48 protein-coding genes (1 of these 48 running past the window's edge) are annotated in these 57,671 nt (G+C 63.7%); 33 read left to right on the top strand and 15 right to left on the bottom strand.

Going from position 1 to position 57,671, the window contains the following annotated elements:
- Positions 1-370, bottom strand: the beginning of a protein-coding gene (locus ACF8RA_RS14210) for a U32 family peptidase (protein ID WP_176683349.1). 1,631 nt of this gene lie to the left of the window's left edge; the window shows 370 of its 2,001 coding nt (coding positions 1-370); it begins with the start codon at positions 368-370; its stop codon lies off the left edge, out of view.
- A 214-nt stretch (positions 371-584) separates the two neighbouring features.
- Positions 585-965, bottom strand: coding sequence for a RidA family protein (locus ACF8RA_RS14205; protein WP_003247927.1), 381 nt, complete (start codon positions 963-965; stop codon positions 585-587).
- A 136-nt stretch (positions 966-1,101) separates the two neighbouring features.
- Here ACF8RA_RS14205 and ACF8RA_RS14200 point away from each other — a divergent pair, with 136 nt between their 5' ends.
- Positions 1,102-1,794 (top strand): tRNA (adenine(22)-N(1))-methyltransferase TrmK, encoded by a 693-nt coding sequence (locus ACF8RA_RS14200; protein ID WP_339443877.1) that lies wholly within the window; start codon positions 1,102-1,104, stop codon positions 1,792-1,794.
- Between the two features lies 1 nt (position 1,795).
- Here the strand turns inward: ACF8RA_RS14200 and ACF8RA_RS14195 are convergent, their stop codons facing one another.
- The gene (locus ACF8RA_RS14195; RefSeq protein ID WP_003247932.1) at positions 1,796-2,056 is read right to left on the bottom strand and encodes a DUF2790 domain-containing protein; all 261 of its coding nucleotides are present in this window, start codon (positions 2,054-2,056) and stop codon (positions 1,796-1,798) included.
- Positions 2,057-2,170: 114 nt separating this feature from the next.
- On the opposite strand from ACF8RA_RS14195, the gene ACF8RA_RS14190 reads away from it, so the two are divergent.
- Positions 2,171-3,103 (top strand): LysR family transcriptional regulator, encoded by a 933-nt coding sequence (locus ACF8RA_RS14190; RefSeq protein WP_339533515.1) that lies wholly within the window; start codon positions 2,171-2,173, stop codon positions 3,101-3,103.
- Between the two features lie 116 nt (positions 3,104-3,219).
- Here ACF8RA_RS14190 and ACF8RA_RS14185 read toward each other — a convergent pair whose 3' ends face one another.
- A complete protein-coding gene (locus tag ACF8RA_RS14185; RefSeq protein WP_392519265.1) occupies positions 3,220-4,371 on the bottom strand; it encodes an acyl-CoA dehydrogenase family protein in 1,152 nt (383 codons plus the stop codon).
- Between the two features lie 16 nt (positions 4,372-4,387).
- Positions 4,388-5,461, bottom strand: coding sequence for an enoyl-CoA hydratase/isomerase family protein (locus ACF8RA_RS14180; protein ID WP_176683353.1), 1,074 nt, complete (start codon positions 5,459-5,461; stop codon positions 4,388-4,390).
- A 328-nt stretch (positions 5,462-5,789) separates the two neighbouring features.
- Here ACF8RA_RS14180 and mnxG point away from each other — a divergent pair, with 328 nt between their 5' ends.
- From mnxG to ACF8RA_RS14085, 19 genes are all read left to right on the top strand, one after another.
- Positions 5,790-11,633 carry a manganese-oxidizing multicopper oxidase MnxG gene (gene mnxG, locus ACF8RA_RS14175; protein WP_176683354.1) on the top strand — a complete coding sequence of 1,948 codons (5,844 nt, stop codon included), beginning with the start codon at positions 5,790-5,792 and terminating at the stop codon, positions 11,631-11,633.
- Positions 11,634-11,651: 18 nt separating this feature from the next.
- A complete protein-coding gene (locus ACF8RA_RS14170; RefSeq protein WP_176683355.1) occupies positions 11,652-13,628 on the top strand; it encodes a cytochrome D1 domain-containing protein in 1,977 nt (658 codons plus the stop codon).
- On the top strand, positions 13,625-14,281 hold the full coding sequence (locus ACF8RA_RS14165) for an SCO family protein (protein ID WP_176683356.1): 657 nt from the start codon (positions 13,625-13,627) through the stop codon (positions 14,279-14,281). Before ACF8RA_RS14170 ends, ACF8RA_RS14165 begins: the two co-directional genes overlap by 4 nt.
- Positions 14,278-14,943, top strand: coding sequence for an SCO family protein (locus tag ACF8RA_RS14160; protein ID WP_176683357.1), 666 nt, complete (start codon positions 14,278-14,280; stop codon positions 14,941-14,943). The genes ACF8RA_RS14165 and ACF8RA_RS14160 overlap by 4 nt, the downstream gene beginning before the upstream one ends.
- Positions 14,944-15,137: 194 nt before the next feature.
- Complete coding sequence (locus ACF8RA_RS14155; RefSeq protein WP_392519263.1) at positions 15,138-16,628, top strand: ABC transporter substrate-binding protein; 1,491 nt, start codon at positions 15,138-15,140, stop codon at positions 16,626-16,628.
- Between the two features lie 12 nt (positions 16,629-16,640).
- A complete protein-coding gene (locus ACF8RA_RS14150; RefSeq protein ID WP_176683359.1) occupies positions 16,641-17,282 on the top strand; it encodes a SurA N-terminal domain-containing protein in 642 nt (213 codons plus the stop codon).
- A gap of 249 nt (positions 17,283-17,531) precedes the next feature.
- The gene (locus ACF8RA_RS14145) at positions 17,532-18,065 is read left to right on the top strand and encodes a response regulator (RefSeq protein ID WP_176683360.1); all 534 of its coding nucleotides are present in this window, start codon (positions 17,532-17,534) and stop codon (positions 18,063-18,065) included.
- A gap of 183 nt (positions 18,066-18,248) precedes the next feature.
- Positions 18,249-19,922, top strand: a complete 1,674-nt coding sequence (locus tag ACF8RA_RS14140; protein WP_176683361.1) for a GspE/PulE family protein — start codon at positions 18,249-18,251, stop codon at positions 19,920-19,922.
- Positions 19,906-20,685 (top strand): hypothetical protein, encoded by a 780-nt coding sequence (locus ACF8RA_RS14135; protein ID WP_176683362.1) that lies wholly within the window; start codon positions 19,906-19,908, stop codon positions 20,683-20,685. The genes ACF8RA_RS14140 and ACF8RA_RS14135 overlap by 17 nt, the downstream gene beginning before the upstream one ends.
- Before the next feature lies 1 nt (position 20,686).
- Positions 20,687-21,229 (top strand): PilN domain-containing protein, encoded by a 543-nt coding sequence (locus tag ACF8RA_RS14130; RefSeq protein WP_392519262.1) that lies wholly within the window; start codon positions 20,687-20,689, stop codon positions 21,227-21,229.
- The gene (gene pilO / locus ACF8RA_RS14125; protein WP_176683364.1) at positions 21,216-21,779 is read left to right on the top strand and encodes a type 4a pilus biogenesis protein PilO; all 564 of its coding nucleotides are present in this window, start codon (positions 21,216-21,218) and stop codon (positions 21,777-21,779) included. The genes ACF8RA_RS14130 and pilO overlap by 14 nt, the downstream gene beginning before the upstream one ends.
- Entirely contained in the window at positions 21,779-22,285 is a 507-nt protein-coding gene (locus tag ACF8RA_RS14120; RefSeq protein WP_176683365.1) for a hypothetical protein, read from the top strand. The genes pilO and ACF8RA_RS14120 overlap by 1 nt, the downstream gene beginning before the upstream one ends.
- A complete protein-coding gene (locus tag ACF8RA_RS14115; RefSeq protein WP_176683366.1) occupies positions 22,282-24,147 on the top strand; it encodes a secretin N-terminal domain-containing protein in 1,866 nt (621 codons plus the stop codon). Before ACF8RA_RS14120 ends, ACF8RA_RS14115 begins: the two co-directional genes overlap by 4 nt.
- Entirely contained in the window at positions 24,144-24,623 is a 480-nt protein-coding gene (locus ACF8RA_RS14110; protein ID WP_176683367.1) for a type II secretion system protein, read from the top strand. Before ACF8RA_RS14115 ends, ACF8RA_RS14110 begins: the two co-directional genes overlap by 4 nt.
- Positions 24,624-24,628: 5 nt before the next feature.
- Positions 24,629-25,003 (top strand): type II secretion system protein, encoded by a 375-nt coding sequence (locus ACF8RA_RS14105; protein ID WP_003247965.1) that lies wholly within the window; start codon positions 24,629-24,631, stop codon positions 25,001-25,003.
- Positions 24,978-25,505 (top strand): type II secretion system protein, encoded by a 528-nt coding sequence (locus ACF8RA_RS14100; protein WP_176683368.1) that lies wholly within the window; start codon positions 24,978-24,980, stop codon positions 25,503-25,505. Before ACF8RA_RS14105 ends, ACF8RA_RS14100 begins: the two co-directional genes overlap by 26 nt.
- Complete coding sequence (csgE, locus tag ACF8RA_RS14095; RefSeq protein ID WP_176683369.1) at positions 25,502-25,903, top strand: curli production assembly/transport protein CsgE; 402 nt, start codon at positions 25,502-25,504, stop codon at positions 25,901-25,903. Before ACF8RA_RS14100 ends, csgE begins: the two co-directional genes overlap by 4 nt.
- Complete coding sequence (locus ACF8RA_RS14090) at positions 25,900-26,313, top strand: curli assembly protein CsgF (RefSeq protein WP_003247970.1); 414 nt, start codon at positions 25,900-25,902, stop codon at positions 26,311-26,313. The genes csgE and ACF8RA_RS14090 overlap by 4 nt, the downstream gene beginning before the upstream one ends.
- Before the next feature lie 34 nt (positions 26,314-26,347).
- Positions 26,348-27,196, top strand: coding sequence for a CsgG/HfaB family protein (locus tag ACF8RA_RS14085; protein ID WP_176683370.1), 849 nt, complete (start codon positions 26,348-26,350; stop codon positions 27,194-27,196).
- 181 nt (positions 27,197-27,377) lie between these two features.
- Here the strand turns inward: ACF8RA_RS14085 and ACF8RA_RS14080 are convergent, their stop codons facing one another.
- Positions 27,378-28,175, bottom strand: a complete 798-nt coding sequence (locus ACF8RA_RS14080; RefSeq protein WP_392462123.1) for an RHS repeat-associated core domain-containing protein — start codon at positions 28,173-28,175, stop codon at positions 27,378-27,380.
- A gap of 750 nt (positions 28,176-28,925) precedes the next feature.
- Between ACF8RA_RS14080 and ACF8RA_RS14075 the strand changes: the two genes are divergently transcribed.
- The 5 genes from ACF8RA_RS14075 (at position 28,926) to ACF8RA_RS14055 (ending at position 35,103) form a co-directional block, all read left to right on the top strand.
- Entirely contained in the window at positions 28,926-29,162 is a 237-nt protein-coding gene (locus ACF8RA_RS14075; RefSeq protein WP_029380666.1) for a hypothetical protein, read from the top strand.
- Positions 29,163-29,505: 343 nt separating this feature from the next.
- Complete coding sequence (locus ACF8RA_RS14070; protein ID WP_176683372.1) at positions 29,506-31,416, top strand: sigma-54-dependent Fis family transcriptional regulator; 1,911 nt, start codon at positions 29,506-29,508, stop codon at positions 31,414-31,416.
- A 1-nt stretch (position 31,417) separates the two neighbouring features.
- Positions 31,418-33,151: an ABC transporter ATP-binding protein gene (locus ACF8RA_RS14065; protein WP_392462121.1), complete on the top strand. Its 1,734-nt coding sequence runs from the start codon at positions 31,418-31,420 to the stop codon at positions 33,149-33,151.
- Positions 33,141-33,818 (top strand): peptidase S8 and S53 subtilisin kexin sedolisin, encoded by a 678-nt coding sequence (locus tag ACF8RA_RS14060; RefSeq protein ID WP_392462119.1) that lies wholly within the window; start codon positions 33,141-33,143, stop codon positions 33,816-33,818. Before ACF8RA_RS14065 ends, ACF8RA_RS14060 begins: the two co-directional genes overlap by 11 nt.
- The gene (locus ACF8RA_RS14055; RefSeq protein ID WP_392462117.1) at positions 33,811-35,103 is read left to right on the top strand and encodes an NAD(P)/FAD-dependent oxidoreductase; all 1,293 of its coding nucleotides are present in this window, start codon (positions 33,811-33,813) and stop codon (positions 35,101-35,103) included. Before ACF8RA_RS14060 ends, ACF8RA_RS14055 begins: the two co-directional genes overlap by 8 nt.
- A gap of 52 nt (positions 35,104-35,155) precedes the next feature.
- On the opposite strand, the gene ACF8RA_RS14050 is transcribed toward ACF8RA_RS14055, so the two are convergent.
- Positions 35,156-36,409 carry an MFS transporter gene (locus ACF8RA_RS14050; RefSeq protein ID WP_129932243.1) on the bottom strand — a complete coding sequence of 418 codons (1,254 nt, stop codon included), beginning with the start codon at positions 36,407-36,409 and terminating at the stop codon, positions 35,156-35,158.
- Between the two features lie 251 nt (positions 36,410-36,660).
- Here ACF8RA_RS14050 and ACF8RA_RS14045 point away from each other — a divergent pair, with 251 nt between their 5' ends.
- Both ACF8RA_RS14045 and ACF8RA_RS14040 read left to right on the top strand, forming a co-directional pair.
- Positions 36,661-38,400 (top strand): sigma 54-interacting transcriptional regulator, encoded by a 1,740-nt coding sequence (locus ACF8RA_RS14045; protein WP_392514195.1) that lies wholly within the window; start codon positions 36,661-36,663, stop codon positions 38,398-38,400.
- A gap of 194 nt (positions 38,401-38,594) precedes the next feature.
- Entirely contained in the window at positions 38,595-39,869 is a 1,275-nt protein-coding gene (locus ACF8RA_RS14040) for a carbohydrate porin (protein WP_392519260.1), read from the top strand.
- Positions 39,870-39,937: 68 nt separating this feature from the next.
- Here ACF8RA_RS14040 and ACF8RA_RS14035 read toward each other — a convergent pair whose 3' ends face one another.
- From ACF8RA_RS14035 to ACF8RA_RS14015, 5 genes are all read right to left on the bottom strand, one after another.
- On the bottom strand, positions 39,938-40,939 hold the full coding sequence (locus ACF8RA_RS14035; protein ID WP_392519259.1) for an alcohol dehydrogenase catalytic domain-containing protein: 1,002 nt from the start codon (positions 40,937-40,939) through the stop codon (positions 39,938-39,940).
- A gap of 10 nt (positions 40,940-40,949) precedes the next feature.
- Positions 40,950-41,768 carry an SDR family NAD(P)-dependent oxidoreductase gene (locus tag ACF8RA_RS14030; RefSeq protein ID WP_021782943.1) on the bottom strand — a complete coding sequence of 273 codons (819 nt, stop codon included), beginning with the start codon at positions 41,766-41,768 and terminating at the stop codon, positions 40,950-40,952.
- Positions 41,769-41,802: 34 nt separating this feature from the next.
- Positions 41,803-42,324, bottom strand: coding sequence for a 2,4'-dihydroxyacetophenone dioxygenase family protein (locus ACF8RA_RS14025; RefSeq protein WP_392519258.1), 522 nt, complete (start codon positions 42,322-42,324; stop codon positions 41,803-41,805).
- 206 nt (positions 42,325-42,530) lie between these two features.
- Complete coding sequence (locus tag ACF8RA_RS14020; RefSeq protein WP_392519257.1) at positions 42,531-43,844, bottom strand: hypothetical protein; 1,314 nt, start codon at positions 43,842-43,844, stop codon at positions 42,531-42,533.
- A 138-nt stretch (positions 43,845-43,982) separates the two neighbouring features.
- On the bottom strand, positions 43,983-45,476 hold the full coding sequence (locus tag ACF8RA_RS14015) for an aldehyde dehydrogenase family protein (protein ID WP_392519256.1): 1,494 nt from the start codon (positions 45,474-45,476) through the stop codon (positions 43,983-43,985).
- A gap of 403 nt (positions 45,477-45,879) precedes the next feature.
- On the opposite strand from ACF8RA_RS14015, the gene peaA reads away from it, so the two are divergent.
- The 5 genes from peaA to ACF8RA_RS13990 all read left to right on the top strand — a co-directional run bounded on the left by peaA (position 45,880) and on the right by ACF8RA_RS13990 (position 52,216).
- On the top strand, positions 45,880-47,445 hold the full coding sequence (peaA, locus tag ACF8RA_RS14010; RefSeq protein WP_392487696.1) for a quinohemoprotein amine dehydrogenase subunit alpha: 1,566 nt from the start codon (positions 45,880-45,882) through the stop codon (positions 47,443-47,445).
- A 48-nt stretch (positions 47,446-47,493) separates the two neighbouring features.
- Positions 47,494-48,924: a quinohemoprotein amine dehydrogenase maturation protein gene (gene peaB / locus ACF8RA_RS14005; protein ID WP_064492342.1), complete on the top strand. Its 1,431-nt coding sequence runs from the start codon at positions 47,494-47,496 to the stop codon at positions 48,922-48,924.
- Position 48,925: 1 nt separating this feature from the next.
- The gene (gene qhpC, locus ACF8RA_RS14000; protein ID WP_014590799.1) at positions 48,926-49,249 is read left to right on the top strand and encodes a quinohemoprotein amine dehydrogenase subunit gamma; all 324 of its coding nucleotides are present in this window, start codon (positions 48,926-48,928) and stop codon (positions 49,247-49,249) included.
- 31 nt (positions 49,250-49,280) lie between these two features.
- Positions 49,281-50,402, top strand: a complete 1,122-nt coding sequence (gene peaD, locus ACF8RA_RS13995) for a quinohemoprotein amine dehydrogenase subunit beta (protein ID WP_392462103.1) — start codon at positions 49,281-49,283, stop codon at positions 50,400-50,402.
- A 140-nt stretch (positions 50,403-50,542) separates the two neighbouring features.
- Positions 50,543-52,216, top strand: coding sequence for a fatty acid CoA ligase family protein (locus ACF8RA_RS13990; RefSeq protein WP_392514189.1), 1,674 nt, complete (start codon positions 50,543-50,545; stop codon positions 52,214-52,216).
- 366 nt (positions 52,217-52,582) lie between these two features.
- On the opposite strand, the gene mobA is transcribed toward ACF8RA_RS13990, so the two are convergent.
- The 3 genes from mobA to ACF8RA_RS13975 all read right to left on the bottom strand — a co-directional run bounded on the left by mobA (position 52,583) and on the right by ACF8RA_RS13975 (position 57,535).
- Positions 52,583-53,158: a molybdenum cofactor guanylyltransferase MobA gene (mobA, locus tag ACF8RA_RS13985; RefSeq protein WP_392514188.1), complete on the bottom strand. Its 576-nt coding sequence runs from the start codon at positions 53,156-53,158 to the stop codon at positions 52,583-52,585.
- 61 nt (positions 53,159-53,219) lie between these two features.
- A complete protein-coding gene (locus ACF8RA_RS13980) occupies positions 53,220-56,348 on the bottom strand; it encodes a multidrug efflux RND transporter permease subunit (protein WP_392460843.1) in 3,129 nt (1,042 codons plus the stop codon).
- Positions 56,349-56,359: 11 nt separating this feature from the next.
- On the bottom strand, positions 56,360-57,535 hold the full coding sequence (locus ACF8RA_RS13975; RefSeq protein ID WP_209965567.1) for an efflux RND transporter periplasmic adaptor subunit: 1,176 nt from the start codon (positions 57,533-57,535) through the stop codon (positions 56,360-56,362).
- Positions 57,536-57,671 lie beyond the last annotated feature (136 nt).

The raw sequence follows: 57,671 nt of genomic DNA, 5'->3' as shown, positions 1-57,671 counted from the left end.
GAGTGCGGATGTCGGTCTGGGTGCTGGCATGCAGCTCGATCGGCGGGATGTCCAGCTCCATCACCCCGAGGTCCTGCACGATCAGCGCGTCAACGCCGGCATCGTACAGCTGGTGAATCAGCTTGCGCGCCGGTTCCAGCTCGTTGTCGTGGAGGATGGTGTTGATGGTGGTGAACACGCGTGCATGGTAGCGATGGGCGAACTCGACCAGTTCGGCGATATCGCTGACTTCGTTGCAGGCGTTATGGCGCGCGCCAAAGCTCGGGCCGCCGATATAGATGGCGTCAGCGCCGTGCAGGATCGCTTCACGGGCGATGGCCACGTCACGGGCAGGGCTGAGCAGTTCCAGGTGATTCTTTGGAAGGGACATGTCGTTATATTTTCGGGCTGTCACGGTTTAGGCGGGCATTGTAGCGGTGAAACGGGCTGGCGGCATCATTGGGGTGCCGGGAGGTGCGGGATCGGCTGGGAGTACGCGCAACTGTGGGAGCGGCTTTGGGTCGCGAACGGGCCGCAGAGCGGCCCCGGCGATTTTGCGGTCAGTCAACGATGTCGGGGGCGCTGCGCACCCCGACAAGCGCAGCTCAGCGCTTGGCAGCCATCGCCGTCACTTCCACACGCATGCCTTCAAATGCCAGCGAAGCCACGCCCACCGCCGCACGCACCGGCCAGGGCTTGCTGAAGAAGCGCTGGTACACTTCGTTGAACGCCGCGCGGTCGGCCATGTCGGTCAGGTAGATGGTCAGGTGCAGCACGCGGTCCATACCGCTGCCGGCCTTTTCCAGGGCCACTTTCAGCGCCTGCAGGGTGCATTCGCTCTGCTCGACGATGCCGCCCAGTTCCAGGCTGCCGTCGGCGTGGGTCGGGATTTGCGTGGTGACCAGTACGCCGTTGTACTCGGCAACGTCCGAGGAAATCGACTCGGCGTCCGGGTCCGGGGTGTAGATGATGTCTGCATTTGCCATGGTGTGTTTGCCTTGCAACGGAAGGAAAACGGCAAGCCTACGCGAGCGCACCGGCCCGGTCGAGGGTGCCTCGGCGTTTGAAATGCGCGGCGTTCGCCGTCAGAATCGCGGCCGATTGCAAAACCAGGGGTTTACGTTGAACGAACAGACTTTGTCCAGGCGCCTGGAGCGCGTGGCCGCCCATGTACCGCAGGGCGCGCGCTTGGCCGACATTGGCTCGGACCACGGCTACCTGCCGGTGGCCTTGATGCTGCGTGGCGTGCTCGAGGCCGCTGTAGCGGGTGAGGTGGCACAGACGCCGTTCGCCTCGGCCCAGCGCAATGTGCGCAAAAATGGCCTGCAAGAGCGGGTCACCGTGCGCCTGGCCGATGGGCTGGCAGCGGTCGAGCCGCAAGACCGTATCTCGGTGGTGAGCATCTGCGGCATGGGCGGCGACACCATGTGCGAGATCCTCGAGGCCGGCAAGCAGCGCCTTGGCGGCGTCACGCGCCTGGTACTGCAGCCTAATGGCGGTGAGCGCGAACTGCGCCAGTGGCTGGCGGGCAATGGTTACCAGATCGTCAGCGAAGAGCTGTTACGGGAAAACCGCTTCGATTACGAGATCATCGTCGCCGAGCCGGGCAGGGGGGTGTATAGCGCTGAACAACTGTACTTCGGCCCCGTGTTGATGCAGGAGAAAAGCGAGGCGTTTGTGGTCAAGTGGCGGCGCATGCTGCGGCAGAAGCAGCAGACCCTGGCCAATTTCCAGCGGGCCCGCGATGCGGTGCCTCAGGCGAAGATCGACGATTTCAATCAGCAGGTGGGCTGGATCACCCAGGTGCTGGCCTGATTCACTGCTGCGAGCAGTTGCCCATTTCCCGGTAGTCGATTTCGCGCTTCTGGCCCTGATGGTCGACGTACACCATGTGTGCGGTGCCCACCTGGCAGTCGGCGGCGTTACTGGCCGGGGTGATGGAGATGACCTTGGCCACGTCCAGCGGCATGCCGTATTCATATTGGCTGCTGACTGGCTGGTTGTTGCCGGCATCGGCAAAAGCACCGAACGAGGCGAAGGCAGCGGCAATGGCAAGGACAGCGATCGAGCGTTTCATGACAGGCTCCTTTTTTAATGGATGGCTAATGATCTATTCATTGGTCATCCACAATAAATGGGCTAAACCGTGATAGATTCCTGCTTTTGACGCAACAATAAGGAGCACCCCTTCATGGACATGCTGCATGCCATGCGTACCTTCACCCGTGTGGTGGAATGTGGCAGCTTTGCTGCAGCTGCCAATGCTCTGGATATTTCTGCAGCGCAGGTTTCGCGCATCGTTGCCGAGCTGGAGAACCAGCTGCAGACCCGCCTGCTGCACCGCACCACCCGGCGCTTGCGCATGAGCGAGGCGGGTGAGCGGTTTCTGGAGCGTGCGCGGCAGATCATGCTGCTGACCGAAGAAGCCGTGGGCGAAGCGCGAGGGGCGCACCTCACGCCTCGCGGCCATCTGCGTTTGCACTGCCCACACGGCATGGGGCTGTTGCTGATGCCGCTGGTGGCCGGCTACAACATGCTTTACCCGGAAGTGGTGATCGAGCTGACGCTGTCGCAGCGCAACCCCGACCCACTGGCAGAAGGGCATGACGTGGTGATCACCGTGGACGGTGCGCTACCGGATTCGCAACTGATCGCTGTGCCACTGGGCAACATTTTCAGCATCCCCTGCGCGGCCCCCGGTTACCTGGATACCCACGGTGTACCGGAGCGCCCCGAAGACTTGCACGGCCATCGCTGCCTGCGCATGGCTTACCCGATGTACGAAGGTGACTGGGTGTTCCCGCAAGGGGTTGACCAGTGCGTGATTGCCCCGAACGACAGTTTCTCTACCAACGTCGCCGACGCCATGCTGGTGGCCAGCGAGCTGGGCATGGGCATAGGCCTGCTGCCGTTCTACACCGCCAGCCAGGCGATCGGGCAGGGGCGCTTGTGCCGGTTGCTGGCACCGTATCGGCTGCGGGAAAGTGCGCTGTATGCGATGTATCCGTCACGCCATTACCTGGACGCCAAGGTGCGCACCTGGATCGATTACCTCAAGGAGCAACTGCCGGCGCTGTTCGAGGGGCATGCCAGGGTGGTGGATGATACGCGGTATTGGCGCTGAGGCGAGAAGTTTGCCGCTGATACATCCCGGTGGGAGCGGGCGCGCCCGCGAACACCGGCAAAGCCGGTGCCATCCACCGCGTCGCCCGCTCCCCCAAAAACCGCGCTGCCTTTGCGTTACAGCGGATAGTTTTTCAATTCCCGTGCAATCAGCATGCGCTGGATCTCGCTCGACCCTTCATAGATCTGCGTAATCCGCGCATCCCGGTAATAGCGCTCCACCGGGTAGTCTTCCAGATAACCGTACCCACCATGCACCTGGATTGCCATCGAGCACACCCGCTCGGCCATTTCCGAAGCGAACAGCTTGGCCTGTGACGCTTCCGACAGGCACGGCTTGCCGGCGCTGCGCAGGCGGGCGGCATGCAGGATCAGCAAACGTGCGGCGTTCACCTGCACCTGCATGTCGGCCAGCAGGTTGGCGATGCTCTGGTGTTCATTGATCGGCTTGCCAAACTGTATGCGCTCACGTGAGTAGACCAGCGCCGCTTCGAATGCAGCGCGGGCGATGCCCAAGGCCTGGGCGGCAATGCCGATACGGCCGCCTTCGAGGTTGGACAGGGCAATGGCCAGGCCCTTGCCACGCTCACCGAGGATATTGGCGGCAGGAATGCGGCAGTTGTCGAAAGTGACCGCGCAGGTGTCGGAGGCGCGGATGCCCATCTTGTGTTCGCTGCGGTCAACCTTGAACCCAGGGTTGTCGGTGGGCACCAGGAACGCCGACAGGCCTTTCTTGCCCAGCTCCGGGTCGGTCACTGCGAAGACGATCGCCAGGCCGGCACGGCGGGCATTGCTGACGAACTGCTTGGCACCGTTGATGACCCACTGGCCATCCACCAGTTCGGCGCGGGTGCGCAGGTTGTGCGCCTCGGAGCCAGCCTGTGGTTCGGTCAGGCAGAAGCAGCCAATCACCTCGCCGCTGGCCAGGCGTGGCAGCCACTGCTGTTGCTGTTCGGCGGTGCCGTAGGCCAGCAGCGGGCCGCAACCTACCGAGTTGTGGATGCTCATCATCGCCCCGGTGGCGCCGCAGCCGGCGGCGATCTCTTCCACGGCCAGGGCATAGGCGACATAGTCGGTGTAGCTGCCGCCGAAGTCCTCTGGCACCACCATGCCCAACAGGCCCAGTTCGCCCATCTTGCGCACCACGCCATCATCGATCCAGCCGGCCTTTTCCCAGGCCTGGGCATGGGGTGCGATCTCGCCACGGGCAAAGTCCCGGGCCATGTCGCGGATCATGATCTGTTCTTCGCTCAGTTCGAGGTCTTGCATCTGTGTACTCCCGGGCTCACAGGCCTTCGAAGAATTGTTCGACCCGCTGGCTTTGCAGCGCGGCCAGGGTCGGCGGGTTCCAGCGGGGCTGCTTGTCCTTGTCGATGATCAGGGCACGCACGCCTTCGATGATGTCGCCGTGCTGGAACCACTGGCGGTCCAGGTGCAGTTCCATGGCAAAGCAGTCGTCAATGCCCAGCTCGCGCCCTCGGCGCAGCATCTCCAGCGTAACCGCCATGGCCAGAGGCGAGCGTGTTTCCAGCTGATCGGCGGTGGCCACCGCCCAGGCGTGGCTGTCGCCAAGGCTCACCGCACGCAGTTGCTCGACGATGGCTGGCAGGTCGGGCAGGGCGAAGAAGTGGTCGATGACCGGGCGCAACTTTTCCAGTGGCGCATCGTCCAGTACCTGGGTACCGAGCCTGGCCAGCAGGTTTTGCAGGTCCTTCAGCGGGTGGTCGCTGAAGTCGAGCTGGTCGAGGCCCTGGTCGAGGGCGGCGAGCTGGTCGCTGGCCAGGTACCAGTCGGCCAGGCCGCAATACAAGGCGTCGGCCGCCTGGATCTGGGCACCGCTGACACCCAGGTAGATGCCCAGCTCGCCGGGGATGCGCGAGAGGAAGTAGCTACCGCCTACGTCCGGGAAGTAGCCGATGCCGACCTCGGGCATGCCCAGCCGGCTGCGCTCGGTGACCACGCGCAGGTCGCAGCCCTGGGCCAGGCCCATGCCGCCACCGAGGGTGAAGCCGTCCATCACCACCAGTATTGGCTTGCGGTAGCGGTGGATGACCAGGTCGAGGGCGTACTCTTCGACGAAAAAGGTTTCATGCAGCGTGTCGCCGGCCTTGAAGCTGTCGTACAACGAGCGGATGTCGCCACCGGCACAGAACCCCTTGGGGCCTTCGCCGCGCAGGACCACGGCGTGCACGTGCGGGTTGTCGGCCCACTGATCCAGGTGCTGACGCAGGCTGCGCACCATGTCCAGGGTCAGGGCATTGAGACCGGCCGGGCGGTTCAGGGTCAGGTGGCCGATCTGGTTGCGGACCTCGGCCAGTACGTGGTCGGTTGCTGCCGGGGTATGAGCGTGCGCAGTCATTGCGTTCTCCCTGCTTTGTTATTGATTTTCCAAGTGAAGTCTGGAGTTCGCTGGAGGATCGCTGGATCCTGGCATGCGAATTTGCCTTGTACAATCGACAATTGTGCAAGGGTACCGTGCGTTTTTACCTTGTGCGAGGCCAGCGCGCGCCTGTGGCGTAGCCTTTACCCTCACGGGATTTCGCCCCCCGATTCGGGGGAACCCGCTGGGGGATCCTCCCCAACCTGATTCGGTTGACATCGCAAGTTGCTGACGGATATGAAATTTTTCTTCTGGCACACACCTTGCTCCAGCTCCCCGCAGAGATCCTGTGTCCCGGAGGTGCAGCATGTCGACGCCGCTCAAAGGCCCCATCGTGTCATCACTCGTACTGGCCTTGCTTGGCTGGGAAGCAACCAGCGAGGCGGCTGTGCAGTGCCAGCGCACCCTGGTCGCCAACGTGGTGGCACTGGATCAGCCACTGATGTTCAACCGCCTAGGCGCGCAGAACGCCAACGGCATGATGTTTGCCCTGCGCGAGGATGTGGTGGACGACAAGCTCGTCCCGCTGAGCATGGGCGGGGCCGCCGTGCCGGGCAAGGTCACCCTGCGCCCGGACAAGCGCCCGCGGCCTATCGTGCTGCGCGTGGCGGCCGGTGACTGCCTCACGGTCAACCTGACCAACCTGCTGGATTACAAGGCGAACCCCAACAAGCACGGCATCGAGGCCGAAGAGCCCGAGGGTGAGGAAGAGGGGCCGGAGGTTGAAAACGAAGGCGGCGAAGGCTTTGTCGCCGACGAGCAGGTGGCCGAGCGCATGGTCGGCTTCCAGGTCAACGGCATGCAGGCGGTGAACAGCATTGCCGATATTTCCGCCTATACCGGGCGCAACGGCAACTTCTTCGTCAGCCCCGGCAGCACCCGCAGCTACACCTTGTATGCCGAGCGCGAAGGCGCCTTTGCCGCCACCAGCAAAGCCGCTACATTCGGCGGCGAGGGTACGGCGGGCAACGTTTCCAATGGCCTGTTCGGCCAGGTGGTAGTGGTGCCCAAACTGGGCCGTACCTACCGCAATACCCTCACTGAAGAAGAAATGCGCCTGGCCACCACCGGTCGAACCGCCACCGGCCAGCCCGTGATCGACTACGAAGCCCGTTATCCGCAGGTCGAGCCGTGGATCGCCGAAGGCAAGGCCGGCAAGCCGATCATTGCCATGGTCAACGGCAACGAGATCATCAGCAGCGAGACCGATGCCATCGTCATGGGGCCCAACCCCGACGGCAGCTTCCCCAGCTCTACTTACCCGCTGGAAAGCACGGGCAAACGCAACCCGGCGCTGCCCAACCGACTGGAGGCGTTCCGTGATTTCGCCTCGCAGTTCGCCGACGAGGTTGCCGGTACCCAAGCCTTCCCTGGCTACTGGGCCGACCCGGTGATGGGCCATGTGCTGGAGCCTACGCGCGATTCGTTCATGATCAATTACGGTTCTGGTGGCATGGGCGCCGAAGTGGTGGCCAACCGCTTGGGGGTGGGCCCGATGCACGATTGCCTGTCGTGCGCCTATGAAGAGTTCTTCCTCAGCGCCCACACGGTTGGCGATATCGGCACCCTGGTGGATGTACCGGCAAACGTCGGCCTGGAACACATCCGCCCGGGCGAAGTGCCGCCGGCCAGTGCCGTCGGGGTCAAGGCCAGCATGGCCCTTTACCCCTCAGAGCCTGCCAACGTGCACCACAGCTATATCGGTGACTTCACCAAGTTCCGCAACACCCACAACGGGCACGAGCAGCACATCTTCCACTTGCACGGCCACCAGTGGCTGTTCAACCCCAATGACGACAACTCCGACTACATCGATGCCCAAGGCATCGGCGCTGGCGTCGGCTACACCTACGAAATCGCCAACGGTGGATCGGGCAACCGCAACCGTGTTGCCGGTGATGCCATATACCACTGTCACTTCTACCCGCACTTCGCCCAGGGCATGTGGGCCATGTGGCGGGTACATGACGTGTTCGAAGAAGGCACGCGCCTGGAGGTAAGCGGGCAGGGCGAGAATGGCTTCCACAGTACCCCGTTCGCCCTGCGCAGCGGTAAGCCGGCCGTTGGCGCCCGGGCCCTGCCCGATGGCGAGATCATTGCCGGTACGCCTATTCCGGCCATCGTGCCGTTGCCCGGCAAGGCAATGGCGCCCATGCCCGGCAAAGTCGTGGTCGTGCCCAAGCTCTCCGAGGCGTTGGTTGCCGCCAACGATGATGACCACGAAGACGAGGATGATGACGACTACGCCAGTGAGGCGCCCGTGCGCAAGGCCGTGGGCTCGCTGGCGCTGGTCGACCGCACCGAGGCCAACCGCAACGCCGACGGCACGTTGAAAAACCCAGGCTACCCGTTCTGGATCGGCGGTATGGAAAGCAGCGTCGGCAATCGCCCGCCAACCCCGCCCCTGGACATGCTCGACCCGGCCCTGGCCCGGCAACTGAAAGACAGCGGTAAAGCCCTGTGGGCCAACCTGGATGCGAACCAGGTCGATGGCTGGGACGGCGGCCTTGGCCGCCATGCACTGGACGGTGTGTCCGCCGGTGGTGTAGCGGATACCACCACCACCAAACTGGACTTCACCAAGGTCGTGCACAAGGCCAAGCCCATCTACCTGCCTGAAGAGGGCACCGATGTCGAGCAGGCAGCCATGCAGTTCCACGCCATGGGTGAACACCCCAGCTATGCACTGATCCCCGGTAACCAGCCAGTGGCCAAGGCGTTCCGCACCAACGGCGCCTTGCCGACTGCGGGTGCGCCGTACTACGAGCCCTGCATGGATGACCGTGGAAAACGCCTTACGCAGTCCTCCGGGGTCGGTGAGTTCAACAGTGGAGAGAGCCTGACGGGTGTGAACTTCCGTGGCGCCTCGGCCTTCACTGCCGACCGCCCACGCATCTACAAAGGGGCCAATATCCAGTTCGACGCGGTGTACAACAAAGTGGGCTACCACTTCCCGCAGGCACGCATCATCGCCCTGTGGGAGGACGCCTGGCCGGTCATTACCAAGCAGCGCCCGCCAGAGCCGCTGGTGATGCGCATGAACACCTTCGACTGCGCGATGTACCAGCACACCAACCTGATCCCGAACATCTATGAGATGGACGATTACCAGGTGCGCACCCCGACCGACGTGATCGGCCAGCACATCCACCTGCCCAAATGGGACCTGACCGCCGCCGACGGCTCGGCCAACGGCTGGAACTACGAAGACGGCATTCTTTCGCCCGGTAGCGTGGTCGAGCGTGTGCATGCCATTCGCACTTACAACGGTTGCACCGAAGGGGATAGCCGCGATGGCACCGCTGCCTGCCCGAAAGCCAGGCAGCACCCGTACTTCGGCCGCTTTGGCCGCGCCGACTGGCTGGGCGCACGTACAGCCATGCAGCGCTGGTTCGCCGACCCGCTGGTGAACGTGCATAACGTCGACCGTGGCCTGGGCACCATCTTCACCCATGACCACCTTGGCCCATCGACCCACCAGCAAGTGGGCCTGTATGCCACCGTGCTGGCCGAACCGGCCGGCTCCACCTGGTACCACGCCGAAACCGGCGAGCAGCTGTACAACCCGGCCACGCGCCAGGACGGCGGCCCGACCTCGTGGCAGGCGGTGATCCAGACCGGCGACCACGATGGCGACGGCAAGAACGACAGCTACCGCGAGTTCTTCCTGGAGTACAGCGACTTCCAGCATGCCTATGAAGCCGGCGTGTACGTTGGTGCCGGGCCGGACGGCATTCCCAATGCCCAGTCGTACCCGGCCACCGCCGACAGCTTCCGCTACGCCATCAACCCGCCCGTGCGTGGCAAGGCGTCGAGCCTGCTTGAGGCCATCGTCGAGGAACGTGGTGGGATCAACCCTGGCTGCCCAAGCCGGCCATGCCCGCAGGCGATCTCGGTGGATGACCCGGGGATGTTCGTCGTCAACTACCGTAACGAGCCCCTGGCCCTGCGCGTGTATGACCCGAACAAGGTTGGCCCGGACGGCAAGCGTGGCATGCAGGCCGACGGCCTGGCCGGCGACCTCAGCTATGCCCTGCAAACCCGTACCGACCGCGCTATCCCGGCGATGAACCTGTCGCCATCGGCGATCACCTCAGCGGTCGGCCCCACCGGCGGCACCACGCTGTTCCCGCCACATATCAACACGGCTGGCGCCGAGCCGGGCGACCCGTTCACCCCGTTGCTGCGTACCTACTCCGGTGACAACGTGCGCCTGCGCATGCACGCCGGAGGCCACGAAGAGGAGCACAACGTCACCCTGCACGGCGTGAAATGGCTGCAGAACGGTTCTGGCTTCGGTAGCAGCTCCAACTCGGGCTGGAAGTCGTCGCAAATGATCGGCATCTCCGAGCAGCTGGGCTTCATGGCGCCGGTGTCGATGATCTCCAGTTCGGCAGCCACCAACGGCGACTACCTGTACTCGCTGGACGCCGCCCTGGAAGGCTACTGGAACGGTATCTGGGGCATCATGCGCAACTACACCGCGCAGCGTGCCGACCTGTTCCCGCTGCCCAACAACCCGCAGCCGGTGGCCATGCGCAACACCGTGAACTTTAACGGCATCTGCCCGAAAACCACGGCCAACCCCAACGGCATTGGCACCCGCACTACGGTCAAGCGCAACTACGAGATCGTCGCTGCGCTGGCCAACGACATCCTCGAAAACCGTAACGGCGTCAGCATCAATGACCCGGCGGGCATCGGCCAGCATGTCGGCGGCGCGCTCAAGGCCGACGGTGGCACCCTGGTGTTCAACAGCCGCAAAACCGCCATCCCGCTGGTCAGTGGGGTAGACCCTGAAGATGGGGCGACCTTCACCATCGGTGGCCACAGTGCGCCGCTGCATGACCCGACCGCGATCCTGTACGTGCGCAAGGCTGACCTCGATGCCACCACCGGTAAGCTCAAGCCGGGTGTCCCGGTAGAGCCCCTGGTACTGCGCGCCAATGCCGGCGACTGCATCAGTATCACCCTGGAGAACCGCTTGCCACTGGTGATGCCAGACCTGTCGAGCACTGCAGTAATGCACAACGTGGTCAAACGTGACCGCTTCGACAGCGAAGGCTCCACCGCCTTTGCCAACAACCTGATGCGGCCGTCCAGCCACGTGGGCCTGCATGCGCAACTGCTGGCCTACGACATCACCAAGTCCGACGGTGCCAACGTTGGCCTGAACCCGGTGCAGACCGTGCCACCGCGTGCCGGCACCAGCGGCGCTTACCCGACCAAGGAGTATCAGTACTACGCCGGCCACCTGGAGCGTGAAGGCAAACCGGTGTCGCAATTGGGCCGCACAGTGGACAACATCAAGACCACGCCTATCGAGTTCGGTGGCCTCAACCTGACCCCGTCAGACTTCATCAAACAGCCGCAGAAAGGTCTGGTGGGTGCCATGAGCATCCTGCCGCAAACCGCCACCTGGACCGAGGATACTGCGACCCGTACCCAGGCCACGGTGAAGGTCAGTGGCCAGCCGGACTACCGCGACTTCGTCACAGTGTGGCAGCGCGCACTGAACATGCGCTGGGCCGACGGTCGTCCGGTAGAAGGTATCAATGTCGAAGGCAACGGCGCTGCCGGTGACCCGCAAGACAACGGCAACATGGCGGTCAACTACAAGACCGAACCGTTGTGGCTGCGCTTCGGCATGGCGCCCGACTCGCCATTCGGCCGCGCCAATGGCCTGGGCTTTGGTGATGTACCCAACGCCCACATGGCCTACGCCAACGCCCTGGTCGGTGGCGACCCGCAAACCCCGGTGCTGTACGCCAAGCCTGGGCAACCGGTGCGCAACCATATCGTGATGCCCAGTGGTGGCAGCCGCGGCATGGTCTACCAACTGGACGGGCACGTATGGCCACTGCACAACTACCAGGCCGAGAAGAGCGATGCGGACGGTTACCCGATGAGCATGCCCGGTATCGGTTCGGTGCGCTTTGGCTACAACCCGATGGCCATGTACATCGGCGCGCAGGAAAGCGTACTGCCAGCAGCGCACTTCAGCTTCATGCTGCCGAGTGCCGGCGGTGCCAACGCGGTGGCGGGTGACTACCTGTTCCGCGACTACGCCGCCTACGGCAACCTTTCGGGGCTGTGGGGGATCTTGCGGGTGACCAACGAAGCGCCGCCGGCAACGGCCCCGGCGCAGTGACGGAAGGGGAACGCGAGCATGAACAAAAAGACTCGCCCTGCTTACCTGGGGGTAGTGTTGGGGGTAGCGCTGATCGGCCTGGGCGTGGCGTACGAAAAGCTATGGTGCGACCCGCGCGAGCTGTTGCAGGAGCGGGCCAATCCGCAGGCCTTGCACCGGCTCAGCCGGGACGGCGTAACCGTGGAGTTCGAGGCCCGGCCATTGGCCGGAGGGGAACTGAAGGAGGGCGATTTCGCCAACATCCGCTTCAAGCTCAGCGACCAGACCAGTGGTCAACCGCTGTCGGGCATGGCCCCGGGGGCCTGGATCGACCCGGTGCAGTCGGCCCCGGCGGGGGACCGCGAGCAGAGCTGCAAGGCGCGTGTGGCGCTGTTTCTCAAGAGCAGCATTGGGGCCCGGCCGCTGCTCGACCTGAACAGCTACTTCTTGCTGATGTTGAACAATGACGCCAGCCTCACCGTGATCGACCCGACGGTGTCGGTGGGCGGCGTGACCAGCACCATGGCCCGCATCGAGCTGCCAGGCCGGCCCATGGACTGGGCGGCCATCAGCGATGACAAGCAGGTTTTCGTGTCGATACCAGAGCGGGGCAAGGTTTCGGTGATCGATACCGAGACCTTCACCCGCGTGGCCGACCTGGATGCCGGTGACCAGCCGCTGCGCGTGGCCCTGCAGCCGGACCAGCTTCGGCTGTGGGTCGGCAACAACAGCAGCGACCCGGCCAAAGGCGGGGTAACAGTGATCGACGTGCCGGGGCGCAGCGTCCTGAAACACTTCAACACCGGAACCGGGCACCACGAAATCGCCTTCAGCGCCGACTCGCGCTACGCCTACGTCAGCAATCGCGACAACGGCACCCTGAGCGTCATCGGCATCCCGGAAATGCGCCTGGCCAAGACCATCAAGGTGGGCCCGCACCCGCTGTCGGTCAGCTATTCGGCGCTGTCCCAGGCCGTGTACGTGGTCGATGGCGAGGAGGGCAGCGTAAGGGTGTTCGATGCCCGCAGCCACCAGTTGCGCCACACGGTCCAGGCCGAGCAAGGCCTGGGGCCGATGCGCTTCAGTCAGGATGGCCGCTACGGCATCGTGCTCAATACGTTGGAGAACCAGGCCCTGGTCATAGACGCCAGTACCGACAAACTGATCCACCACGTTCCGGTGGCGGCCGAACCGTACCAGCTGACGTTCACCAAAGGCTATGCCTATGTGCGGGGCCTGGCCTCACCGAGAGTGAGCATGATCAATCTGGCCAGCCTGGGAGAGGGGCGCTCGCCAATCGTGCAAAGCTTCGAGGCCGGCCCGGCAGCGCCGCGCCAGGCCGGTGACCTGCCACTGGCCCAAGGGCTGTCGGTATCGCGTGATGACAATTCGGTGTTCGTGGTCAACCCGGTGGACAACAACACCTACTTCTACACCGAAGGCATGAATGCGCCGATGTCCGGCTACAACAACCGCGGCCACCAGGCCCGCGCCGCCCTCGTCGTTGACCGCAGCCTGCGCGAAGTGGCACCTGGGGTGTATGGCTCGACGGTGAAGCTGCCCGCTGCCGGCAAGTTCGACGTTGCCTTCCTGCTCAACCAGCCGCAAATCATTCATTGCTTCAGCACCGAGGTGGCCGCAGGGGCCAATGCCAGCAAACCCAAAGGCGCGCGTGCCGAGTTCATCGGCCTCGACCAGCCGCTGCCGCAGCACAGCGACTTCACTGCGCGAGTGCGGATTGTCGGTGACGACGGGCAGCCGCGCCTGGGCCTGAACGACCTGAGCCTGCGCTACTTCCTGGCGCCATCGTCGATGCCGCGCAACCTGCAGCTGCAAGAGGTGGGCGAGGGGGTCTACCAGGCGGCGCTGAACTTGCCTGAGGCCGGTGCCTGGTACCTGCATGTGCAGTCGCCCTCGTTGGGGCGCAAGTTTGCCGAAGAAAACTACACCAGCCTGCGCGTTCTGCCGGCTGCTGCAACCAATGCTTCCCAGACTGACGTGAGGAATGTGCGATGAACGCCAAGCATGCTTGCACACTGTTGGCCCTGAGTCTGGCATTTGCCAGCAACCTGGTAATGGCCCACGCCGGTCACGACCATGACGGTCACGCCGGACAACCGCCGGCGGCGCATCAGGAAAAGACCAGCGTGCGCTTTGCCGATGTTTCGCTGCTGAACCAGGACGGCATGCCGGTACGCCTGGAGAAAGACCTGGTGGATGACCATCTGGTGGTCATGGGCTTCATTTACACCAGTTGCACCACGGTATGCCCGGTGGTGTCGTCGATCATGGGCAAGGTCCAGCAGCAACTGGGTGGCCGGGTAGGCGAGGAGGTCCGCATGGTGTCGATCAGTGTCGACCCCCAGCGTGACGACGCCAAGCGCCTGCAACATTATGCCAAGGCATTCCAGAAGGGGCCGGGCTGGAGCTGGTTGACTGGTACCCCGTACGCCATCACCGAAACCCTGAAGGGGCTGGGCAGCTTCAACGCCGACCTTAGCCAGCACCCACCGCTGATACTGGTGGGTGACGGGCGTAGCGGGCACTGGACGCGTTACTACGGCTTCACCGACCCGGCTGTCTTGATCGAAGAGATCAACCGCCTCAGTGCGCGCCGGGTACATGCCAAGAGCACCGCCATCGCCGACCATCACGAGGTGCAACCATGAGCACTGCAACCGCCCACCGCGCTGGCATGCGTGCTTTCGACTGGCTGGTGCTGGGTAGCTGCCTGTGGATCCTCACGTCGGTGGCGTTCGCCCACGAAGGCCATGCGCCGCAACCCCCGGAGCCGCAGCCGGCACCGCAGGCGATGGCCAGTGGTGGCGGTACCCGCGACGCCAAGACGTGGTTCACCGACACCGTGTTGAAGGACCAGAATGGCCGCGAGCTGCGCTTTTACAGTGACGTGCTCAAGGACAAGGTGGTGATGCTCAACGTGATCTTCACCCACTGCACCGATGCCTGCCCGCTGATTACCCGCAAGCTGCGCGAGGTGCGTGAGGCCATGGGGCCAGCGCTGGCCGGCCAGGTGACCTTCGTGTCGATCAGCAGTGACCCGCTGAACGACACCCCCGAGGTGCTGAAGGCGTTCGCCGCCAAGCAGGGGGTGGAGGGGCCGAACTGGTTGTTCCTGACCGGCGACAAGGCCAACGTCGACTTGGTGCTTGGCCGTATAGGGCAGTTCCTGCCGAGTCCCGAGCAGCATTCGACGCAGCTGATTGCCGGTGATGTTGCAGGTAAACGCTGGAGCAAGATTCGCCCGGATGCACCGCCAGCGGCGATTGCCCAGCGCATGCAGCTGCTGACTCAGCCACTGGCAGGTCGGTGAGTATCATGGGCCGCCTGGGGAATTGGCGTCTGTGGCATCAGCTGTTGTGGGAGCGGCCTTGCGTCGCGAAAGGAGCGCGCAGCGCTCCCCTCTTTCTGCGCTTGAGCTGCCACTGCCGGGGCTGCTGCGCAGCCCTTTCGCGACGCAAGGCCGCTCCCACAGGGCTTGCGATTTGGCTCACATGCGCGCTTGGCATGGCATCTTCGACCTCAGCCTTGGCCCTGAACCTGACCGACCACGAACAAGCCGGCAAACGCCTTTACCGCGAGGGCGTTTCCAGTAGCGATGCTCAATTGCAAGCCCGGGTGGGCGCCAGCGACATCACAGTCCCCGCCAGCGTGCTGCCCTGCGCCAGTTGCCACGGCAACGATGGCCGTGGCCGTGCCGAAGGCGGTGTGCGCCCCCCCGGCCTCGACTGGCAACGCCTGGCACTCGGCCAGGGCCTGCGCGAGGCCAACGGCCGTCGCTACCCGGCCTATACCGACAGCAGCCTGGCGCGGGCCATCCAGCAGGGTATTGACCCGGCTGGCAATCGCCTGGACCCGGCCATGCCACGCTTCGAACTGACCTTGGCCGACCAGCGCAACCTCACCGCCTATCTCAAACGCCTGGCCCAAGAACGCGACCCTGGTGTGGAGGAGGGCGTGCTGCGCCTTGGCACCCTGCTGCCCGCGAGCGGTCCGCTGGCCGAAGCCGGGCAGGTAGTGCGTGCCGTGCTGGAAGACGGCGTGGATCAACTCAATCAGCAAGGCGGCATTCACGGGCGGCGCCTGGAACTGGTCGTACTAGACCCAGGTTCCGACCCGGTCAATGCCGAACGCGCCCTGCAACAGTTGCTCGAGCAAAAGCGGGTGTTCGCCCTGATCGCGCCATTGGCGCCCATGCTGGACCTGCGCCTGACGACCTTGTTGGCGCCACAGAACGTGCCGATGGTCGGCAGCACCCCACGCAGCGGCGGCAGCGAACAGATCTTCGACCCGCTACCCGGCTTGCCCGAGCAGTTGCTGAGCCTGGCGGAGCATGCCCGTCGAGCGCTGGGCCTGGCACCGGATGAGTTACGTGTAGTGTTTGCCGGTAACGAACACGCAGCCTTGGCCGAGCAGGTACGCGAGCGCTTACGACAGCAGGGCTGGGCGCCACCCGCTATCCTGGCTTTCGACGGCCAGGCCGTGGACGGGCAGGGCATCGTCTTTCTTGGCCGCGCCCAGGCCTTTGCCGAGTTGGCGGCGGCGTTGCAGGAGGCCGGCCGCGAGCCCTACCTGTTCGCCGCCTCCAGTCAGGTAGCCGGCGCTGTGGCGCGATTGCCGGCGCAGTGGTCGCAGCGGCTGTTTCTGGCCTACCCCTACGTGCCTGAGGACTGGACCGAGCAAGGCCTGGCTGCGCTCGCCGGGCTTCAGCAGCGCCAGGGCCTGGACCCGCGCCAGGCGTCGTTGCAGGTCAATACGCTGTGCGCGTTGCGCCTGCTGAGCGAAGCGCTGAAGCAGATTGGTCGTGATGCCAGCCGCGAGCAACTGATCGCTGCGCTCGAAGGCCTGCACGATGTGCCCACCGGCCTGACCCCGGCACTGGGCTTTGGCCCTGGTCGCCGCCAGGGCATGGCAGGTGCCCATGTGGTGGCGGTGGCCCTGCCCGGGCCGCGCTTTACTTCGGTCAGCCCCTACCGGCCAGTGCCGGTCAGCCCTTGAGCGGAGGTTGTCATGCGTATCCTGTGGTTGTGCCTGTTGCTGGTGCTGACCAGGGCGAGCTGGGCCGATGTGCCGGCGGCGCGGGTCAATGGTGTCGAGATCGGGTTGATGCGCCTGGAACGCTACTTCAGCGAGTACCTGGACGCCCAGGGGCGGGCGGTGACCAGCATCCGCAACCCAGGCCTGTATAAACGCCTGCGTGACCAGGCGCTGGACGAGCTGATCGACAAGGAGCTGTTGTGGCAGGAAGCGCAACGCCAAGGCATTGCTGTCAGCGATGAACAAGTGTCGGCGCAGGTTGGCGAGATCGAAGCGGCATTTGGCAGCCCGGCGCTATTCGAAAGGCGGCTGGCAGAGGCGGGCTTCGACAGGGCGCAGTACACTGAATACACCCGGCATGAGATGGCGGCACAGCAAGTGTACGCCCTGCTCAGCGCAGTCGACGCGCCGAGCCAGGGCGAAGTGGAGGCATTTTATGATGCCAATCAGGAGAGGCTGCAAGGAGCGCAGAACCAAAGTGATAATCCATCGGTCATACGCGAGCAAGGCCTGGCCTTGGCCAGGGCAACGCTCATCGGTCAGCGGGAGGCGCAGGCGCGCCAATCCGTGCGCCAACGTTTGCGCGAGTCCGCTAAAGTGGAAATCGCCGACTGAGCCCGTTGATGGCGCTTGCCCCAATGCTGGGGAATTAAGGTTTGGCAATATGCCATCATTTTCCCCGCTTGTGGGGAACGGGTGGGGTGCGCCTGCTCAGCGTATGTCGGTTACTGGCCGGCACCCTAGTAAAATCAGTGGCTTACAGTGGTGCAACATGACTATTCACGCCTGGCACGAAGCCTGCTCAAGTCTTTACAAGGGCGTACTTCGCAGACCGGGGAACCGGGCAGTATTTGGGAGTCGACCTTGGTGAACAGAGTATTGGTAGTCGATGACGAACAGACTCTTGCGCAGAACCTGCAAGCGTATCTGCAGGCGCAAGGCCTGGAAGTTCATGTTGCCCACGACGGTGCCAGTGGTATCGAACAGGCTGAAAGCCTGGCACCGCAAGTAGTTGTGCTGGATTACCGCCTGCCCGACATGGAAGGTTTTCAGGTGCTGGAGGCTGTACGCAAGAACAGGCAATGCCACTTCGTGCTGATCACCGCCCACCCCACCGTCGAGGTGCGTGAGCGGGCCGCCGAACTCGGTGTGAGTCACGTCCTGTTCAAGCCGTTCCCACTGGTGGAACTGGCGCGTGCGATCTTCGACCTGCTGGGCATCGAGCGCCGGCGCAGGGCCACGGACAACCCGGCCGAAGGGTTCGTCGAACGACGCCAGAACAGGAACGAATCGTTCCCCCTGCAGTTGTACGATGGAAGCTGGGTGCTGGCCGACCGCCGCCGTAATGGCGCCAAGCCACCGGAGCCCGACGACGATCAACTGCTCACAGGGGAATAGCGGCGCCCGCACCCCTGGCCGAGCCAGCCTGCGACGCGCCCCTGAGCGGAGTCGCAGGCCATGCCAGAAGCATTCGATGCAACCCCGGAATCTGCAAAGCCTGCACCGATGTCTTCGCGGGCATGCCCGCTCCCACAGGATGTATGCAGCCCACAGACCTGTGATGTACCTGTGGGAGCGGGCATGCCCGCGAAGAACCCAGCAAAAATTTCCGCCTACCCCCGCGAACTGCTGGCCCAGGCCCGTTTGCAAGCCACTGACGAGCGCCTGCTCGACTGCCTGGAACGCCTGGCCTGCGACACCCCCGACACCTTCACCCGGCGCCTGGGCCTGACCCTGCATTATCCGGTACTCGACAGCCACAGCCTGCTGGCCAGCACCCCACGCTTCGACAAGGTGGCCTTGGCCCAGTGCCTCAAGCGCGAATGTGTGCTGATCGAAGAGGGCGGCCAGTTGCTGGGCGTGTTCGCCGACCCCTTCGATCCCGCTCGCCTGGCCTGGATCGACGACGTACTGCAAGGCGCGCCGCTTTACCTGGCCCACGCCGCCGACCTGGCCACCTTCCTGGCCCGTCATGAAGAAAGCTTCCACGCTGTCGATGCCCTTGACCACGACGCTGAAGCCAGCAGCGAAAGCGACCCGCTGCAACGCCTGTCGCTGGCCAGTATCAGCGAAGATCAGAGCCGCGTGGTCAAGCTGGTCAACTCCACCCTGTACGACGCCCTCAAGCTGCACGCCAGCGACATCCACCTGGGCATGACCGGCCAGGGCCTGACCATCAAGTACCGCATCGACGGCGTGCTCAACGGTGCAGGCAAGGCCAGTGGCAGCGCCTTCGCCGACCAGGTGATCTCACGTATCAAGGTCATGGCCGAGCTGGACATCGGCGAAAAACGCGTGCCCCAGGACGGCCGCTTCAAGGTGGCCGTGGGCGACCGGCAAATCGACTTCCGGGTGTCGATCATGCCTAGCATCTTCGGTGAAGATGCGGTGCTGCGGGTGCTCGACAAGCAGGACTTGTCCGACCGGGTCAGCGGCGTGCAACTGCAAGCCTTGGGCTTTGCCGACGAGACCTTGCGCGCCCTGCGTCGGTTGGCGGCAGAACCCTACGGCATGATCCTGGTCACCGGCCCTACAGGCAGCGGCAAGACCACCACCCTGTACGCCATGATCAGCGAGATCAACCATGGCATGGACAAGATCATCACCATCGAGGACCCGGTCGAGTATCAACTGCCCGGCGTCCTGCAGATCCCGGTCAACGAGAAGAAGGGCCTGACCTTCGCCCGCGGCCTGCGCTCGATCCTGCGTCACGACCCGGACAAGATCCTGGTCGGCGAAATCCGTGACCCTGACACCGCCCAGATTGCCGTGCAATCTGCGCTCACTGGCCACCTGGTGTTCACCACCATCCACGCCAACAACGTGTTCGACGTGATTGGCCGCTTCAGCCAGATGCAGGTCGACCCCTACAGCTTCGTTTCCGCGCTCAACGCGGTGCTGGCCCAGCGCCTGATTCGCCTGGCCTGCCCGCACTGCGCCACGCCCTGTGAACACGATGACGACACCCTGTATGGCTCAGGCCTGACCCGCGAGGGGGTGGCCGGCTGGACGTTCGTCCGCGTCAAGGGCTGCGGCCATTGCCGTGGCAGTGGTTACCGCGGCCGCAGTGCGATTGCCGAACTGCTGCACCTGGATGATGACCTGCGACAAATGATCGTGGAGCGCCGCCCGCTGGCGCAGATCAAGACGCTTGCCTGTCAGCGCGGCCTGCGCCTGCTGCGGGCCTCGGCCCTGGACCTGGTCCGCGATGGCCGCACCACCCTTGAGGAGATCAACCGTGTCACATTCATCTGACCGTTACTGCGCCGTATTGGGCGCCGAGGGTGTCGGCCTGGGTCGCTGGCACAAGAACCACCACCAATGGCTGGGCAGCCGCGCGTTCAGCAGCGACGCCACCCAACCGGCCTGGGATGCTGCCGTCGACGGGTTGGCCGCGCTGCTGGCCGAGCATGCGGTGCGGGGTGCCCAGTTGCGGGTGCTGCTGTCCGCCCGCTACAGCCGTTTCTGCCTGGTGCCCTGGAGTGACGCCATCGGCCACCCTCGCGAGCTGGACGCCTATGCCCGCGCTTGCTTCGAAAACCTCTACGGGCAGCCGTTGGACGACTGGCGCATCGTGCTGTCACCGGAGCCTGCCGGTGCCGCCCGCATCGCCACGGCGCTGCCCGAAGCCTTGCTGCGGCGGCTGCAGGCACTGGGCCAGGAAAGCCGCCTGAGCCTGCGCTCGGTGCAACCATACCTGATGGCTGCCTACAACCGCTGCTGGTCACAGCTGGAGCAGGGTGACTTCCTGTTCGTGCTGGCCGAGCCGCGCCGCAGTGTATTGCTGCTGGCCGCCGGCGGTGCCTGGCAGCAAGTGCTGGCACAAGGCTGCGCTGACAGCGACCAGGCCTTGCAAGCACTGATCGAGCGTACCTGTGAGCTGTACGGCGAGCACCTGCCACGGGTGTACCTGCATGCCCCGGGCCGCTGCGACGTGCCGCAACTGGCGGCCGTGCAACTGTGCCAGCCGGCCGGCGAAGCCGACCCGCTGTGCGCCATGTGGCGGGCGGTGGCCTGACATGCGCCGCCTCGACCTGGAATTTCAGCCACGACGCAGCGGCCCGCTGGTTTGGTCGCTGCTCGTCCTTGCCAGCGCCATGGTCGCCGGCCTGGTGCTGCTGCAGCAACGCTTGCAGACCGAGCAAGTGGCGCTGGAAGCCAGCGTCCATAGCCTGGAACTGCAACTGGGCCGCCGCCCGGCCAGCACCGAACCCAGGAACAGCGCCGCCAGCCGGGAGCAGGCTGAGCGCCTGGCACAAATGCGCAGTGTGTCGCAGCAACTGCAACGCCCCTGGCAGCAGCTGTTCGCCATGCTTGAAGCCATGCCGCAGGACGACGTCGCGCTGCTCGGTCTGACGCCGGATGCACGCAAGGGCCAGGTGCGCATCACTGCCGAGGCGCGCAACCTCGAGGCGATGCTGCAGTACCACCAGCGTCTGGAAGCCAGCGACGAGCTCAGCGACGTGTCGCTGCTCAACCACGAGGTGCTCGCTGCGCGGCCCGAGAACCCGGTGCGCTTCACCCTCACCGCCACCTGGGAGACCGGCCATGCGCGCCCTTGAATCGTTCAGCAGCCTGATCCTCCAGGAGCGCCTGCGCATTGTCGGCCCGGTAGGCCTGGCTGCCGTAGCCGTAGGCCTGCTCGCCATTGGCGTGGGGTGTGCCGGTGTGCTGCCGCAATGGCAAAGCGTACGCGAACTACGCGCCACCGAAGCGCAGGCCAGCGTACAGGTAGGGCGTGTCAAGCGGGGTGAGCTGAAGATTGCGACCCAGCCCGAGCAGCAGGCCCTCGACAGCCTGCGACAGCAACTGCCCGGGCAGCCCCAGGCCAGCGAACTGATCGAGCGTCTGTACCGCCTGGCCAGCGCCGAGCGCATCAGCCTGGCCCGTGGTGAATACGCGTTGGGCATCGACCCCAAGACCGAGCTGGCCCGCTACCAGATCGTGCTGCCTGTGCGCGGCAGCTACCCGCAGATTCGCGGCTTTATCAAAGGCCTGCTCAAGCAACTGCCGACCCTGGTGCTGGAAGACCTTGAGCTGCAACGCAAACGCATCGGCGACAGCGAGCTCAATGCCCGCCTGCGCATGACCCTTTACCTGTCGAGGTCGTGATGAACACACAACGTGCAGTCATCTGGGCCGGCTTCCTCGGCGTTAGCGCGGCACTGGCCTGGGCGCCGGACCATTGGTTTGGCCAGGACGATGGCGTCGCGGCCTTCGCGGGTAAACCCGCTCCTGCAACAGAAAGCGCTGCGCCCATCGTAGGGGCGGGCTTGCCCGCGAAAGGGCCGGAGCAGGCCTCCCGCGACCTGTTCCCAACCCAGCAATGGACCCAACCCAAAGCCCTGGCCACGGTCATCGAACAGCCCGTGGTCGCCGCGCCAGTACTGGCACCCGCTCCGACCGCCCCAGCCTTGCCATTTGAATTCATCGGCCGCATGGGTGACCGCGACGACCTGCAGGTCTTCCTGCAGAGCGGCGAAAAACTCTACGTCGTGCGCCAAGGCGACGTGATCGAAGACACCTATCGCCTCGATCGGGTATCGGCCAGCGAGCTGAACCTGGTCTACCTGCCTTTGCACCAGTCGCAGACCTTGTCTGTCGGGAGCGCACCATGAAGTCGTCAAAGCTGTGCAAGCCTGCTCCGTTTCTGCTCGTTGCGCTGTGCGTGGCCATTGCCGGTTGCGGCTCCAGCGCGGTACGCAAGGACAGCGATCAATTGATGAAGGAGGGCCAGTACGAAGCCGGCATCGCCCGCCTGGAAGAGGCGTTGCGCGACGACCCGCGTGACACAGAGCTGAACATCGCCCTGGCCCACAGCCGCCAGGCGGCTGTCGAGGCCCTGATTACCCAGGCCGACAGCGACCGTGTCCGCCACGACTTCGCCAACGCCCGCATGGGCTATGGCCGGGTGCTCACCCTGGAGCCGAACAACCGCCGTGCCCAGGAAGGCATTCGCCAACTGGAGCTGATCCGCACCCTGGACGAACGCGTCGCGCTTGGCCAGGCGGCACTGCGCCAGGGCGACCTGTTCGGTGCCGAACGCTACATGCGCGAAGTCTTGCGTCTGGACCCGCAGAACCAGAAGGGCATGACCCTGCGCAGCGACATCGAAAACGTGCAGGCACGCACTGCGCAGCCGTACCCGCAATTGCGCAGCAAGCTCGAGCGGCCGGTCACCCTGGAGTTTCGCGATGCCAACCTGAAGACCATCTTCGAAGTGCTGTCGCAGGTGGCGGGCATCAACTTCATCTTCGACAAGGACCTGCGCCCGGACATGAAGGCCACCATCTTCGTGCGCGAGGTGCGCATCGAGGACGCGATAGCGCTGCTGCTGGAACAAAACCAGCTGCGCCAGAAGATCGTCAACGACAACACCGTGATGGTCTACCCCGACTCGCCGCAGAAGACCAAGGACTACCAGGAACTGGTCATGCGCACCTTCTACCTGACCAGCATCGATGCCAACACCGCGCTGAACATGGTCAAGACCATGCTCAAGACCCGCGACGTGTTCGTTGACGAGCGCCTCAACACCCTGACCATGCGTGACACCCCGGACGCCGTGCGCATGGCCGAGAAGCTGCTGCAATCGCAGGACCAGTCCAATCCCGAGGTGGTGCTGGAGGTGGAAGTGATGGAAGTCGCCACCTCGCGCATCCTTGACCTCGGCCTGCAATGGCCCAACACCTTCGGCGTGCTGAGCAACGACGGCAAACCGGTCAGTGTGCTTGACCAACTGAGGGGCATTGACTCCGGCCGCATCAGCATTTCGCCGTCGCCGCAGGCCAAGATCAACGCCCAGGACAAAGACATCAACACCCTGGCCAGCCCGGTGATCCGCGTCAGCAACCGCGAACAGGCGCGCATCCACATCGGCCAGCGGGTACCGATCATCAGCGCCACCTCGGTGCCGTCAACCCAAGGCCCGGTCATTACCGAGAGCGTCACCTATCTGGACGTCGGTCTGAAGCTTGAAGTGCAGCCCACCGTGCACCTGAACAACGAAGTGGCGATCAAGGTGGCGCTTGAGGTGAGTAATGCCACGCCGCTGGAAGCCACGCGCCAGGGCACCATTCCGGTTCAGGTCGACACCCGCAACGCGCAGACCAGCCTGCGCCTGCATGATGGCGAAACCCAGGTGCTGGCCGGCCTGGTGCGCAACGACCACAACGCCAGCGGCAACAAGATCCCCGGCCTTGGCGACATCCCGGGCCTGGGCCGGCTGTTCGGCAGCAACAAGGACGACATGAGCAAGAGTGAACTGGTGCTGGCGATCACCCCGCGCATCGTGCGCAACCTGCCGTACCAGAGCCCGTCGGACATGGAGTTCTCCACGGGCACCGAGTCGGCCATGCAGGTGCGCCAGATGGCGCCACTGCCGCCGATGGACATGCCCGGTAACGCGCCGGCCACTGATGCACCGGTCGTGGACAGCCAGATGGCGGTCGTCCCGACCAACGTGAGCCCACGGCCATGAACACCCGGCGCCGCATGCACGGCTTCAGCCTGATCGAGGTGGTGCTGACCCTGGCACTGCTCGGGCTGCTCGCCAGCATGGCCGCGCCGCTGACCGAAACCGTGGTACGCCGCGGCAAGGAGCAGCAACTGCGCGAGGCGCTGTACCAGATTCGCGACGCCATCGATGCCTACAAGCGTGCCTTTGACGCCGGCTACATCGAGAAACGCCTGGATGCCAGCGGCTATCCGCCGAACCTGCAGGTGCTGGTAGAGGGCGTGCGTGATGTGCGCAGTGCCAAGGGCGCCAAGTTCTACTTCCTGCGGCGCATCCCGCATGACCCGCTGGTGGCGGCAAAGGATGAAGACGAAGGCGGCTGGGGCCTGCGCGCCTACGACAGCAGCCCAGACAACCCGCGCGAAGGCGAAGACGTGTTCGACGTGTATTCCAGGGCCCGCGGCAAAGGCCTGAACAACATCCCTTACGGCCAATGGTGACAGCCATGAAACGCAGCAAAGGCTTCACCCTGATCGAACTGCTGGTGGTGATGGCGATCATCGCCACGCTGATGACCATCGCCATGCCGCGCTACTTCAACAGCCTGGAAAGCTCGCGCGAGGCCACCCTGCGTCAAAGCCTGGCAGTGCTGCGCGAGGCGCTGGACCACTACTACGGTGATACCGGCCACTACCCCGATTCACTGGAACAACTGGTGGAACAACGTTACCTGCGCAACACGCCGGTCGACCCGATCACCGAGCGCAGCGATGCCTGGCAGTTGGTGCCACCGCCCGAGGGCGTGGCGGGCGGTGTGGCCGATATCAAGAGCGGTGCCACAGGGAGGGCGCGTGATGGCAGCCTCTTCGCTGAATGGTAAGGCCAATGACGGCTTCACCTACCTCGGTGTGCTGCTGCTGATTGCGGTCAGCAGCGTGGCCCTGGCCGCCACCGGCACGATCTGGGCGAGCGCCGCCCAGCGCGACCGCGAACGCCAGTTGCTGTGGGTCGGCGGCCAGTATGCCCAGGCCTTGCGCAGCTACTACCGCGCCTCGCCAGGGCTGGCCCAGTACCCCCAGGATCTGGCCGACTTGCTGCAGGACAACCGCTTCCCGCAGGCCAAACGGCACATCCGCAGGCTTTACCCTGACCCGATCAGCAACAGCGACGAGTGGGGCCTGCTGCGCTCGATCGACGGCCGTATCACTGGCGTCTACAGCCGCTCGGACGCTACCCCTTTCAAGCGCAGTGGCTTCAGCGCCGAATGGAGCGGTTTCGAGGGGCTGGAACACTACAGCGACTGGCAGTTCGTCGCCGAGCAGGCCTTTACCGAAAGTGCACGCGGTGTGCAGACGAATGCGGGCCCGGGAGACACGCCATGAAGCGCCTGGCTGCGCTGTGCCTGAGCCTGCTGCTGATTGCAGGGGTGGCCACCTGTGCCAAGGCGGGGGCCGAAGACGAGATGCAGGGCTTTATCGTCGATAACACCATCTCACACATCGGCCACGAGTTTTACTACTACTTCGCCGACCGCCTGCGCGCCACCAGCCGTCTGGACTTCAACCTGGTGGTACGCGAACGCCCCGATGCCCGCTGGGGCAGCCTGGTGACGGTGGAGTTCGAGCGTGAAGTGGTGTATCGCCGGTTCCTGCCACCGAACACCACCGAGCTCAAAGACGAGGCCGTCGCCGCCGCCGACCTGGTCAAGCAGCAGATCATTCAACGCAAGCTGCAGCGCCTGCTACAGGACACCACCGACTTGGAGAGGGACGAGCTATGAACCACCGCATTCCACGTTGCATTGCCGCCTGCCTGCTGGCCAGCGCCTGTGCTGCCCAGGCCACCGAGCTGGTGTACACCCCGGTCAACCCGGCCTTTGGCGGTAACCCGTTGAACGGCACTTGGCTGTTGAACAACGCCCAGGCGCAGAACGACTACGACGACCCGGACCTCAAGGACCGTGCCTCGGCCTTTACCGGCACCACAGCCCTTGAGCGCTTCAGCAACCAGCTGGAGTCGCGGATGTTGTCGCAGTTGCTGGACAACATCAGCAACGGCAACACCGGCAGCATGGCGACCGATGCGTTTCTCATCGACGTCATCGACGATTCCGGGGCCTTGAGCATCAAGGTCACCGATCGTGCCACAGGAGAAATTTCGATCATTGAGGTCAGCGGCCTGAACCCCTGAGAGGGAAGGGCTTTTATGTTGGGGAGAGAACACCATGAAACGTCTGCTGAGCACGCTGCTGATCCTCACCGCCCTGGGCCTGCAAGGTTGTGGCCTGCGCGAACCGATGCCCGCTGAACAGGACTCGGAAACCCCGACCCTGACCCCAAGGGCCTCGACCTACTACGACCTGATCAACATGCCACGCCCCAAAGGCCGGCTGATGGCCGTGGTGTACGGCTTCCGCGACCAGACCGGGCAGTACAAGCCCAACCCGGCCAGCTCGTTCTCCACCAGCGTCACCCAGGGCGCGGCCAGCATGTTGATGGATGCCCTGAGTGCCAGCGGCTGGTTCGTGGTGCTGGAGCGTGAAGGGCTGCAGAACCTGCTGACCGAGCGCAAGATCATCCGTGCATCGCAGAAAAAGCCGGATGTGGCGGAAAACATCATGGGCGAGCTGCCACCGTTGCAGGCCGCCAACCTGATGCTCGAAGGCGGCATCATCGCCTACGACACCAACGTGCGCAGCGGCGGCGAAGGCGCCCGCTACCTGGGGATCGACATCTCCCGCGAGTACCGGGTGGACCAGGTCACCGTCAACCTGCGCGCCGTGGACGTGCGCACCGGGCAGGTGCTGGCCAACGTGATGACCAGCAAGACCATCTATTCGGTAGGGCGCAGTGCCGGGGTGTTCAAGTTCATCGAGTTCAAGAAGCTGCTGGAAGCCGAGGTGGGGTATACCACCAATGAACCGGCGCAGCTGTGCGTGCTGTCGGCGATCGAAGCGGCGGTGGGGCACTTGCTGGCGCAGGGGATCGAGCGGCGGCTGTGGCAGGTGGCGGGGGATCCAGCTGATGGCAAGGCCACGGTGGACAAGTTCTTGAGCCAGAATCTGCAGCCGTGATTGACTGTTAGGGAAGCTCTGATCAATTCAGCACAGGCCGCCTGACCTGTGCTGAATTTGCTTGAAAACATTGCGAATTTCAGGTTTCGGGCAACTTGATTGGAGTTTCCCTAAAGCATTTCGAGACTTTAGCTTGTTCGATGCAGGCAATAGTACAAGCTACCGGCTAGGCGATCGGCTTTCATTGAGTTAGTGAGAAGTTGAAATGGGATGAGTGCGTTCTGTTTCTTAGTATTTTTACCTGCTCCTGATAGTTGCGCCCGTGAAGCGCACTTGGCCTGCTGAGTAGAGTAGTGGAACCCACTGTAGGGGGGGCATATAGGTTACCGATCTCAAGCAATCCACGGTATAGTGGTATGATTTCAGGGTCTGTCGGGGGCTTGCCAAGATATATCGCATCTCTAGCTTGGTCTCGTTGCTCTAGTGTAACTTCGTCGATACCTGCTAATATTAAGCGGTCTCGGTGCTTCTTTATTACCAGACGGCTGAAATCTTTGCTTCTAACCGAAAAGTAAGCATCACGTGCCGACGCTTTGATCATGACTTCTGTGTGTGGTCCCTTGAATATTTCGAGACTCTCCATGGTGTAGAGGTTTGGCTTTTTTTTGTTTAATATTTTTATGTAATCATCATACATTAATTGGGATGACCGCAGGTTGGATGCTCTTAAATTTCCTAGCCTTGACGAAGGCGGTAATTTTTGCGCGGCCAGAATTTGTAGTGGCAGAACGCTGGAATGGCCACTTGGATCAACAAAGTTGATCGGGTCTCCTTGGCAGTAGGCGTAGCTGTTGATGCCGCCTGATTGAAATGGACTTAAATTGTCCGGCGAACAAAAGCGCATCAAGCACGGCTTGTATCCGCGCCGACCATTCCCAAGTAAATATCCATCGGATATTTTGTCGAGCGGCTGATCGTTGAATGCGAGGGTTGAGTGGTTAGCCGCCATGTGCCAACCATAGGGGGTATAGCGTAGCATCGATCATTGCCCCTGGTTTATTTAATATTGTAGGTATATATAGATTAGTGAATAACGGGCCGCAATCGTTATTTTTAACAGTTGACATATACTGTTGGGGTGTGTGGCCCCCGGGTTAATCCATGCCAGTGGCTCTCACAGTGTTACCTAATATCGCCTCCGGCGCTCAAAGAGGATCTGGTAAGTATGCCCCGCGAGGGGGGACGGTCCCCGAATGAGATGGTGCGGATTGATAGGGAATCGCTCCGGCGTTTTCGTCCAGGCCTCACCGATCACCTTGAAAGGAGTGCGCCATCGCAGCCCTATCGCGACACAAGGTTCCCACATCGGCCGCAGCAGCCGGCCAGGAGTGCGATCAGGCAACAGAAGTGTTACTGCGCATGCCCTCAGCTTGAAACCCTTCCCTGACCTCGGTAGTCTTTGCCCGCTGCTGTCAATCCAGCAGTCGGGTTTGGTCACCCGCAATCATCAAGGCGCACAAGCGCCCGCTCTGCGATACAGTTGGCGCTTTTTTGTGCCCGGCTGTTTCGTTTTATGGCGGCTGTGCGTGGGGCGCCTCCGTGCGCGCCGGTTTCCTTGATTCCCGGTTGACCAACCCGCGTACAGTCGCCACCCATTCGTTTGGTCACGTTGTGTGGCGACTCCAGTGAATCAAGGAGCGACACAATGACAAAAGGCTTACCTGATCCTCCTGTACGCGCCACCACGGCGGCCTCCAGTTTCTCCACCTGCGAATGCAGCCATCCACCGTTGTTCGCCGTTCGTTCCGGCGTGGATTACGAAGATGCGCTGGTGCACCTGTCCACGCTGCTGAAAGGGGCGTTTGCGACCAACCTCAAGGCGCTGGAACTGGCCAAGGGCACCTGCCGTGATCTGCTGTTGAGCAATGACCATGGGTTGGATTCGGCCAAGGCGGTGGTGGAGGCGTTGCTGGATGGGGTTGAGAGGCAGCAGCTGGCTGGGCGGAAGGCGGCGTCGAGTGCCTGACGGGGCTTGGGTATTGGTGATAGCGATCGATATCCCTGATTGACCTCGAGGGCCTCTTCGCGGGCTCGCCCGCTCCCACAGGTACAGCGCAGTCCTCAGGCTTGGTGCGAACCCTGTGGGAGCGGGCAAGCCCGCGAAGCAGGCGACGCGGTGGATCGCACCGGCAACGCCGGTGATCGCCGGCAAGCCAGCTTCCACAGGGATTGCGCCAGCTTCAAGTAACCTGGCCAGCTACACCCCAATCCATCCACTACCAGATGACGCCCAGCCATTTCTCCCGCACACTGCGGAAAATTCCCAAGCCCGTACCCCGTCACATTGCGGGGCACAGCCGGAGTAGAAAATGGCGCGACAACTAATAACAAACGCCCACGACCCGCTGCACGAATCCCGCGAGGCCCGCCTGAAGCTGGCCAGCGAAGGCGAACTACCGCTAGGGATGCTGCGCGACGAGATCGACGCCTCCTGGCGCCGCAGCCTGGGCCACGGCCTGGACTGTCTGCAGGGCGAACAGGTCGGCCTGGGCCTGGAACAGGGCCATGACCTGCGCCTGCTGCTGGAGCGCAACCGCCTGCTGATCGATGCCGTCGCCCCCGAACTCGACTACCTGGTCGCGCGCCAGGGCAAGGCTGGCATCGTCATCCTCGGCGATGCCCAGGCCAACGTGCTGGCCATCGAAGGCCAGAAGCACGTGCTGCAACGCGAAGGCCTGCGCGATCTGCACCCGGGCAGTTGCTGGAGCGAATCGCTGCGCGGCACCAATGCCATCGGCACGGCCGTGGTCGAAGGCCGGCCGACGCTGATCAACTGCGGTGAACACTACCTTGACCGCCTCAGCCCGTTCTCCTGCACATCCGTCCCGCTGCGCGACCCGCGCGGCGAGGTGATCGGCGTGCTCGACATCACCCGCGAAGGGGTGATGGCGCAACCGCAGGACAGCCTGTCGACCCTGATGCTGGCGGCCGGCAACATTGAAAGCCGCCTGTTTGGCCTGTGCCATCCGGAGCACCTGGTGCTGGCCTTCCACAGCCGCCCGCAGTACCTCAACAGTGCCTGGCACGGCCTGTTGGCCCTGAGCCTGGACGGCGAAGTGCTGGCTGCCAACGACAGTGCCTGCCAGCTGTTGCAGGTGCCGCGTCACGAACTGATTGGGCGGCGCAGCACCGACCTGCTGGGCGAACGTTCCCCGGCCTTTATCGCTCGCCTGTGGCAGGGCGGGGTCAGCAGCGTGCAGACGGCCAAGGGCGAGTTCTATTTCCGTGCCCTACAGCTGCCGCGCCATGGCCGGGTAACCCCCAGCACACCATCCAGCAAGCCGGCCTTGAGCAAACAGTCGCCTGCACTCGATGCTCTGGCCGGTGGTGATCAACGCCTGGCGCGCAACCTGCGCATGGCTCGCCAGGGGCTGGGCAACGGTTTGCCAGTGCTGCTGCTGGGCGAAACCGGTACCGGCAAGGAAGTGGTCGCTCGGGCCTTGCACCAGGCCAGCCCGCGTGCCGACAAACCGTTCGTGGCGGTCAACTGCGCGGCCATTCCCGAAGGGCTGATCGAGTCCGAGCTGTTCGGCTACCGTGAGGGCGCCTTCACCGGTTCGCGGCGCGGTGGCATGGTCGGGCGGCTGATGCAGGCCCATGGTGGCACGCTGTTCCTCGACGAAATCGGCGACATGCCGCTCGCCCTGCAAGCACGCCTGCTGCGGGTACTGCAGGAGCGCCGCGTAGCACCCTTGGGGGCGGGTGACGAGCAGGACATCGACGTGGCGCTGATCTGCGCCACCCACCGCGACCTCAAGCGCCTGGTCCAGGAACAACACTTCCGTGAAGACCTGTTCTACCGGGTCAACGGCGTGTCGCTGCGCCTGCCGGCCCTGCGTGAACGTGAGGACCTGGCGGCGATCATCCAGGGCCTGCTGGACAAGGCCGATGCGCGTGGTGTAACCCTCGACCCGGCGTTGACCGCGTTGCTCGAAGGCTTCGACTGGCCTGGCAACATCCGTCAGCTGGAAATGGTGGTGCGCACCGCGCTGGCCATGCGCGAGGATGGCGAGCAGGTGCTGACCCTCGATCACCTTACCGACTGCCTGCTGGACGAACTGGCCAGCAGCACAGCGCCCTCCGGCAGCCTCAAGGACAGTGAACTGGAACAGATTCGCGGTGCCCTGGCGCGCCACCAGGGCAACGTCTCGGCCGCCGCCGCGGCACTGGGTATCAGCCGGGCGACGCTGTACCGCAAGCTCAAGCAGTTGCGCGGCTGACGTGGGCGGCCTGTTCGCAAGGCTGGTGGATTCCAGCGACCCTGTACTCATGCGCCAGGCGTTGGCCTGGCTGTATGGTTTCGTGCGCCCCCATCGGCGTGCCATCGGCCTGTTGCTCAGCTTGTCGCTGGGTGCATCGCTGCTGGCGCTGGCGCAGCCCTGGCTGGTCAAGACCCTGATCGATGAAGGGCTGCTGGCCAAGGATTACCAGACGCTTTGGCACATGGCGGCAATCATGATCGGCGCGGGCCTGCTGGGCACGGTGCTGGCCGGCGTCAACCGCTACCTGCATACGCGCTTGTCGGGGCGCATCCTGTTCGCCTTGCGCGACGATCTTTACCGCCATCTGCAGCAGTTGTCGCCGACCTTTTACGGGCGGCGGCGTATCGGCGACATTCTTTCGCGGCTGGATGGCGATGTGGCAGAGATCCAGCGCTTTGCCGTGGACTCGCTGTTCTCGGCGGTGTCGGCGGTGATCGGCCTGGTGGGCGCGGTGACGTTGATGCTGATGCTGTCGTGGCAGTTGTCGCTGTTGCTGGCGCTGCTGGTGCCGATCGAAGTGCTGTGGCTGCGCTGGATGCGGCGCAAGGTGGAGCGCGAAGTGCGCAACTTGCGTGAGCGCTCGGCGGACGTGTCGTCTTTCCTGGTCGAGACCCTGCCGGCGATGAAGTTCATTCAGGCGGCCGGCCAGCAAGGCCGGGAAGCAGGGCGCCTGGACCAGCTTGGGCAAGGTTACCTGCGCCAGTTGCTGAAGGTGCAGGTGACCGAATTCTTCACCCAGGCCATCCCCGGCACGCTCACCTCGTGGTGCCGCGCCTGTGCGTTCCTGGTCGGTGGCTGGTGGGTGATCCAGGGCACCTGGCAACTGGGCGCGTTGATCGCTTTTTCTACTTACATGGGCATGGCGGTTGGGCCGGTGCAGAGCCTGTTGGGCTTGTACGTGGCGGTGCAGCGCATGGCTGTCAGCCTGGGAAGGGTGATGGAACTGAAGCAGGAAGCGGTAGCGGTGCATCAGACCGCCAACCCGCAGCCCATCCCCGATGGCCCCGGCGAGTTGCGCCTGGAGGCGCTGAACTTTGCCCATGAGGGGCGCCAGGGTGCGGTACTGAAAAACGTGCAGGTGAGCATCCCGGGTGGCCTGAAAGTCGCCATCAGCGGTGCCTCCGGGGTGGGCAAGTCAACCCTGATCGACCTGCTGCAGCGCTTCTACGACCCGGACGCCGGGCGCATCCTGCTGGACGGCGTCGACCTGCGCGACCTCGACCTTGTTGCATTGCGCAGGCAAATCGCTGTGGTCAGCCAGGACATCGTGCTGTTCCGTGGCACCCTGGCGCAGAACCTGGCTTATGGCGTGCCCGAGGCCAGCCGTGATGAACTGGAACGGGTGGTGCGCCTGGCGCGGCTGGACAGCCTGGTCGACAGCCTGCCGTTGGGCCTGGATGGCTTGCTGGGCGAGCGCGGCCAGCAGTTGTCCGGGGGGCAGAAACAACGCATCGCCATTGCTCGTGCAGTGTTGCAGGCCCCGGCGATCCTGGTGCTGGACGAGGCCACTTCGGCGGTGGATGAGGCCACCGAACGTGAAGTGATCGCGGCCATCGACCAGCTGTTCGCTGACCGCACGCGCATCCTGATCAGCCACCGGGCTTCGACCCTGGCCGATGCCGACCTGCACCTGCAACTGCATGACGGCCAGTTGCAGGTACTGGCGCAGGAGGTGATCAATCATGGGCACTGACGTGCGCGTTGGCATCATCGACAGCGGCTGCTCGCCGGAGCAGGCCAACGGCTTGCTGGATGCCCGCCGTTTCTGGCTGGAAGACGGCCAGTTGCGCGAAGGTGAAATGCTCCCCGACCCGCTTGGGCACGGCAGTGCGGTGCTCGCCAGCTTGCAACACGAGGCCGGTCCGGTGTCGGTGCTGGTGGCCCAGGTGTTCAGTGACCAGGCCAGCACCAGTGCGTTGCAGGTGGCTGCTGCATTGCTGTGGCTGGTGGAATCGGGGGCCACGCTGATCAACCTCAGCCTGGGCTTGCAGCAGGACCGGCCCGTGCTGCACCAGGCTTGTGCCGAGGCGCTGGCAGCTGGTGTGCTGTTGTGTGCATCCAGCCCGGCGCAGGGTGGGCCGGTGTACCCGGCCAGCTACCCTAGGGTATTTCGATTGACCGGTGATGCGCGTTGTGCGCCCGGCCAGTGGTCCTGGCTTGGCACCCGGCAGGCGGACTTTGGCGGTTATGTGGGGGCGGGCGGCCGAGCGGGTGCGAGCTTGGGCTGTGCAGCTTTGAGCGGAAGGATTGCGGCTTTGCTGCGTGACGAGCCGGGTAGGGATCGCCAGCAGGTCCATGACTGGTTGCGCGATCACGCGGCGTTCATCGGCCCAGAGCGTCGGGGGCCCAGCCATGGTTGAGCCGCGCATTGTGGTGCTGGGTGCCGGCCCTGCGGGTGCCGCCACGGCCATTGGCTTGCGGCGGCTGGGTTACACCGTGACGGTGGTGTCGGAGTGGCGCCGTTTCGCGGCCGTAGAAGGCGTTTCGCAGCGGGTGCTGGAGGGCTTGCGTCATGCAGGCCTGGGCGGGGCCTTGAGCCAGGCGGCCATGCCGGCCACCCGCCAGGTGCACTGGAATGGCCAGCATCTGCAGATGAACCAGGAGTTTTTGCTCGACCGGCAACGTTTTGACCAAGCGCTGCGCGAAGACCTTCAGCGCGCAGGCGTGCGTGTGGTCGAGGGGCGGGTGCGTGAGGTTGTGCAGGGGGGCGGTCATCATGTGCGCCTGGACGATGGGCAGGTGCTGACCGCTGATTTCCTGGTTGAGGCCCGAGGCCGACAGGCGCCCCTGGCCGCAGACCGCCTGCGTGGGCCGGAAACGGTCAGCCTGCTCAACGTCTGGCAGGGTAGCCCCGGTGCACCTGCGTCGGCGGTGGAGAGCCTGGAGGATGGTTGGGCGTGGATGGCACGGCTGGAAGATGGCCGCTGTTACTGGCAAGTCACCCAGGACGCTGCCGGGCTGCCGGGGAAAGCTGGGTTGGCAGCGTACTGCGTGGCGTTGCGGGGCCGCAGCGCGTTGGTAGCCGAGCTGTTCGACGATCAGGCATTGATACCGGCACAGGTGCATGCACGTAGCAGTACCGCCATACTGGCGGGTGAATGTGTCGGGCAGGACTGGATCCGGGTGGGGGATGCCGCCATGGCCGTTGACCCGCTGTCGGGCAACGGGATTTTTCAGTCGCTCTCTTCGGCATTGCAGGCGCCGGTGGTGATCAATACGTTGCTGCGCAGGCCTGAGCGGGCCGAGCTGGCGCGGCAGTTTCACCAGCAGCGGGTCGAGCAGCTGTTCTTGCGTTTTGCCCGCATTGGCCGGGATTTCTATGCCCAGGAACAAAGCCGGGTGGGGCAACCGTTCTGGGCCCGGCGCCAGGGTTGGCCGGATGCGCAACCCCTGCACCTGAGCACGGACTGGCGAGCGGTGCGAGTGGCACGGCAGCCAGTGTTGCGTGACGGGCTGGTGGATGAAGCCGAGGTCGTGGTGACGGCGGACCAGCCGCTGGGGGTTTGGCATTTGCAAGGTGTAGAACTGGCACCGATAGTTCGCGGGCTTCATGCTGGCCTGGCGCTCAGTGCTGTGCTTGAGGGACAGCAGGTTGAGCATCAGAAAATGGTGCGACGTTGGCTCACAGAACAGGGCTATACCTGAACCCCGGGGCTGCATGGCGTCCCCAGGATCCCGGCTCGGAGCCTCTGGACCGCTACTCGCTTACCGCCGTCAGGTTGCTGCGCCCGACCGCGCGCAGGGGGGCAGTTTCAATCAGCCCCAACCCCAGCACTCCAACAACGATTGCGCACCCTGCTTGTAGCAGCAACGGGGCGCCAAGACCATGAATGTCCGCGAGCCAGCCGCCCAGCACCGGGCTGAGCACGCCGCCGACCACTTCACCCATGCCCATCACCAGCCCGACGCAGGCGGCAATGCGATGAACCGGTACGGTTTCTGATGGAATGGTGGCCATGAAGATCGGCGCCACTCCGCTGGCCGACCAGGTGATGAACAATACCGTGCAAAGCATCCAGAACGGCCCTTGAAAATACAGCGCTGCCAGCGGCGTGAGCGCCCCGATCAGGGAGAACACCACCACTACCAGGCGCCGGCCCAGGCGGTCGGAAAGCGCAGGCACGATGAAACTGCAGAGCGTGGCACTGGCACCTAGCACGCTCATCAAGATACCCATTTCGGTAGAGCCGAACTGCCGCTCGTTCATGTAGTACACCGGCATGAACGCCCACCCCAGCACCATCCACGCCACGTAGAAGCACGCGATGAGCATGCTCAACCAGACGTTGCGATAACGCAGCAGTTCTAACAGCGAACCTGCTGCGACGGGCTGCGAGGCGGACGGTGTCGTCGGCTGGGCAATGACTACCTCCCTGGGCTCGCGCACGTACTTCCAGATCATGCACGCGGCAATCAACCCGGGGATGCCCGCGACGATGAATGCAAGGCGCCAGTGGTAGTGGCTGGCCAGGGCCACGAGCAGCAGGGGCGCGATGCATGAGCCCAGCAGGTTGCTGCCAAAGTTCTGCATGATGCCCATGTTGTGGCCGCGGCGGCTTGCCGTGGAGTTCATCGCCATCAGGGTTTGCGAGATAGGCAGTATCGGGCCTTCGGCCACCCCCATCAGCAGGCGGGCAGCCAGCAGCATGAAGAAGGTGCTGGCCAGCCCGGAGAAGAACGAGCACACCGAAAACACGATCACGGCCACCAACAGGTAAGGCTTGCGGCGCCCGCTGCGGTCGGAACGGGCGCCAAGCAGGTACCCGGACAGTGCCCAGGTCAATGACAAGGCCGATACCAGCAAGCCGATCTGGGTATTGCTCAAGGACAGGTCGGCGGCCACGAAGGGCGCCAGGAAACTCATTGCATTACGGTCGAAGAAAACAAAACCGAAACTGAGGCTGAGCACGAACAGCAAGCGGTTTTCGTAGGAAGAGAACCAGCGGCGCATGGTGTATCTCCTGCATGATTATTGTTATTGGAATACGCGACGTTCAAAGGCGTCCGCCAGCAGGTGATAGCAAACGCTAGGCCAATTGCGCAGGCCAGCCCCAGGCCCTTGCATACAAGGCCTTGAGCCGGGGCTGGAGCGGCGCAAGCCTTGATCTTTGTTGATCAAGCTGGCAAAAGTTGATGATCAAATATCGGCCTGGCCATCGTGTGACACCGCCCGTGCGCAGAACAAGAACAATAGGAGAAGGTATGAGTCGTTCATCCATCGCGGCACCCCGCGAAGCTGTGTCGCGTTCCCCTCAGGCCTATGAAACCAGCAGCCCGACCCCGGCCGACCTGCGTCGCTACCTGCGGTTTTCAGATGAGGATGCGCGTATCTGGCTGGACGACCAGAGCATGGTCATGCTGCATTCCAGCGCGCTGGGTGCATTGCGCCGCGAGTTGATCGAAAGCGTCGGGCGCGAAGGCGCGCGGCGCATCCTGATGCGCATCGGTTATTCGGCGGGTAGCCAGGATGCCGCGCTGGTACGCAAGCGCTGGCCGGCATCGGACGAGCGCAGCTCGTTCATTGCCGGCGGCCGGCTGCATGCGTTGCAGGGTGTGGTGCGGGTGGAAACGGTCGACCTTGACCTGGACATCGAACGCGGCCACTTCCACGGGGAATACCTGTGGCACGACTCGCGTGAAGCCCATGAGCACATAGCCCACTACGGGGTTGGCGACGAGGCTGCGTGCTGGATGACCCTCGGCTACGCCGCCGGTTATGCCAGCGCCTTTATCGGCAAGCTGGTGGTGTACCGTGAGGTCGAATGCGTGGCCGCAGGCGGCCGCTGCTGCCGGATTGTCGGCGATACGGCAGATCGCTTGCCAGATCATGAGCACGGCGCCGAGCAGCGCTACTGGGACCCTGCGCACTTTATTCAGATGAACTCGATCTGGTCGCCCTCCGAGGGCGAGGCGGTACAACCTGCCTGCACGGCCAGCAGCTTGCCGCTGCAAGACGACATGGTCGGCATTTCTGCTGCTTTCAGCGTTGCCCGTCATCAAATTGCGCAAGTGGCACCCACCCGTGCCACGGTGCTGTTCAGCGGTGAGTCGGGCGTTGGCAAAGAGGTGTTCGCCAAGGCGCTGCATCGGCTCAGCCCGCGCGCCCAACAACCGTTGGTGGCGGTCAACTGTGCAGCTTTACCAGAAAGCCTGCTGGAAGCTGAACTGTTCGGTGCCGAAAAAGGCGCCTACACCGGTGCAACGCAGGCGCGTACAGGTCGTTTCGAACGGGCCTCTGGCGGCACGCTGTTCCTGGATGAGGTCCAGGCGTTGAGCATGAGCGCCCAAACCAAGCTGCTGCGCGCCTTGCAAGAGGGAGAAATCGAGCGGGTGGGCGGCAACAGGCCGATCAAGGTCGATTTGCGGGTTATTGCTGCGACCAACGCCAACCTGCGCGAAGCGATTGCTCGCGGCACCTTCAGGGAAGACCTGTTCTTCAGGCTGAACGTGTTCCCCATTCACCTGCCTCCGCTGCGTGAGCGCCGGGATGACATCCCGCTGCTGATGGAGCACTTTTTCAAACACTTCACCCAACTGCACGGCAAGCAGGTCACCGGGTTCAGTGCCCGGGCCGTGGAAGCGCTGCTCAACTACAGCTACCCCGGCAACGTACGAGAGCTGCAAAATCTGGTGGAGAGAGGTGTGATTGCGGCACCCGGGCAAGCATCGATTCGTACCCAGCACCTGTTCCCCTGCGGTGAGCAGGCGCCCCGCGCCGGGTTGGGCGTGGGCGGTGACGGCAGCCTGTGCAAAGCGCCCAGCGAGCCGGACCCGCAGGGCACGCCCATGGCCGAACTCAAGCATGCCATTCACAACCAGCAACTGGAGCAATATCGGCTGGTGTTGCAGGCCTGTAATGGCAATCTGTCTGCCGCAGCTCGGCAACTGGGTATCAGCCGTCCGCAGCTGGCCTACCGACTGAAGGCCCATGGGCAGGGGTGAATTGATGATCGAGCTTGATCAAAGCGGATCAATTTGATCAAGCCAGGCAACGAATACTGTTGGCACAACCCCATGATACAGGGCGTTTCGCCGCGTCCCGGGGGCTGGCACAGCCCTTGCGATGCACCAGGCGCGACTTCCTGAAGCGGTAGTTTCAGGTCGCACTTCATAACAACAAAAACAGAGAGTGCATCATGAATGCTCAACCGAGCGGCACCTGGGTGCCTGGCGTTCGCGTTACCGCCTTGTCCATTGCATTGACCGCCTTTGCGTGTGCTGCCCACGCACAGGAGGCGATCAAGCTGGACCTGCAAGTGTGGAACCTGTCGGTGAAAAACCTGGATACCGGCCCTGACCCTTACCACTATGCCAACAGCGGCAACGTGTTTGCCGGAGTCGAGGGCGACCTTGATGCATTGGCCAACATCGCCGGGGCATCGTTCAGCCTGCAGTACGTGTTCTTCCCGTTCATGCGTGGCGACGGGCAGCCCGCCCAGGACAGTTGGCAGGGCAAGGCCGGGAGTTTCTTTGCCGGGGCACCGATGCACAACGACATCGATACCGGCTACCTGGCTCGCTTTACCTGGAACCAGCGTCTGTTGCAGGACCACCTGGAACTGGCGGTGGGCCGCAGCAATGCCCGTCAGCACTTCTACATGGCCAACTGTGAGAACGTGATCACCTGCAACGACCCGGTCATCGATAACTCCACTGGTATCCTGCCGTACCCCTATGGCAGTTGGGGCGGTTACGCACGTTATCGTTTCGGTTCCGGCAGCTACCTGCATAGCGGGGCGTTCGAGTCAAACCCCCAGCACTACTTCAAACGTACCAAGGGATTTGACTGGGACCCGGGTGATGCCAGCGGTGTGACCTGGCTGGCCGGGGTAGGGGCGAAAGCGGATTTTACCCAGGACCCTTATGCGTACCATTACGAACTGAACGGTTTTCATAACACCGGCGAACAGATCGACCCCATGGACGGCCGCTTGCGCAGGGGGAGCGATGGGCTGCTGTTCAAGTTCCGCCAGACATTGGCCAGAGAAGGCGAGGCCGCCGTGCCCGAGCGGGGTTGGCAGGTGTTTGGCGCCTGGTCCTGGAGCGCCGATGACATGCAGCCTTTTTCCCATTTCGCCGAAGTTGGTGTGACCCGCCTTGGCCCGTTCGGTCGGCCGCAGGATACGCTCAACCTCAAGGCCAGCTACCTGCGCCTGGGTGCGCGCCAGGCAGCCTGGCAAGAGCACGCGCGGCTGCTTGCCACCGGCCGCGATGAGCGTACGCGTCGAGGTGTATCACGTATCGAGCTGAACACGCACTGGCAAGTCACCCGCAACCTGGCACTGGAGCCCAGCGTTCAGTACATCTTCAACCCGGACAACTTCTACAACCCCAGCGCGCCAGTGAGTGGCGACGGTGCGGTAATAGCCCTGGAGGTCATGTACAACCTCGGTTCCGCGCTCGGTTTGTAGGCCCTGAACGCAAACCTCCCGCCGAAGCGGGAGGTTTTAACCGGTGACTATTGAGGCGGTCAGGCCTGCTAGGGGGCTACCATGATCTTGCATTGATGCTGGCGTTGTCGCAGGGCTTCGAATGCCTGGGGCATCTCGGCCAGCGACACGGTTTCGCTGACCATGGTTAGCGGGGCGGCATCGGGGCCGTCCAGCACATCTATAGCGGCGCAGAACTCGTCCATGTTGAAGAACGCCGACATGACCAGGTTCACCTCCTTGGACACTGCCTGGAACGGCATGAACCTGTCCGCGACCGTGCACAGCCCAAGCACCACAACCGTGCCCCGTGGGCGCACATGGTCGATAGCCTGTGCAATCAGGCCTGGGCGGCCGACGCACTCGAAAACGATGTCGGCCGCGCCGCCCAGGTTTTGCGCAATACACGCCGGCAGTGCGCCGTCGCCTACCAGAAAGTGCGTCGCCCCAAGATGCAACGCGCGCTCGCGCTGCCAATCGCCCAAGTCGGTGATGGCGACGGTGGCTGCACCCAGGCGCCTGGCCCAGTAGGCCACTGCCAGGCCGATAGCCCCTGCACCCAGAATCAGTACCTTCGCGCCAGGCTTGAGCCCTGCCCGCATCACACCGTGCAAAGCCACGGCAAGGGGCTCGGCGAGGGCGCTGTCCTTGAGCCCGACACTGCTCGGAATAACCCGGCACTGGTGGCCCTTGGCAGTCGCCCACTGCGCAAAACCACCCCCCTGCAAGCTGAACGCGGGGCACCAGGCAGGCTCACCGCGCAGACAACTGGCGCACTGCCCACAACCGCGCAAAGGTGCCACGGCCACGGCATCGCCGACTTTCAGGTTGTTTACCTGCTTGCCACACTCAACCACACGGCCGCTGTACTCATGGCCCAGCACGCTGCCTGGGGCAATATTGAAAGCCGGGTCCTGGGTCATGTGCAGGTCACTGCCGCAGATGCCGCAGCGACACACCTCTATCAGAACTTCGTCGGCAGCGGGCACAGGCATCGCAACCGTGCCCAATTGCAAGGGCTGGTTCAGGCCTTTGAACAGAATTGCTTGCATCATCGCCTCCTCAGTCCACCCGGCCGAGCATCTGCCCGCCGTCTATGACAATCTGCGCGCCCGTGACGTAATCCGAGGCAGGCGAAGCCAGGAACAAGGCCAGGCCCTTGATTTCCTCGGTGGAGGCGATCCGATGTTGCGGCACTCGCTGAGCGAAGGCCGCGCGGTCGGCCGGGTTGCGCAAACGGCCCCCGGCGATGTTGGTCACGAACGGGCCAGGCGCGATCGCGTTTACGTTGATGCCGTAGCGGGCCAGTTCCATCGCGGCCTGCCGCACGAGTGACGCAGCGCCGGCCTTGGCTGGCATGTAGGGGGTGCCGACGATGGCTTCATTGATGATCGCGGCATTGGAGGTTGTGACGATGATGCGGCCCTGACCACGCGGTTTCATCAAGCACACTGCCGCACGCAGGGTGGTGAACACCGAGGTGAGGTTGGTTGCAAGCACCTTGTCCCAGTGCGCTTCGTCCAACGTCTCCAGTGCGCCTTCAGCGCAGCGCTGGCCCTCGCTGTCCAGAAAGCCGGGGCCAGCGTCGATGCCGGCGTTGGCGAACACAACATCCAGCCGGCCATAGCGCTCGCCGATGCGTTCGAAACAGGCATACATCGCCTGGCGATCGGTGGCGTCCACCACTTCCCCGTGCACGGCGAAACCCAGCGCGGTCAACCGCGCTACGTGTTCTTGCAGGCGTTCGTCGTCCACGTCAAGCAGGGTGACCTGCGCCCCTGCTTCGGCCATCACTTCGGCATAGGCCAGACCAATGCCGCTGGCGGCGCCGGTAACCACACAGGTCAAGCCTTCGACGGCAAATCGTTCCCAGTACTTCATCTGCGCCTCCCTGTCTGTCGACTGCTGCACCCGCTCACAGGAACAACGCCTGGTTGATTGGCAGCCCGTGTTTCTCGCAATGGCTCACGTAATGATTGATGAACCAGAACACATCGGTGGTTTCGGTGTACTGGCCGTGCTCGTCGAAAAACTCGATAGGCCCGTGAATCCAGAACAGTGCCTTCATGCCTTGCGGGTCATCGGAATACAGGGTGTGCGCCGTGCCTGGGGTTTCGAAGACAAAGCTGCCGGGCTTTGCGACCCAGTCGTACTCGTAATATCCCCAGGTGCCCTCCAGCGTTACTGCTGACACGGCTGCGCGGTGCCGGTGAGTGCCGATGCGGCCGCCGCCCTTGACCCAGAGAATGTTGCACACGCTGCCGGTTCGTACATCGAAGCTGAGGTGGCGTATGGCGGCGCAATCGCCGAACGGGACCCAGGGTGATTCATCCTCGCCGGTGCCTATGTGCCCGCCATGCAGGCCATAGCGGTCGACGATGGTGGCATGGGGCTCAGGCGGCAGTTGGACAATGCTTGGCTTCAGGGTGGTGTTCATGAACAGGCCTCGATGTGTTGTTTTTATGGTCGAGCGTTGGCTCGCGAGGATCTTGTGCACAGCCTGTGCCAAGCCCTGAAAGGCCTGATTTACGCAGGTTAGAGCGGGTTAAGGTGGTGAGAATTCATGCAGCTTGGCAGGCTTGATGATTAAATTTGATCAAGCGCGTGGTGCAGAAGGGGCGCGCCGCGCCCCGCTATTGCAGGTCAGAAGAAGGTCCCGACAATCAACTGCAGGTAAGTCCCGGTATCCCGCCCGCCCAACTGCGTACCGCCATTGGCCGCACTGCGCTCCGGTTTGTAGAACCCCACCACCGGACTGATCAGCAGGTGGTCGTTGACCATCCATTCCACATACAGGTCCAGCTCGCGTCCGCCAAGGTTGCCCTGGTCGGTGTCCAGCGTGTCGAAGTCGAAGTACAGTGCGCCGACGGTCAGGTTGTCCCGTGGCTTGCCCTTCAGCGCTACATGGTGCACTTGGCTGTTCTTGTTGAACGGCCCGGCATAGTTGGCTGCCACTTCACCCTGGAACCAGGTGCCGTAGCCCCGGCTCAGGCCATAGAACAGCGGGTCGAAGCCTTCTGAGAAGCGGCTGTAGCGATAGGTGGCGGTAGGTGACCAGGGCAATTGGGAGAAGGTCCAGTTGCCCTCCAGGTACCAGGCATTCTCGCGCCCGCCGGTCTTGTCCTGGGTCACGTACTCGGCGGCCAGCTCCAGGTCTTTGACGCCCAGGTTGCCGCGCCCGCGCAGGCTGGCGGTGTCCATGCCGTCGCGGTGTTCCAGGCCCATGATCTGCGCGTAGCGCTGGTCCACGTCGAGGCCGCGGATCCAGCTCAGGCCGACGGTGCCGGTATCGGCGACGTGCTCCAGGTTGGCTACCGCCAGGGAAGTGTCGGCTTGGTAATGGTTGTCGGACTTCAACCACATCAGGTCACCGCGCCAGCCCTGGTTACCGCCCAGGCGCAGCACGGCGGTGCGGTCGAAGGCCTTGCGCGCGGCCAGGTAGTAGGCACCGCCGCGATCGAAGTTGGCCCCCAGGTCGACCTTGCCCAGGTTGACCGGGTCACCCTGGATCAGGAAACCATCACCCAGGGTGACGACCTGGCGGCCACCGGAAATGTCGACGCCATCTTCGCCCAGCGCCGGAAACAGGTTGGCCGAGCGCCAGCCCAAATACAGGTCTTCGGTGGCGGTGCGGCGTTCGTCGCCCAAGGTCAGGCCGGCGGCGTCGCCATCGCCCCAGGTGGCGGAACTGAGCAGGCTGAAGGCGCCGTAGAGGGTGCCGCTATCGGCCAGGGTCTGGCTGCCGCTGAGGCCGTATTTTACGTAGCCTTCCTGCCAGGCGGTGCTGCCGGGTTGGCGGTTGCCGGCCTGGTTGAAGCTTTCGTCGCTGTGGAAGACACCGAACAGGGCTTCGAGGTTGGCGTTGAGGCTGGTGCCATCGTGGTTGTACAGCTCGTAGGCTTGGGCGGCGGGGGCGGTTAACAGCAGGGCCAATGTGCAGGCGAGTGTGTGCCTCATGGGTTTGCTCCATGGTTTTTATTGTTGTTTTTTTGTTGCCTGTGCCGGCCTCTTCGCGGGTGAACCCGCTCCTACAGGGCATGTGATACCTGGTGTAGGAGCGGGTTTACCCGCGAAGAAGCCGGTACAGGAAAAAGATCAGAGCTTGATCAACACCGATTTCAGCTCCGTGTAATGCTCGATGGCCGCTGAACCCATCTCACGACCAACGCCAGACATCTTGTAGCCACCAAACGGCAGCGCCGGGTCCAGCGCGCTGTGGCAGTTGACCCACACCGAGCCAGACTTGATGCGCGGGATCATGCGGTGCACGGCGGCCAGGTCGTTGGACCAGATGCTTGCACCCAGGCCATAGGGGTTGTCGTTGGCCATGCCGATCACTTCGTCGATGTCATCGAATGGCATCGCCACCAGCACCGGCCCGAAGATTTCTTCCTGTACCAGGCGGTGACGCTGGACCACATCGACAATCACCGTCGGCTTGACGAAGTAACCAGGCCCGAAACCTTCACCCCCGCAGGCGATGGTGGCGCCCAGTTCGCGGCCAAGCTCGATGTAACCAGTGACGCGGTCCTGCTGCTTGGCTGAAATCAACGGGCCCATCTGCACCGACGGGTCCAGCCCGTTGCCCAGCTTCATGGCATTGGCGATCCCGGCGATGTCGGCCACCACGTTGTCGAAGTGCTTGCGGTGCACATACAGTCGCGAGCCTGCGCAGCACACCTGGCCCTGGTTGAAGAAGATCGCCGTGGCCGCACCGGCTGCGGCTTCCTGCAGGTTGGCGTCGGGCATGACGATGGTCGGCGACTTGCCGCCCAGCTCCAGGGTGACGCGGGTCATGTTGTCCATGGCCGCCTTGCCGATCAGCTTGCCGACCTCGGTGGAGCCGGTGAAGGTCAGCTTGTCTACGCCGGGGTGGCGGCTGAGCGCGGCGCCGGCGTTCAGGCCGGTACCGGTAACCACGTTGAACACACCGGCCGGGTAGCCGGCCTCGTCGACCAGCTCGGCCAGCTTGAGCACGCTCAGTGGGGTTTCATCGGCAGGCTTGAGCACCACGGTGCAGCCGGTGGCCAGTGCCGGGCCGAGCTTCCAGCAGGCCAGCAGCAGTGGGAAGTTCCAGGCAACGATGGCGCCAACCACGCCCACTGCCTCGCGGCGCACGAAGCCGTGGAACTGGTCGTTGGGCATCAACGGCATGGACGCTTCGACGGTGCTACCCTCGATCTTGGTGGCCCAGCCCGCCATATAGCGCAGGAAGTCGATGGCCAGTTGCACGTCCATCACCTGGGCCACGGCGGCGCTCTTGCCATTGTTCAGGCATTCCAGTTCGGCCAGCTGACGCGCATCGCGCTCCATCAGGTCGGCCAGGCGCCACAGCAGGTTCTGCCGCTCGCGTGGGCGCATGCGGCTCCAGGGCGAGTCGTCGAAGGCCTGGCGCGCAGCGCGCACGGCGCGGTCGACATCTTCGGCTTCGGCGGCCGGCACTTCACCCAGCACTTCGCCGGTGGCCGGATTGCGGAACGACAGGGTGCGACCGCTGGCGGCGTCCTGCCAGTCGGCACCGATGCGCATCTTCAGCTTGCGTTCGAGAAAGGCGCGGGTGGTGGGCAGGATGGGCAGTTCGGAAAGCATGGGGCTGTGCCTCTTGTCATTGGATGTGACGGGCACTGGCGCAATGGCCGTGCCAACCTGGGCTGATGGCCGCAAAGCGTTGTGGGCGTTGGGTTTTGCCTGAGCGCAAGGTTGCGATTGCCGGGTTGCGCTGTTGCACATTGAGACGGTGTGAGACGGTGGTGAAACAGTGGCTGTTCGGCCTCTTCGCGGGCCCTGTCTCAACATGAAACACCCTGTCGCGAAATGGCACGCTGCAAATGGCCATCCCGGCTCCTGGCCAAGCCCCGAAAACCGCTTAAAAGGTTGAAAGGAAACGCTTTTACCCTAACTGGCACAGTTCCTGTATCACAACCGTCACATGCACACCTGCTGTACCAAAGCGTGCGAAAACGATAAGAACAACAACCGTGGAGGTCTGACCTTGAAGACGACTCGACTCCGGCGGCATGCGGGCAAACTGGCGCTGGTCGCCGCCGCGCTGCTGAGCACCCAGGCCATGGCGGCCGAGCAGGGCCCGAGCCTGTTGCAGAACAAGTGCATGGGGTGCCATATCCCCGAAGGCAACGACACCTATAGCCGCATCAGCCACCAGCGCAAGACGCCGGAAGGCTGGCTGATGAGCATCGCCCGCATGCAGGTGATGCATGGCCTTCAGATCAGCGACGACGACCGTCGCACGCTGGTCAAATACCTGGCCGACAAACAGGGCCTGGCGCCCAGCGAAACCGATGGCGTGCGTTACGCCATGGAGCGCCGGCTCAATACCGTCGAGCACTTCGACACCCAGCTCAGTGAGACCTGTGGCCGTTGCCACTCGGGTGCCCGTGTCGCCTTGCAACGGCGCCCGGCCAAGGAGTGGGAACACCTGGTCAACTTCCACCTTGGCCAGTGGCCGTCCCTTGAATACCAGGCCCAGGCGCGTGACCGCGACTGGCTGCCGATCGCCCTGCAGCAAGTGGTGCCGGACCTTGCCAAGCGTTACCCGATGGACAGCGCGGCCTGGGCCGAATGGCAGAAGGCCAAGCCCAAGGCGGACGTACTGCCGGGGCAGTGGGCATTCAGCGGCCATATGCTGGCCAAGGGCGATGTACGTGGGGTGATGAGCGTCACGGCCGGAGAGGGCGACACCTTCAAGGTCGAGGTCAAGGGTGCTTACGCCGACGGTACACCGTTCAACGGCAGCGGCTCGGCCATCCTGTACAACGGTTATGAATGGCGGGGCAATGTGAAGGTTGGCGATGCCAACCTGCGCCAGGTGTTCGCCGCGCTGGATGGCGAAATGAAAGGCCGCATGTTCGAAGCCGATCACGATGAGCGCGGCCTGGACTTCAGCGCCGTAAAAGAAGGCAAGGCGCAGTTGCTGGCGGTACAACCGGCGTTCATCAAAGCCGGAGGCGAAAGCGAAATCACCCTGGTTGGCAGCGGCCTGACTGGCAAGCCGGACCTGGGCGCCGGGGTGGAAGTGACCGAAGTGCTGGAGCAGACCCCGACCCTGGTAAGGATCAAGGCCCGCGCCGCATCCGATGCCAGGCCAGGCCTGCGCGAGGTGGCGGTAGGTGCGCTCAAGGGCGTGAACCTGGCGGTTTACGACAAGGTCGACGAAGTGAAGGTCGTGCCGGCGTTTTCCATCGCGCGCATTGGCGAGAACGGCGCCTCCGTGCCGAAAGTGCAGGGGCGTTTCGAGGCCGAAGCCTGGGGCAAGGATGCCGATGGCCAGCCGCTGCGTATCGGCTACCTGCCGGCCAGCTGGAGGGTCGAGCCGTTCAACGAGCGTGCTGTCGAGGATGAAGACGTCAAGTTCGCCGGGCAGATGCAGGCCGATGGCGTGTTCGTGCCAGGCGGTGCCGGGCCCAACCCGGAGCGCAAGATGATGACCAACAACGCCGGTAACCTCAAGGTCATCGCCACGCTGGCCGACGGTGGCCAGACCGGCGAAGGGCACATGATCGTCACCGTACAGCGCTGGAACAACCCGCCGCTGCCGTAACGGCAGGCTGCAACGGTTTTCCAACGGATCGATTATCGGGAGGTCGCCATGGGCGTACTACTGAACCTGGTCGAACGCAACCTGCACGAAGTACAGGTTGATGCCGACCGCATGCTGTTTCATATCCCCAGCAGTTCGCTGTTCACCGCTGATGCGGTGACCGGCGGCATCATCGACACCTTGCGCCAGCAAGGCTGCTCGGCCGAGGAGCTGATGCAGCGCCTTGGCCAGCAGTTTGCCGGCGAGGATATCCAGGACACCCTGCGCGAGCTGATCGCGCTGGAGCTGGTCAGCGACGGCTCGCCGCTGACCCCGGAAATCGCCCTCAGGCAGGTCGAGCGCACCGCGCTCAACACCGTGGTGCTCAACGTCAACACCGGCTGCAACCTCAGCTGCACCTATTGCTACAAGGAAGACCTGGACAAGCCTTCCGCCGGCAAGAAAATGAGTACCGCCACCGCCGAAGCCTCGGTGGAGATGCTGCTCAAGGAGTCACCCAACGAGCAGCGCTACAGCGTGGTGTTCTTCGGTGGCGAACCGCTGTCCAACCGGCCGTTGATCGAGCACATGGTGGCTTACTGCGAGCGGCGGTTCGCCGAGGCGGGCAAGCAGGTGGAGTTCATCATGACCACCAACGCTACCTTGCTGACCGAAGAAATCATCGATTGGCTCAACGCCCACCGCTTTGGCCTGTCGATCAGCATCGATGGCCCCAAGACCGTGCACGACCGAAACCGTATCACCGTGGGCGGGCAGGGCACCTATGATGTGGTGCGGCGCAAGGCCGACCTGCTGCTGTCCCGCTACACCAGCCGGCCGGTGGGGGCGCGGGTCACGCTGACCCGTGGCATTACCGACGTTGAAACCATCTGGAACCACCTGTTCAACGAAATGGGTTTTGCCGAGGTTGGCTTTGCCCCGGTTACCTCTGGCGACATGGCCGACTTCAACCTCACTGGCGAAGAGCTGGTGCAGGTGTTCGCCAACATGAAGGCACTCGGCCGGCGCTACCTGGAGGCGGCACTGGAGCACCGCAACATCGGCTTCTCCAACCTGCACCAGTTGATCACCGACATCCACGAAGGCCACAAGAAGGCCCTGCCGTGTGGCGCCGGGTTGAAGATGCTGGCGGTGGACCATGAAGGTGAGCTGAACCTGTGCCACCGCTTCACCGGCTCCAGCCTGCCCACCTTCGGTAACGTGCACCAGGGCGTGAAGCAGGCGCAGCTCAACGACTTTCTGTCGCAGCGCCTGGACCGCAGCAACACCGGCTGTGAAAGCTGCCGCATTCGCAACCTGTGCTCCGGCGGCTGCTATCACGAGAGCTATGCGCGCTACGGCGACCCGCAGCACCCGACTTATCACTACTGCGAACTGATGCGCGACTGGGTGGACTTCGGCATTGAAGTTTACAGCCGCATCATGGCCGCCAACCCGGCCTTCATCGATCGCTACATCACCCCGCGGAAGGCGCACTGACATGAAGCACTTGAAGCCCCTGAACAACAAGGCGCGCATCCTGGAGCAGGCCGCCGCCGAAGACCGTGTCGAAGAAGTGATGGCAATGAGCGCGGTGGCAGGCTGTACGGCCACTACCGACCCGGGCTGGGAGGTGGACGCCTTTGGCGGCGTGAGCTCGCTGTGCCAGCCGATGGAGGCCGACCTCTACGGTTGTTCGGACCCTTGCTGGTGGCCGGCCCAGGTGCCGGACATGATGAGCACCTACCAGGACTGGAACGCCCAGGCGACCAACTCGGCAGAGGACTGGCGCAACCTCGGCACCGTGTTCCCGAAAGACAAGTGACGGCCCAACAAGAATGACAAGGGGAAACCGCATGAAAGCTGGACGCTGCGCGCCATTGGCGCTCACCATCGCCGCCATGGCTTGCGCCGGGCTGGCACAGGCCGACGACACTGGCCCGGCACTGAAGGCTGGCCACGAATACATGATCGTGACCAACTACCCGAACAACCTGCATGTGGTCGATGTGGCCAGTGACACGGTCTTCAAAAGCTGCCGGATGCCCGACAAGTTTGGCCCGGGCACCGCAATGATGGCGCCGGACAACCGCACCGCCTACGTGCTCAACAACCATTACGGCGACATCTATGGCATTGACCTGGACACCTGCAAGAACACCTTCCACGCCAACCTGTCCAGCGTAGCCGGTGAAGTTGGCCGGTCGATATACTCGTTCGCCATCAGCCCCGATGGCAAAGAGGTGTACGCCACGGTCAACCCGACCCAGATGCTGAACGACCATTACGTGGTCAAACCACCGCGGCTGGAGGTGTTCAGCACCGCTGATGGCCTTCAGGCCAAGCCCGTACGCACCTTCCCGATGCCGCGACAGGTGTATCTGATGCGCGCCTCCGACGATGGCAGCCTGTACGTTGCCGGGCCGGACATTTACAAGATGGATGTGAAGACCGGCAAATACTCGGTGGCCCTGCCGTTGCGCAACTGGAACCGCAAAGGCTACAGCGCCCCGGATGTGCTGTACTTCTGGCCGCACCAGAGCCCGCGCCATGAGTTCACCATGCTGTACACCATTGCCAGGTTCAAGGATGACAAGCAGGACCCGGCCACCGCCGAACCGCTGTATGGCTACCTGAGCATCGACCTGAAGACCGGCAAGACCCACACCCAGGAGTTCGCCGACCTGACCGAGCTGTACTTCACCGGCCTGCGCTCGCCCAAGGACCCGAACCAGATCTACGGCGTGCTCAACCGTCTGGCCAAGTACGACATCAAACAGCGAAAGCTGATCAAGGCGGCTAATCTGGAACACACCTACTACTGCGTGACGTTCGACAAGAAGGGCGACAAGCTTTACCTGGGCGGCACCTTCAACGACCTGGCGGTGTTCAACCCGGATACGCTGGAAAAGGTGAAGAACATCAAGTTGCCGGGTGGTGACATGTCTACCACGACGCCGCAGGTGTTCGTTCGCTGAAACGGTGTGGGCTTCTTCGCGGGTAAACCCGCTCCTGCAAAAACCACCGCAGGCCCCAAATGTGGCGCCGTCCGGTGTAGGAGCGGGTTCACCCGCGAAGAAGCCAGCACAGAAAACACAAGAACAACAAGAGAACGCCCATGCCCCAGCCAAGCTACACCCAGGGCAACCAGGACAAGCCCCTGCTGACCCAATGCATCGGCGACGCGTTCGATGCCACCGTGGCCCGCTTCCCCGACCGTGAGGCGCTGGTGGTTCACCATCAGGCCCTGCGCTACACGTGGCGGCAACTGGCCGACGCCGTCGACCAGCACGCCCGCGCGCTGATGGCCCTGGGCGTGCAGCCCGGTGACCGTCTTGGCATCTGGGCACCCAATTGCGCCGAGTGGTGCATTACCCAGTTCGCCAGCGCCAAGGTTGGCGCGATCCTGGTCAACATCAACCCGGCCTACCGCTCCAGTGAACTGGACTACGCCCTTGGCCAGTCCGGCTGCCGCTGGGTGATTTGTGCCGACGCCTTCAAGACCTCCGATTACCACGCCATGCTGCAGGGCCTGCTCCCGGGCCTGGCCAGCGGCCAACCGGGCGCGCTGATCTGCGAGCGCTTCCCCGAGCTGCGTGGCGTGGTCAGCCTGGCGCTGTCGCCACCGCCAGGGTTTATGGCCTGGCACGCATTGCAGGCCCTTGCCGAGGTCGTCAGCGGCGAGGCCCTGGCCGCACGCCAGGCACAACTGCGTTGCGACGACCCGATCAACATCCAGTACACCTCAGGCACCACCGGTTTCCCCAAGGGAGCCACCCTTAGCCACAGCAATATCCTCAACAACGGGTACATGGTCGGTGAAAGCCTGGGCCTTACCGAGCACGATCGGCTGGTGGTGCCGGTGCCACTGTACCACTGCTTCGGCATGGTCATGGCCAACCTTGGCTGCATGACCCATGGCAGCGCACTGATTTATCCCAGCGATGCCTTCGACCCGCTGGCCACGCTGCGTGCAGTGGCGCAGGAAAAAGCTACTGCATTGTATGGCGTGCCGGCCATGTTCATTGCCGAGCTGGACCATCCGCAGTGTGGTGAATTCGACCTGTCGAGCCTGCGCACCGGGATCATGGGCGGCGCGACCTGCCCGATCGAGGTGATGCGCCGGGTGATTGGCGAGATGCACATGGCCGAAGTGCAGATTGCCTATGGCATGACCGAGACCAGCCCGGTGTCCTTGCAGACCGGTGCCGCTGACGACCTGGAGCGTCGCGTGACCAGCGTCGGTCGCACCCAGCCCTGGCTGGAGAGCAAGGTGGTGGACGCCGAAGGCAACACTGTCCCGCGCGGCGAGATCGGCGAACTGTGCACCCGCGGCTACAGCGTGATGCTGGGTTACTGGAACAACCCCAAAGCCACCGCCGAGAGCATTGACGCAGACGGCTGGATGCACACCGGCGACCTGGCGGTGATGGACGAGCAGGGCTATGTGTGTATTGTCGGGCGCAGCAAGGACATGATCATTCGCGGCGGCGAGAACATTTACCCGCGCGAGCTGGAGGAGTTCTTCTTCACCCACCCGGCGGTGGCCGATGTGCAGGTGATTGGCGTGCCGTGCAGCAAGTACGGAGAAGAGATCGTGGCCTGGGTGCGGCTGTACCCGGGGCATGGTGTCAGTGAAGAAACGTTGCGTGAGTGGGCGAGGGCAAGGATTGCGCACTTCAAGGTGCCCCGGTATTTCCGTTTTGTCGACGCGTTCCCGATGACGGTTACGGGTAAGGTGCAGAAATTCCGGATGCGCGAGATCAGTGCCGAAGAGCTGTCTGCCAGATGACCTTTTACGCGCGCAAGGTGAAAGCAACGACCTTGTGCGCGGTGGCGGACACACATCGGTGGTTGGACACAGGCCGTCGTAGGAGCGGGTTCACCCGCGAAGGGGCCGGCCCTGCTGGCCAGTATCCCTGGCTATTCACCGTTGCAGCGGCCACCGTATTCGCGGGTAAACCCGCTCCTACACCTGATCGGTGGCGGACACACATCGGTGGTTGGACACAGGCCGTCGTAGGAGCGGGTTTACTCGCGAACACCGGCAGAGCCGGTGCCATCCACCGCGTTTGCTTTTTCACGGGCATGCCCGCTCTCACAAGATCACCACAGTCCTGGCGTGTCGTGGATTACCCGTGGTAGCGGTGTCATACGCTCAGTCCTGCAGCCGTTCCGGGCTGTTGAAGTTGCTTAGCCGGCGATCACCCTCGGCGCACTCCAGCCCTTGCACCGCCTCGCGCAGCAGGGCCTTCTGCAAACTCCGCTCACCCGCTGCCCAGGCCTGCTCCAACACCGGCAACACCCGCTTGGGCAGTACGCTGAACATCGGCTGCCAGAAACCACCCTGACGCACCATTGCCGCGCTGTTACCGGTCACTGCCAGCCGCAGCAGGTCCTCGATCAATTCGCGATCAACCAGGGGCGCATCGCAAGCCAGCAACACCACCCACCCATGACGTGCCACCTTGAGCCCGGCAATCACCCCCGCCATTGGCCCGGGGAAGTCGGCTTCTGCATCGCCCACCAACCGGTCAGCGTATGCCCGGTAAGCCGCCTGGTTGCGATTGCAGGAAATCACCAGGTCGTCGCTCAATGGCCGCACCACTCGATGAACATGTGCAATCAATGGCTCGCCTTGCCAGTCCACCAGGCCCTTGTCACGGCCGCCCATGCGCTGGCCACGGCCACCGGCGAGAATGAGGATGGAGCAAGGGGGGAGTGCGTCAGGCATGAAAAAGGGTTCCGGGCAGTCATTGCCGGGAACCCTCCCATTTCACGGCGGGCTTGTCCAGTCAGCTTTCGCGGGGCACGGGTTGCCCGTCGCTGTCATGCGCCTGGCGTCGCCCGGACAGGCGCATCACCACCACGAAGAACACCGGCACGAACACCACCGCCAGGGTGGCGCTGAGCATGCCGCCGATCACCCCGGTGCCAATCGCCTGCTGGCTGGCCGAGCTTGCGCCGCTGGCGATGGCCAGGGGCACCACGCCGAGGATGAACGCCAGCGAAGTCATCACGATCGGCCGCAGGCGCAGGCGGGCCGCTTGCACGGCGGCGTCGACGGCGTCCACGCCCTGGTCTACCAGATGCTTGGCGAACTCGATGATCAGGATGGCGTTCTTCGCCGACAGGCCGATCAGGGTGATCAGGCCAACCTTGAAGAACACGTCGTTGGGCATGCCGCGCAAGGTCACCGCCAGCACCGCCCCGAGCACACCGAGCGGAACCACCAGCAGCACCGCAGTCGGAATCGACCAGCTTTCGTACAGCGCTGCCAGGCACAGGAACACCACCAGCAGCGACAGCGCCATTAGCAGGGGGGCCTGGCTACCGGACAGCCGTTCCTGCAGTGACAGGCCGGTCCATTCCAGGCCGCTACCGGCCGGGAGCTGCGCCACCAGCCGCTCGACTTCGGCCATGGCCTCGCCCGAGCTGTAGCCGGCGGCTGGCTCGCCTGAGATCGATACCGCCGGGTAACCGTTGTAGCGGGTCAGCTGCACCGGGCCGCTGACCCACCGGGCCTGAACGAACGCACCCAGTGGCACCATCTTGCCGCTGTCGTTGCGCACGTGAATGTTCAGCAAGTCCTCGACCTGGCTGCGCTGGTCACCTTCGGCCTGCACCACCACCCGCTGCATACGGCCCTGGTTGGGGAAATCGTTGACGTAGCTGGAGCCCACGGCCACGTCCAGCACCGTGCCGATATCGGCAAACGACACGCCCAGTGCATTAGCCTGACGGCGGTCGATTTCCAGTTGCACCTGCGGGCTTTCCGCCAGCGAGGCTTCGCGCACGTTGGTCAGCACCTTGCTTTTGCTGGCGCTTTCGAGCAACTGGTCACGGGCTGCCATCAGTTCGGCGTGGCCCATGCCGCCACGGTCCTGAAGGCGAAATTCGAAGCCGGTCGACTCACCGAGGCCGTCGATGGGCGGCGGCAGTACCGAGTAGGCTATCGCGTCCTTGAGCTGGGTGAAGGCCATGGTCGCGCGGTCGGCGATCGACTGCGCACTGTCGTCGGCGCTGCGCTCGGACCAGTCCTTGAGGGTGGTGAAGGCCAGCGCCGCGTTCTGCCCGCTACCGGAGAAGCTGAAGCCGAGGATCAAGGTGGTGTTGCCCACGCCCGGTTCTTCGGTATTATGCGCCTCGATCTGCGCGGCTACCTGTTCGGTGCGCATGCGGCTGGCGCCCGGCGGCAGTTGAATGTCGGTGATGGTGTAGCCCTGGTCTTCGGTGGGCAGGAACGCCGTAGGCAGCTGGCTGAAGCCGTAGCCCAGCACCGCCAGCAGCACCGCGTACACCAGCAGGTAGCGGCCGCTGCGCTTGAGTGCTTGCACCACCCAGCGCTGGTAGCCGTTGCTCATGCTTTCGAAGCGGCGATTGAACCAGCCAAAGAAGCCTTTGCGTTCATGGTGCTCGCCCTTGGCCACGGGTTTGAGCAGGGTGGCGCACAATGCCGGAGTCAGGCTGAGGGCAAGAAACGCCGAGAACAGGATCGACACCGCCATCGACAGCGAGAACTGCTGGTAGATCACCCCCACCGAGCCTTGCATGAAGGCCATAGGCAGGAATACCGCCACCAGCACCAGCGTGATGCCGACGATTGCACCGCTGATCTGGCCCATGGCCTTGCGCGTGGCTTGCTTGGGCGGCAAGCCTTCTTCGGCCATGATGCGTTCGACGTTCTCCACCACCACGATGGCATCGTCGACCAGAATGCCGATGGCCAGCACCATGCCGAACAGTGTCAGCACATTGACCGAGAAGCCCATGGCCAGCATCACGGCGAAGGTGCCCATCAATGCCACCGGCACTACCAGGGTCGGGATCAGCGTGTAGCGCAGGTTCTGCAGGAACAGGAACATGACTGCGAATACCAGCAGCATGGCCTCGAACAGGGTGTTGATGACCTGCTCGATCGACACCTTGACGAACGGCGAGGTGTCGTAGGGGATGTCGTACTTGACGCCTTCCGGGAAGTAGCGCGCCAGGTCCTGCATCTTCGCCCTTACCAGGGTGGCGGTTTCCATGGCGTTGGCGCCGGGCGACAACTGCACGCTGAAGGCGGTGGCCGGTTTGCCGTTCAGGCGCGTGCCGTACTGGTATTCCTGGGCACCGATTTCAACCTGGGCGACATCCCCGATGGTGACCGTTGAGCCGTCCGGGTTGGCACGCAGGACAATCGCAGCAAACTCTTCGGGGCTGCTCAACTGGCCTTTGACCACCACGTTGGCGGTGATTTCCTGGGTGCTGCGGCTGGGCAGATCGCCGATGCTGCCAGGGGCAACCTGGGCGTTCTGCGCGGCGATGGCTTCGGCTACATCGTTGGGCGTGAGGTTGAAACCGATCAGCTTGCGCGGGTCGATCCAGATGCGCATGGCCCGTTCGGAGCCATACAACTGGGCCTTGCCGACGCCCTTGAGGCGGCGGATTTCGTCCATCACGTTACGTGCAAGGATGTCCGACAGCGCGGTTTCATCGAGCATGCCGTCTTCGGAGGTGAGGGTCGCCAACAGCAGGAAGCCGGTGGACACTTTCTCTACCTGCAGGCCCTGCTGGGTGACTGGGCGTGGCAGGCGCGACTCGACCACTTTCAGGCGGTTCTGCACATCGACCTGAGCCAGGTCCGGGTGGGTGCCCGGAGCGAAGGTGGCAGTGATGGTGGCGCTGCCCAGGCTGCTCTGCGACTCGAAGTACAGCAGGTTGTCGGCGCCGTTGAGCTCCTGCTCGATCAGGCTGACCACGCTTTCGTCCATGGTCGCTGCCGAGGCGCCTGGGTACACGGCGTAGATTTCCACCTGCGGCGGTGCCACGTTGGGGTACTGGGCCACCGGCAGTTGCGGGATGGCCAGCGCGCCGGCCAGCAGGATGAACAGTGCGACCACCCAGGCGAATACCGGGCGATCGATGAAGAATTGCGGCATGAATCAGGCCCTCACTGGCCGGTATGCTGTGCGATGGGTGGGGCAGCGGGTGTATTGTCAACCTGCACCTGGTCACCGGCCTTGACGTGCTGAAGGCCCTCGACCACCACCCGCTCCCCGGCCGCCAGGCCCTCGCTGACGATCCAGCGGTCACCCTGGGCGCTGCCCAGTACAACCTGGCGGTCGCTGACCCGGGCTTGCTGGTCTACCACAAGCACCTTGGGCACACCGGCGCTGTCGCGCAGGATGGCGCGTTGCGGCACGCTCAGGCCCTTGGGTTGCACCGCTTGCTCCAGGCGTACCCGCACGTAGCTGCCTGGCAGCAGGTCGAGGTCCGGGTTGGGGAACTCGCTGCGCAGGGTGATCTGGTTGGTACTGGGGTCGACGCTGATGTCGGAGAACAGCAGCTTGCCCGGCAGCGGGTAGGCGCTGCCGTCATCCTGGATCAGCGTGGCGCGTGCCTGGCCGTCGCCCACCTGCTGCAATTCGCCGGCGCGCAGGGCGCGGCGCAGGGCGTTGAGCTCGCGGGTAGACTGGGTGACATCGGCATGGATCGGGTCCAGTTGCTGGATGGTCGCCAGCGGGGTGGTTTCGTTTTGCCCGACCAGCGCGCCTTCGGTGACCTGGGCGCGGCCGATACGGCCGGAAATCGGCGCGGTCACGGTGGCATAGCCGAGGTTCAGCCGGGCGCGCTCCAGCGCCGCCCTGGCTTCGGCCACTTCGGCATCGGCCTGCAGGAAACTGGCCTTGGCGTTGTCGTACTCCTGGCGGCTGACGGCTTTATCGTCGACCAGCTCGCGGTAGCGCTGCTCTTGCAGGCGCGCCTGGTACCGGGTGGCCTCGGCCTTGGCCAGCGTGGCGCGGGCGCTGTCATGGTCGGCCTTGAACGGCGCCGGGTCGATCAGGAACAGTACATCACCCTGCTTGACGTCGCTGCCTTCGCGGTACACTCGTTTGAGCACCACGCCTGCGACCCGCGCACGCACTTCGGCGGTGCGTGGAGCGAGGATACGGCCGCTAAGTTCACTGCTGATGGCCAGTGGCTGCAGTTGCAGGGTTTCCACGCGCACTTGCGCAGTGGGGGCCTGTTCGTCTGGTTCGGCGCTGTCGCTGCAACCGGCCAGGGACAGGCTCAGGAATGCCATGAGCGCCAACGGGCGCAGGCACGGGGAGAGGGTAGTAGGCATGCGGATCTTCCGATGATGACCCTGTATATGCTAAGGCACACGCTGCCTGGGCGGCTGTTAATACCTGTAGGGCGAGTGTGAAAAAGTGTGAAGAATGATCCTGTCGAGTGGTTGGGTTCTATATTCTGCATGGGCC

Origin of the sequence: Pseudomonas sp. FYR_5 (genome assembly GCF_043106315.1) — a bacterium.
GTDB classification, from domain to species: domain Bacteria; phylum Pseudomonadota; class Gammaproteobacteria; order Pseudomonadales; family Pseudomonadaceae; genus Aquipseudomonas; species Aquipseudomonas putida_Y.
The sequence above is the reverse complement of the archived record's forward strand: the minus strand, read 5'-3'. Positions and strand labels throughout refer to the sequence as shown.

Bases quoted from the DNA above. Each gene is read 5' to 3' on its own strand.
- ACF8RA_RS14205 (WP_003247927.1), bottom strand. From the start codon at position 965: ATGGCAAATGCAGACATCATCTACACCCCGGACCCGGACGCCGAGTCG.
- ACF8RA_RS14195 (WP_003247932.1), bottom strand. From the start codon at position 2,056: ATGAAACGCTCGATCGCTGTCCTTGCCATTGCCGCTGCCTTCGCCTCG.
- ACF8RA_RS14190 (WP_339533515.1), top strand. From the start codon at position 2,171: ATGGACATGCTGCATGCCATGCGTACCTTCACCCGTGTGGTGGAATGT.
- ACF8RA_RS14185 (WP_392519265.1), bottom strand. From the start codon at position 4,371: ATGCAAGACCTCGAACTGAGCGAAGAACAGATCATGATCCGCGACATG.
- ACF8RA_RS14180 (WP_176683353.1), bottom strand. From the start codon at position 5,461: ATGACTGCGCACGCTCATACCCCGGCAGCAACCGACCACGTACTGGCC.
- mnxG (WP_176683354.1), top strand. From the start codon at position 5,790: ATGTCGACGCCGCTCAAAGGCCCCATCGTGTCATCACTCGTACTGGCC.
- ACF8RA_RS14170 (WP_176683355.1), top strand. From the start codon at position 11,652: ATGAACAAAAAGACTCGCCCTGCTTACCTGGGGGTAGTGTTGGGGGTA.
- ACF8RA_RS14165 (WP_176683356.1), top strand. From the start codon at position 13,625: ATGAACGCCAAGCATGCTTGCACACTGTTGGCCCTGAGTCTGGCATTT.
- ACF8RA_RS14160 (WP_176683357.1), top strand. From the start codon at position 14,278: ATGAGCACTGCAACCGCCCACCGCGCTGGCATGCGTGCTTTCGACTGG.
- ACF8RA_RS14155 (WP_392519263.1), top strand. From the start codon at position 15,138: ATGGCATCTTCGACCTCAGCCTTGGCCCTGAACCTGACCGACCACGAA.
- ACF8RA_RS14150 (WP_176683359.1), top strand. From the start codon at position 16,641: ATGCGTATCCTGTGGTTGTGCCTGTTGCTGGTGCTGACCAGGGCGAGC.
- ACF8RA_RS14140 (WP_176683361.1), top strand. From the start codon at position 18,249: ATGCCCGCGAAGAACCCAGCAAAAATTTCCGCCTACCCCCGCGAACTG.
- ACF8RA_RS14130 (WP_392519262.1), top strand. From the start codon at position 20,687: ATGCGCCGCCTCGACCTGGAATTTCAGCCACGACGCAGCGGCCCGCTG.
- pilO (WP_176683364.1), top strand. From the start codon at position 21,216: ATGCGCGCCCTTGAATCGTTCAGCAGCCTGATCCTCCAGGAGCGCCTG.
- ACF8RA_RS14120 (WP_176683365.1), top strand. From the start codon at position 21,779: ATGAACACACAACGTGCAGTCATCTGGGCCGGCTTCCTCGGCGTTAGC.
- ACF8RA_RS14115 (WP_176683366.1), top strand. From the start codon at position 22,282: ATGAAGTCGTCAAAGCTGTGCAAGCCTGCTCCGTTTCTGCTCGTTGCG.
- ACF8RA_RS14110 (WP_176683367.1), top strand. From the start codon at position 24,144: ATGAACACCCGGCGCCGCATGCACGGCTTCAGCCTGATCGAGGTGGTG.
- ACF8RA_RS14105 (WP_003247965.1), top strand. From the start codon at position 24,629: ATGAAACGCAGCAAAGGCTTCACCCTGATCGAACTGCTGGTGGTGATG.
- ACF8RA_RS14100 (WP_176683368.1), top strand. From the start codon at position 24,978: ATGGCAGCCTCTTCGCTGAATGGTAAGGCCAATGACGGCTTCACCTAC.
- csgE (WP_176683369.1), top strand. From the start codon at position 25,502: ATGAAGCGCCTGGCTGCGCTGTGCCTGAGCCTGCTGCTGATTGCAGGG.
- ACF8RA_RS14090 (WP_003247970.1), top strand. From the start codon at position 25,900: ATGAACCACCGCATTCCACGTTGCATTGCCGCCTGCCTGCTGGCCAGC.
- ACF8RA_RS14085 (WP_176683370.1), top strand. From the start codon at position 26,348: ATGAAACGTCTGCTGAGCACGCTGCTGATCCTCACCGCCCTGGGCCTG.
- ACF8RA_RS14080 (WP_392462123.1), bottom strand. From the start codon at position 28,175: ATGCTACGCTATACCCCCTATGGTTGGCACATGGCGGCTAACCACTCA.
- ACF8RA_RS14070 (WP_176683372.1), top strand. From the start codon at position 29,506: ATGGCGCGACAACTAATAACAAACGCCCACGACCCGCTGCACGAATCC.
- ACF8RA_RS14060 (WP_392462119.1), top strand. From the start codon at position 33,141: ATGGGCACTGACGTGCGCGTTGGCATCATCGACAGCGGCTGCTCGCCG.
- ACF8RA_RS14055 (WP_392462117.1), top strand. From the start codon at position 33,811: ATGGTTGAGCCGCGCATTGTGGTGCTGGGTGCCGGCCCTGCGGGTGCC.
- ACF8RA_RS14050 (WP_129932243.1), bottom strand. From the start codon at position 36,409: ATGCGCCGCTGGTTCTCTTCCTACGAAAACCGCTTGCTGTTCGTGCTC.
- ACF8RA_RS14045 (WP_392514195.1), top strand. From the start codon at position 36,661: ATGAGTCGTTCATCCATCGCGGCACCCCGCGAAGCTGTGTCGCGTTCC.
- ACF8RA_RS14040 (WP_392519260.1), top strand. From the start codon at position 38,595: ATGAATGCTCAACCGAGCGGCACCTGGGTGCCTGGCGTTCGCGTTACC.
- ACF8RA_RS14035 (WP_392519259.1), bottom strand. From the start codon at position 40,939: ATGCAAGCAATTCTGTTCAAAGGCCTGAACCAGCCCTTGCAATTGGGC.
- ACF8RA_RS14030 (WP_021782943.1), bottom strand. From the start codon at position 41,768: ATGAAGTACTGGGAACGATTTGCCGTCGAAGGCTTGACCTGTGTGGTT.
- ACF8RA_RS14025 (WP_392519258.1), bottom strand. From the start codon at position 42,324: ATGAACACCACCCTGAAGCCAAGCATTGTCCAACTGCCGCCTGAGCCC.
- ACF8RA_RS14020 (WP_392519257.1), bottom strand. From the start codon at position 43,844: ATGAGGCACACACTCGCCTGCACATTGGCCCTGCTGTTAACCGCCCCC.
- ACF8RA_RS14015 (WP_392519256.1), bottom strand. From the start codon at position 45,476: ATGCTTTCCGAACTGCCCATCCTGCCCACCACCCGCGCCTTTCTCGAA.
- peaB (WP_064492342.1), top strand. From the start codon at position 47,494: ATGGGCGTACTACTGAACCTGGTCGAACGCAACCTGCACGAAGTACAG.
- qhpC (WP_014590799.1), top strand. From the start codon at position 48,926: ATGAAGCACTTGAAGCCCCTGAACAACAAGGCGCGCATCCTGGAGCAG.
- peaD (WP_392462103.1), top strand. From the start codon at position 49,281: ATGAAAGCTGGACGCTGCGCGCCATTGGCGCTCACCATCGCCGCCATG.
- ACF8RA_RS13990 (WP_392514189.1), top strand. From the start codon at position 50,543: ATGCCCCAGCCAAGCTACACCCAGGGCAACCAGGACAAGCCCCTGCTG.
- mobA (WP_392514188.1), bottom strand. From the start codon at position 53,158: ATGCCTGACGCACTCCCCCCTTGCTCCATCCTCATTCTCGCCGGTGGC.
- ACF8RA_RS13980 (WP_392460843.1), bottom strand. From the start codon at position 56,348: ATGCCGCAATTCTTCATCGATCGCCCGGTATTCGCCTGGGTGGTCGCA.
- ACF8RA_RS13975 (WP_209965567.1), bottom strand. From the start codon at position 57,535: ATGCCTACTACCCTCTCCCCGTGCCTGCGCCCGTTGGCGCTCATGGCA.